Here is a 57,671-nt window from a genome sequence, read left to right as displayed (position 1 = left end):
CCACCATGAGCGGCGTGGCAAGGCACTGGTTGATGGCGGCGTACTGGATCATCAGGGCGCCCTCCTGCCAGCGGATATTGTGCTCTGGGCCACGGGAGCCGTGGGGCACCGGTGGCTTTCTGACACCTCTTTACCGCTGGATGAAAAACGCTTTATTGCCATTGACCCTACCATGACGATAGCAGGTACTCAGCACCTGTTTGCCGCAGGCGATTGCGCCCACTTTAGCCCGCCCCTGCCCAAAGCCGGGGTGTACGCCGTGCGCCAGGGGCCAGTATTGGCCGAGAACCTGCGCGCCGCTTGCCACAGCCATGCATTAACGACCTGGCAGCCGCCCAAACATGTACTGGCGCTGATTGGCACGGGTGACGGCCACGCCATCGCCAGCCGAGGCCCCATCGGCTTTTCCGGCAAATGGGTATGGAAATGGAAAAAGCGGATTGATGCGCGCTTTATTGCCCGCTTCAATCCGCCTTTTGAGGGTTAACGCTCAGGTCAGCCGTTGATCAGTTGGCTTCCCGCCAGCCGCCAAGAACCCGGCTATCCGGGCCGAAGAACACCAACCGATCATGATCAATCAGATAACGGTAGGCATTGGTCAGCATGTTGGTGACATGCTGAGCATTCTCCATGCCAGGGCAGGCCATACGCGTTGAGGCCAGCTGATTGAAGGCAATGCGCTGATTGGCACCAAGTTCTACCTGGCCGGTAAACCGGTTGCAGCCGTCATACCCGCTCACACCTCCATCCGAGGCGATGCGGAAATAGGGAGTCTGGTCGAAATCCAGCTTTTCATCGGTACCGTTGAGCAAAAAATTCCAGCGTTGCTCGACAATATCACCTGACAGGCTAACGCCTGTTCCCATGCCACCTGTAGTATCGCTTCCTGGTGCTGAGCTATCTGGCGTGGTGCCGCAGGCTGATAGCAGCACTAGCGACAAGCCCGCCAGGGCAAGCCGTCCTTGCTTGAAGATCATCTTTTTCACTGGTTACCAGCTCCCTGTGTTTTCCATAGAGGCCCATGGCTCCTGCGGCGAAAGTGCATCGCCTTTCTGCAGCAGTTCTACCGAGATGCCATCGGGTGATTTAACGAAAGCCATATGGCCATCACGTGGTGGCCGGTTGATGGTCACGCCGTTATCCTGCAGTTTTTGGCACAATGCATAGATATCGTCAACGCGGTAGGCCAGATGACCGAAGTTACGACCACCGGCATATTCCTCGGGGTCCCAGTTATAGGTCAACTCCAGTTCCGGCGCGGAGATTTCTGCTGAGCGCTCTTCGTCTTCCGGTGCGGCCAGAAAGACTAAGGTGAAACGGCCTTTTTCGTTTTCCTTGCGGCGCACTTCCTTGAGCCCCAGCAGATCGCAGTAAAAATGTAAGGATGCATCGATATCACTGATACGCACCATGGTGTGTAAATACTGCATAATCACTCCTTTTCGCTGAAATGTGCCAGCTTTTACTAAAGATACTGTTACTTCAGGTACTCTTGCTTCAGGTACACTTATTTCAGGTACTCTCGAAAAATTTCCGGTGCACGGTTGTCGCGTGTCCAGCTCACCACCGCGTAATCATCAACGCGGCCTGTTTCCATGCCCGGTGAGCCATGCGGCATGCCTGGCACGCTTAAACCGGCGATATCCGGTTGTTCTTCCAGCAGACGCTGGATCTCTGACGCGGGCACGTGCCCTTCAATCACATAGCCATCCACAATGGCCGTATGACACGATGCCAGCTCAGGTGTCACACCTTGAGCAATTTTGACATCTCTTACATCGCTGTGGCGCTGATGATCGACGTCAAAACCATTGGCTTCAAGATGCTCAACCCAGGCCCCGCAACAGCCGCAATTCGGGTCACTGTGGACCTCAATCGTCGACGCAGCCATTGCCGAGGTTGCCATCCCGGAGAACATCAAGGGTAATACCCAACGCAGGCGATACTGCCGCGCAAGACGCCATTTTACTGTACAAGCATGTGACATACAGGCACCCTCATAAAAGATTGCGTATAATGTTACTCACTTTATCTTAACGGTGTTTACGCCTCGGAGAAACCTGTGGATTCAATGACGCAAGCAGCATTGGGCGCTGTGATCGGCGGTACCATACTGGGCAGACGACTGGGCCGTAAAGCGATTCTGATGGGCGCTGTGGTTGGCACCCTGCCTGACCTTGACGTGGTGATTGACTATGGCGATGCCGTCGCCAATGTCACTCAGCATCGTGGTTTTAGTCATTCACTGTTTATGCTCGCCGGGTTCGGCACCCTGCTGGCGTTCATCAGCGCACGGCTTTTTTCTGCCCGTGAGATTCCTCTTTCCCGATGGCTGCTTTTCTTCTTGCTGATTTTGCTGACACACCCGTTACTGGATGCTTTGACCACCTATGGCACCCAGTTGTTCTGGCCAATGGCCACGCCGCCGGTGTCGTGGCCGATTGTGTTTATCATTGACCCGCTATATACCTTGCCGTTATTGATCGCGCTGATATGGGCGCTCATTGGGCAAAAGGTGGTGTACCGCTGCGCCTGGGGGCTGGCACTTTCCAGCGTTTATCTGTTGTTTGCCATGGGCGCCAAGGCCACGGTAGAGCATCGCCTGGAGCCGGTACTGGCAGCACAAGGGCTTGCCAATGCACCTCGAATGGTGCAACCCGCTCCCTTCACCACGTTTCTATGGCGAGCAACGGTAATCGATAATGGCCGCCATTATGAGAGCCTGATTAGTGTTTTTGACCAGGCCCCACCGCAACTGGAAGTGCTGACACGGAACACTAACTTGCAGGCAGAAGTGGAAAATGACGCTCGTGTTCAGCGCCTGCAGTGGTTTGCCGGGGATTTTCTGCGCTATGACAGCGCTACCGTCAATCAGCGGGAAGTGCTGCAGGTCACGGATCTGCGACTGGGGTTTCCGGGCGTGCATCCATTTATCTATCAGCTGGCATCCCGGCCTTTGGGGGAAAGCGCATGGATAGCGGATGACGTATCGCAGCAGCTAAACGTTGAGCGTGAGGTTACCCAGGAAACGCTCAAACGTCTGGCATTGCGTGCCCTGGGCAATGAAGATGCGCTGTGTGCCACCGCCCTTGTAGAAGAACGCTGGCGGACAGCACCCGGAGAATGTTGAATTTGGCGTCTTGTTTATTTTGGTGCGATTCCCTGCCCGCAACCTTTGTACTGTTCGCCATCAATCGATAGCGTCACGCGGGCGGGAAACGGCTCGCCACTCATATCGTCAAAACAGGCGCTGGCCTCGATCCGCACACGAAAGAAGGTTTTTGCATCGGCGTTTTCAATCACCACGCGTCCGGCGTCGTTGTCCATAACGCTTACCATATACGCCAAGGTGCGGGTTTCTCTGCCGTAGTTGGAAACCAGCGTCATTTCCGGCGTTTCGTTGGAAAGCTTGACCATCCAGCCTGGCTCATTACCACGCCCGAGAAACATCACACCGGGGTAATTCTCGCGAGTGAAGGATTTTCGTTGTTCGGCAAGCTGGCACTGCAGCTGCCCACGTGGTGTTTCGACCTGAGCTTTATCACCCCGGCTCCAGAAGCTGATATCGTCGGCCTGATAGCGCGCACCACTGGCGACAATGGCCTGCGGCAATTGCCAGGCACCATGCATTGACCACAAACGTAGCGTTTCGTCGTCTACCGCCGTCACCAGATTCTGATTGGCGGGCGAACAGCGCCAGGCATCAAAGCGCCCTGACTGTCCGGCAAACAGGGTGGAAGGCAGCAAAGGCGCTGTTGCTGCGGCACCCGCATTGGCTGTTGCATTCGTCGTGTCGCTGGTTGCTGACGGTGTTGTTGTCGCACAACCGCTCAGCGTAAACGCTGCCAGCCCGGCAACAAGCCCTGTCAATAACCCTTTTTTCATAAACCCGTTCATAACAACGTTCCTTTTGTTGATCTTCTGGCGGTTATGGTCGGCGGATGACTCACCCTTCCCCTTTTTACCCTCGCTTAAACGCCTGCAGGTCCTGAGGGTCGAATCCGTTTACCTCACTGGGCATACCAAGTTCTTCGCGCTTGAGTTTAACTTCAAGTTTTTCCGCCAGGCGTTCGGCATCGTCGTCTGGCGTACGATTGTTCAGGTCCGCCAACTGCGACATGCCTTGGTGATAAAACGTCAGAATATCCATCGCCACCCGGTTATCTTCCTTGACGGCTTTGCGTAACGTTGGCAAGTAGCCGCTAACCTGAGACAGGTGGTGCTTGAGCTGCCAGACATAACGTACTTCACTCATCCAGGGGCGGTCTTTCAGTACGGCAAACATCGCACTGGTGGCCAGCAAACCAAGAAAGACACCCAGAGCGTTCAGCCAGAGGCTGCTGCCGAATGTCGTGGTCAGCACCATGGCAAATAGCATCCCGAAAATGATCAATTGCCCTGCCATGGCAAAACTGATCATACGCGCCTTGCGGCGGTAAACTTCAGGGTCATGCTCTTCCAGCTGAAACACTACCGCCATCGTTGACCTCTTTTTTCATCGGTTTAATGATAACCATCATTATCATACTTGGCGTTTGGTAGCAGGCAAGCACTTACTGCCAGGCTTTACCATTGCCTGCCAGCCGCTCAGCGGCTGTTTTCAGCAGGTGCTCAGTGGATTCCCAGCCGATGCATGCATCCGTTACCGAGACACCGTAACGTAAGGCACCGGGCTTGAGCGGCTGCTTGCCTTCATGCAGATGACTTTCCAGCATCAAAGCGACAATATCGACGTTTCCAGCCATGCGTTGCGCCAGCGCATCCAGCATGACTTCGCTTTGACGACGATGATCTTTACGTGCATTGGCGTGACTACAGTCAATCATCAGACGTGGGTTTTGCCCGGCGTCGCGAAGTGCCTTAGTGGTTCGATTAACATGGTGTGTCTGGTAATTAGGCTCGCCGTGGCCGCCACGCAATACCAACTGGGTATGAGGATTCCCCTGACTCGTTTGCATCACGGGTCGCCCCTGGTCATCCAGTGCAAATCGCTGATGCGCATGTGCCGCAGCATTCATGGCATCAATCGCTACCTGAATATCGCCATTGGTCGCATTTTTGAAACCCACCGCCGCCGACAGGTCACTGGCCAGTTCGCGATGAAGCTGAGATTCTGTGGTGCGGGCACCAATTGCCACCCAGCTAAGCAGGTCATCAAGATACGCGGCCAGCATGGGCTGGAGAATTTCCGTTGCGACTGGCAAGCCACGCTGGGCCACAGCTTTCATCAACTGACGGGACAGCGCCAGCCCTTCCACCATATTGCCACTGCCATCCAGCCCAGGGTCATAAGCCAGGCCTTTCCACCCGACTGTCGTGCGCGGTTTTTCAACATAGACACGCATGACAGGTAAAATCTGATCGCTGATTTCCTCACTCAATCGTGCCAGCCGATCGGCGTATTCCAAAGCCGCGTCAGGGTCATGCACAGAGCAGGGGCCAACCACCACGAGAAGGCGCGAATCCTTGCCGGCAAGGATCTGATTAACCGCATGACGCTGCTGTTGAATCTGTTGTTCAAGCGCGTCATCGACTTTTAGTGACTGGCGCAGCTGCGCAGGGGATGGCAGCACATGGCTATCGGCGAGTTCCCGATCAGCAGCGGGCGTTTCAGGGCGGGCATCAGGTAATGTTGAAACAGTGGCGTTCATTATTAACTCTCCATAGATAAATGACATCGTTGACCAGGGTCGCCACCTGTTTGAACGCGAGCGGAGGTGGCAGCTGTCACCGATCGCGCGGCGCTAAATCGCCAGCCGTATCCATATTCGGCATCGTTTACGGCGATAGCGGTGGCGTAGGCGCGATAGATCATGGTGCTGCTCCTCGTGATTCAAGTTATTGACGGGAAACGCAAAAGCCCCAACTGGGGTTACCAGCCGGGGCTTTCAGTGCGGCAGGCAACCTATCAGGTGTGCCTGTCAGCGCGACATCAGTCGGCCTTGGGCACACCGTGGCTAAACCAATAGCGATAGCAGACATCAACACCCGCGACAGATGTCGGCAGGCGGAATAAAGCATGAAGGATAACGGCTAACTTCATTGTCTGTTCCCATGTCCCATTGGTTGAGAGGATTAACGTTTGAGCAGATTAACCCGAATGGCAAAACGGATAACGTTAACCGCCTGATAATCGCATTTATTTACTCTAAATTATCCTGCCTGCATTTTGAGCCGTTGACAAGCCTCTAAGGCGTTTGACGACTGACACCCAGAACATTAGCCGGTGAATAGCTGATACCAGCCAATGGTCGCAGGCAACGCACTCATGCTTACCAGAACGATCAATCCCATAATGATAGACAGAAAACCGGAGCTGTCTTTGAAGTTTTCGTCGTCGTGGGCCATGTTGGCCTCCTTGATATTATTGAGTCAGGGGGAATGCAACAAGTGGCATTTTACCGGATCGTCATCGCCGCGACGAGTCATACGATTTTCTCAATACACCATTAACGCGGCGCGTAAGCAAATACATCGGAAAACACCCGCGAATCTTCAAGCCCTTTCGTCGACAGAGCATCCAGGCTGGCGTAAACCATACCGGGAGAACCCGAGAGATAAACGTCGCAGTCTTGCGGCGCCAGATCAGCAGCGGCCAGCACTTCGTCGATACGCCCCTGATGATGATAAATGCGCTCACTTGATGTCATTGCTTCCTGCAGCGGCATTTCAGTCACAGCATGAAAAGACACGTTGGCGTGATCAAGCGCCCATTGGCAGGCCAACGGCTCCAGGTAAAAATCACGATGTTCACGGGCCGCCCACCACAATGAAATTTCACGCTCGGGCTGATGCTCCAGCACGGACTCAATGATGGCTTTCATTTGAGAAAACCCGGTGCCTGCTGCCACTAGCAATAATGGGCGCTGACTTTCTCTGTCAAGGACGCAGTCGCCGCCAGGAAGACGAACCGTCAGCTGATTCGCCACCTGCAACAGTTCGCGTAAACGCGCAGAGTTGTCCCGTTCCGGCCAGTGCTGAATGTGTAGTTCAAGTATGCCGTCACCGTGTTCGGCACTGGCAATCGAGAAAGGCACCCAGGTCTGCTCGTCCAGACTCAGCTCAAGATATTGTCCAGGGGCATGACGCATGGCTTCCGCCCGCCCTTGCAATGTGACCCCGAACACGTCGGGATTCAGGTCTTCTACCTCGGTCACCTGGCACGTCAAGGTCCTTGCGCTCATGAAAGCCTCATATTGTCTGTCTTTCGAAAATCAATCCGCTGTTTCAAGTACTGTCTTAAGTACCGTCTCAAATACTTATTCGCTGCCTTTACGGGCGGCGGGCAATGGAATACCGATGCCTAGCGTTTCCCAACGCTCATCCACCCGGGCTTTGACCGCCTCATCCATGGCGATAGGCTGGCCCCATTCGCGATCCGTTTCGCCCGGCCATTTATTGGTCGCATCCCAGCCCATTTTTGACCCTAGCCCTGACACAGGGGAGGCAAAGTCGAGATAATCGATCGGGGTATTTTCTACAATCACGGTATCACGAGCCGGGTCCATGCGCGTGGTCATTGCCCAGATCACATCTTCCCAGTTGCGGGCGTTGACGTCATCATCCAGCACAATCACAAACTTGGTGTACATGAACTGGCGCAAAAAGCTCCAGACTCCCATCATTACGCGCTTGGCGTGGCCAGGGTACTGCTTTTTCATCGTCACTACCGCCATCCGGTAGGAACAGCCTTCCGGCGGCAGATAGAAATCCACGATTTCGGGGAACTGCTTGCGCAGAATAGGCACGAAGACTTCGTTAAGCGCAACGCCCAGAATGGCGGGTTCGTCCGGCGGGCGGCCGGTATAAGTGGAGTGGTAAATCGCATCACGGCGCATGGTCATCCGTGTGACGGTAAATACCGGAAAGTCATCCACTTCATTGTAATAGCCGGTATGGTCACCAAACGGCCCTTCGGGTGCCATATCGTCGGGGTAAATGAACCCTTCGAGAATAATTTCGGCAGACGCCGGGACTTCCAGATCCGCATGGCCACAGGCCACTAGCTCAGTGCGTGAACCACGTAAAAGGCCAGCAAAGGCGTATTCCGACAGCGTGTCGGGAACCGGTGTCACTGCGCCCAGGATGGTGGCGGGGTCTGCCCCTAACGCGACCGCGACGGGAAACGGCTCGCCGGGATGCGCTTTCTGGAATTCCTGAAAATCCAGCGCGCCACCGCGATGCGACAGCCAGCGCATGATCAGACGGTTTCTGGCGATTTTCTGCTGGCGATAAATCCCCAGGTTCTGGCGCTTCTTGTGTGGGCCTTTGGTCACCACTAACGCCCAGGTCACCAGCGGAGCCGCATCACCCGGCCAGCAATGCTGGATGGGAAGCTGGTCGAGATTGACGTCATCCCCTTCGTAAACCACTTCCTGAACGGGGGCACGTTTGACAACCTTTGGCCCCATGCTTAATACCTGTTTGAAAATCGGCAGCTTGGACCAGGCATCCCTGAGCCCTTTTGGCGGATCAGGTTCCTTGAGAAAAGCCAACAATTTACCGACTTCCTGCAAGGCTTCGACGGAGTCTTCACCCATGCCCAGCGCTACCCGTTCGGGCGTGCCGAACAGGTTACCCAGTAGCGGCATGGAATGACCTTTGACGTTCTCGAACAGCAACGCCGGGCCACCGGCACGCAACGTACGATCACAGATTTCGGTCACTTCCAGATAAGGATCCACTTCCGCGCTGATACGCTTGAGTTCTCCCCGCGCTTCAAGCGCGGAAATAAAGTCACGTAAATCGTGGTATTTCAAGGCATATATCCCGTGGCTGTCTTCCCGTTCAAGGGCTACGGTGAAAACGACGTTGTCTGAAAGGCAACGACGCTTTCCTCCATGATGGGTCGTTAACGACGCTTCATGGCTTCAAAAAATTCAAGGTTGGTTTTGGTGTCCTTGAGGCGATCGATCAGAAACTCGGTGGCAGCAACATCTTCCATCGGGTTTAGCAGCTTGCGCAGAATCCACATTCGCTGCATTTCGTCCTCAGTGGCAATCAGATCTTCACGCCGGGTGCCGCTGCGACGGATATTGATCGCCGGGAACACGCGCTTCTCAGCCAGTTTACGGTCGAGATGCGCTTCCATGTTACCGGTGCCTTTAAATTCTTCGAAGATGACTTCATCCATCTTGGAACCGGTATCGACCAGAGCTGTGGCAATAATCGTCAGGCTGCCGCCCTCTTCGATATTACGCGCAGCACCGAAGAAGCGCTTGGGCTTCTCAAGGGCATGGGCGTCAACACCACCGGTCAGCACCTTTCCAGAGCTGGGTACAACCGTATTGTAGGCACGCGCCAGACGGGTAATGGAGTCGAGCAGAATCACCACGTCTTTTTTGTGTTCCACCAGGCGCTTGGCCTTTTCGATCACCATTTCGGCAACCTGAACGTGACGGGCTGGCGGCTCATCGAAGGTTGAGGCAACCACCTCACCGCGCACGGTACGTGACATTTCCGTCACTTCTTCCGGGCGCTCATCGATCAGCAGCACGATCAGGTGGCACTCAGGGTTGTTGCGTGTGATAGAGGTTGCAATATTCTGCAACATCAATGTCTTACCCGCTTTTGGTGGCGAGACGAGCAGACCACGCTGACCTTTACCAATCGGTGCGGCCAGATCAATGATGCGTGACGTCAGATCCTCCGTCGAACCATTGCCGATTTCCATGTGCATGCGCTCATCAGGAAATAGCGGCGTCAGGTTTTCGAACAGAATCTTATGCTTGGCGTTTTCCGGGCGGTCAAAGTTGATCTGGCTGACCTTGAGCAGCGCAAAATACCGTTCGCCATCTTTCGGCGGACGTATTTTGCCAGCAATGGAATCACCTTTACGCAGGTTGAATCGGCGAATTTGCGAGGGCGAGACATAAATGTCGTCAGGCCCGGCGAGATAGGAACTGTCCGCGCTACGCAGAAAGCCGAAGCCATCCTGGAGGATTTCCAGCACACCGTCGCCATAGATATCCTCGCCACTTTTGGCGTGTTTTTTGAGGATGGCGAAGATGATGTCCTGCTTGCGCGAACGAGCGAGGTTGTCGATGCCCATTTCGCGGGCAAGATCGAGTAGCTCGGGGACGGTTTTTTGCTTGAGTTCAGTGAGATTCATCGGTGTGTTCGAACGTTGCTCATGAAAGCTGGGCGCCAGGCGCCGGGAATAAGAAAGGAGGCATGGTCACGACATTATCAAAACGTCGTTAGTTGCGTTCAGACCCCGGTGGGCACACGCTCTGCAGATCTGCTGAACCGGTATGGCCATGTTCAACGTTTGAGCGTTATCGCTTGTGATCTGGTTGCGATATGTTTTCGATTCATTATTCCAGAAAGCAATGTATGAACAATGACAATGTGAAAACGGGGTAAAGCAAAACCAGCGGGCAATCTGACGACTTGGACATCGGGATGGTTCTATGCTGAGTCGATAGAACCTAACTTTATAAAATCCAGGCCTATAAAGTCTAAGCCTATAAAATCCAGGTCAATGAAATCAAGGCTCATAAAAATCCTGAGCCAATACGACCTGAGGCATTGGAAGCGAATCTATATTTTGAATTGCGACATTGTGAATTGCGACTTAACTGAGTTCATCCAACGATTATTATTAAATGAAATCCTAAGGCAATAAGGCAATTCATTAGTTCGCATCATGCCAACAACTCGATGGTAGTCAAGCGCCAGCATAAACGCAAGCCCTGGGAGCCAGGCAATTGACAACGAGCAACGAGCGCCGCAACCTTGGCACAGCCAACTTGAAGGATGACTCATGTCCAAGGAACTTTCGCTTTCAACAACACCACTTTCCACCAAGCCGGTTTTAACGACCTCGTCATCAACATCGACACTTTCCGTCGCTAATGGTAGCGAGCCCCGGCGTCTCGCTGCCATTGATATGGGGTCGAACAGTTTCCACCTGCTGGTCGCTAATTATCAGAACGAGCGACTTCAGGTGGTCGCCCGACTGGGGGAAAAGGTACAGCTGGCCGCCGGCCTTGATGAAGAAGGCAACCTCAGCGAAGAGGCCATGCAGCGTGCCTTGGACTGCCTGGGTCGCTTTGCCCCTTTTCTCAACGATATTGACGAGCCGCATATACGGATTGTGGGCACCAATGCCTTGCGTGACGCTCATAACAGTCAGGCATTTATTGACCGTGCTGAAGCGCAGCTGGGCCAATCGATCGAGATTATTGCTGGCCGTGAAGAAGCCCGTCTGATTTATCTGGGGGCGGCCCATGCCCTGGCAGAAACAGGGCGGCGACTGATCGTTGATATTGGCGGCGGCTCCACCGAATTTATTATCGGTGAAGACTTCGAGCCCAAGGCGTTAGAAAGCCTGCGTATGGGTTGCGTCACCTTTTCAAGGCGCTTTTTCCCAGACGGTGAACTCACCGAAAAACGCATGCGTAAGGCTGAGCTGGCCGCGCTTTCCGAGCTGGCCAATATCCAGCGCCCCTATCTTCGCCTGGGCTGGGAAGATCCAGTAGGGTCGAGTGGCACTATCAAGGCAGCGGCTAATGTCCTGCATACCTATGGCGACACATTTCAGGAAGGGGTGATTACCCGCACGGGGCTTAAAAAGCTGCGTGACAGGATTCTGAAATGCAAACACGTTGATAAAGTCGCACTCGACGGGCTTAAAGCTGACCGCGCCAAGGTATTCCCGGCAGGTATTGCCATTCTCAACGCCGTTTTCGAAGCCTTCGACCTGACTCAGATGCGCTTTGCTGACGGCGCCTTGAGGGAGGGGGTGCTCTACGATATGGCGGGGCGCAATAGCGCCGAAGATTCACGCCTCAAGACGCTGGAGTTCCTCAGGCGTTGCTATGACGTTGATAATCGCCAGGCAGACAACGTCGCTCATACCGCCGCCAATCTTTTCGCACAGATCAAAGATGACTGGCAACTGAGCGACAACCATGGCCGGTACCTGTGCTGGGCCAGCGAGGTTCATGAAATTGGCTTGGCGATTTCCCATAGCCAGTTCCACCGCCATGGCGCTTACCTTCTTGAACATTCGGATCTATCAGGTTTTTCGCGCCCGGAACAACGCTTACTGGCATTTCTGGTACGTGCTCACCGGCGCAAATTTCCCATCAAGGAATGGCAGGCACTACCGGCTTCACAGCAAAAAAGCGCGGCCAGACTGGCGCGTCTGCTTCGCCTGAGTGTCATTCTCAACCATTCGCGCCCTGAGACCCCACCAGCCATACCTGTACTGGAGGCAAAGGACGATACGCTGCTCATACGACTTGATCATCACGAAGAACCAACCTTGCTCAGTACGGATCTTGAACAGGAGCAGACTTTCACGCAGGCCGCCGGTTTTACGCTGCAACTCTGTTAGCAGGTTTCAACGACGCAACACCGTCCACCCGGCAGCGACCCAATAATAGCCGGTGGGCGGATGAAAGGCAGCGACACATTCCTGTCGCTCGCCTTGCCTTTCGTCCTGCCTCTCATCTTTCTCAGGCACCCACCAAACCACGACGACGCGATCTCGCTCCCAGGGGGGCAACCGAGCCTCCTGAAGTAAGCGTTTCAGGTCACGCCGCCCGCGCTTGGCCAGCGTCAGCTTCTCCCCGCCTCGCCGCCAGGTGACGTTCAAGGTACCGGCAGAGAGATCTGAGTGCTCTGCCATAATGCTTAATGACAGCACTCCCAGCGGCGTCTCCAATGGAGCCTCCCCGTTCCAGCGAGAGTGCCATTGGTGATCAATGCTTTTTCCAGTACTTTCTCTAGTACTTTCTCTAGTACTTTTTTCAGTACCTTCTTCAATACATTCTGTCCGGCCTTGCAGATAAAGCGTTTTCTGCCATATCCGTGCTTCAGCGCCTGGCCATGTCACTTCCACCTGGGCGTCGTAAGCCGCCGTAAACTGTTTAAGAAGGTTTTCCAGCCGCCTGGCAGGCGGCGTTGGCAACCCTAGCCGCTGGCACTCCGTTCGCACCAACAGCCGCTGACGCGCCAGTGGACGCTTCTGCAAAGCAGCAACGTCCAGCAACCCTTGGCGAGTGCGTATTGTTGCCAACTCTTCCAGCGCGTAATCGGTCAACAGCGTATCGGCCTCAGCCGCGCGTGAGGCGACATTGGCCAATTGCTTCCTCACGCTTGCCCAGCGTGTTTCCAGCACAGGCAAGACGCGATGGCGCAGGAAATTGCGATCAGCGTCACACTGCGCATTGGTCGGGTCGTCTACCCAGTCAAGATGAAGGCTTTCCGCGACCTGGCGTAATGCCTGCTGGTCAACCGTCAGCCACGGCCGTACAAGCGTCAAATGGCGGGACTGGCGCTTTTGTGGCATGGCGGCAAGACCACGCAAGCCACTGCCACGCAGAGCCGCCAGTAACAGGGTTTCTGCCTGATCATCCTGATGCTGCGCCAGCCACAGCACATCCCCTGGCGGCAGGTGGTCCGCAAACGCCGCATAACGTGCCTCACGCGCGGCGGCTTCGACCCCTTTTCCATGATCAATATCACAGGTGACGCGGACCACCTTCAGCGGCACTTTCAGACGCTGGCACAAAGCCTCACAGTGCTGTTCGAATGAAGCGGCTGCGTCCTGCAGCCCATGGTTGACATGAATGGCCGCCATCGGTGTATCGGCTCGCTGGCAGGCTTCCGCCGCCAGAGTCAACAGCAGACTGGAATCCAGCCCGCCGGAAAGTGCCACCCAAACACGACGCCCCGGTGGAAAATCCACCAGGGCGTCATCAAGCAGGGTTGAGAGAGCGTTACGCGGCAGGGGCGCCATAGCTCATCAGTCGCTCATAGCGGCGCGCCAGCAAGGCGTCAGTATCCAGCGCCTGAAGGCGTTCAAGGCTTTGTGTCAGCGCTTCTTTGACCCGCGAAGAGGTATCAATCGGGTGGCGATGCGCGCCACCCAGCGGCTCCTTGATCAAGGAATCAACAAAACCAAGCTCTTTGAGTCGTTCAGCGGTAATACCCATCGCCTGGGCGGCATCGGAGGCTTTCTCCGCGCTCTTCCACAGAATTGAGGCGCAGCCTTCCGGCGAAATGACCGAATATGTCGAATACTGCAGCATGTGCAGCTCATCGCAAACGCCAATCGCCAGCGCTCCACCGGAGCCGCCCTCACCTACCACGGTCGAGATAATTGGCGTTTTCAGGCGCGACATGACAGCCAGATTGTAGGCAATGGCTTCTGACTGACCACGTTCCTCAGCATCAATGCCCGGGTAGGCACCTGGCGTATCAATAAACGTCAGGATAGGCATCTTGAAGCGCTCCGCCATTTCCATCAGACGACAGGCCTTGCGATAACCCTCGGGGCGTGGCATGCCAAAATTACGCCGAACCTTTTCTTTGACGTCGCGGCCTTTCTGATGACCGATCACCATCACCGGCTGGTCGTTGAGGCGGGCAATACCGCCTACCAGCGCCGCGTCATCGGCAAAGTTGCGATCCCCATGCAACTCATCAAAATCCGTAAAGATGTGTTCAAGATAGTCCAGCGTATAAGGGCGCTGCGGATGCCGCGAAATCTGCGATACCTGCCAGGGGGTCATGTCCTTGAAAATGGACTCGGTCAGCTTGCGGCTTTTTTCTTCAAGACGCTCAATTTCATCATTGAGGTTCACGTCGTTATCAGAGCTTACCAGGCGTAGCTCTTGAATTTTTGCCTGTAAGTCGGCAATTGGCTGTTCAAAATCGAGATAATTAGGGTTCATCGGCTAAGCCTGTAAAAATTGGGCCTTTCGGATCATGTTTTCATTTATGGCGCATTATCGCACCTTGATCTTGTCACGCAAACTGTCTCAACAGCTATCTCAAAAACTGTATTACAAACTGTCTCACAAACTGTTCAGCGTCTTCACATTAGCGGTAACGCAGCTGCACCCCGACCTGCCCCTGCACATCTTTGAGTGCCAATAACAGGTCATCGCTGGGCGCCACGCACCAGTTTTCGTCGAGCTCCAGCCAGACGCTGGCCTCAGGATGACGATAATGCAGACGTACTGGCAGGCCCTGTTTATCACAATAAGGCGACAGGCTGTGACGCAGCGTTTCCACCAGACGTCCGTTAACCTGCTCTGCATTCAGCGCAACATCTATCGATTCGCCATAACGTACGCGAGCCGTCACCATTGGGGTGACATCTTTGACACGTAGCTTGAGACCGCCAGAGAAATCATCGTTGGCAACTTCGCCTTCCACGATCAACACTTCATCTGACTCAATCTGACCGCGTACCTGATCATAAAGCTCACCAAACAGGGATGCTTCTATGCGGCCTGTGCGGTCATCCAGCGTCAAAAACGCCATGGTATCGCCACGTTTGGATTTCATCGTCCGCACGCCCACGACCAGGCCAGCCACCCTCTGGGGCTCCCGCGAAGGCGAAAGATCAACGATACGCGTGGAAACAAAACGTTTCAGCTCACGCTCATACTCATCAATCGGGTGCCCCGTCAGATAAAGTCCTAACGTCTCTTTTTCACCCGCCAGGCGCTCGCGATCGGTCCACTCGCGTACCTGACGATATTCTGCGTAGACATCGTTGTCTTCTGCGGCTTCAAAGGCATCACCAAACATATCCAGCATTCCCAGATTCTGATTGGTGTGATTCTGTGCCGCCGCCTTCAGCGCGTCTTCCACCGCGGCCGCCAGTACGGCGCGATTAGGCCCAAGATTATCCAGCGCCCCAGAACGAATCAAGGCTTCCAGCGTGCGCTTGTTCATGCGTTTGGGATCGATCCGGCGGCAGAAATCGAACATATCCTTGAACGGCCCTTCTGCCTCTCGGGCGGTCACAATGGCACCGATCGGCCCTTCCCCTACGCCGCGAATTGCGCCGAGGCCGTAAACCACGCGGCCTTGTTCATCCACGGTAAATTTGTAACCACCCACGTTAACATCAGGGGGCGTGACGGTCAGTTTGAGGTGGCGACATTCCTCAATCAGTGGCACGACCTTATCGAGGTTGTCCATTTCAGTGGACATCACCGCCGCCATGAAGGGCCCTGGGTAATGCGCTTTCAGCCAGGCCGTCTGGTAGGACACCAGCGCGTAAGCTGCCGAGTGGGATTTGTTGAAACCATAACCGGCAAACTTTTCTACCAGATCAAAGATATTACCGGCCAGGTCTTTGTCGATGCCATTTTCGGCGCAACCCTCCATGAAGCCGGCGCGCTGTTTGGCCATTTCTTCGGGCTTTTTCTTACCCATGGCACGACGCAGCATATCCGCCTGGCCCAGGGTGTACCCCGCCATGACCTGAGCGATCTGCATGACCTGTTCCTGGTACAGGATAATGCCGTAGGTTGGGCTGAGTACCGGTTTCAGCAGCTCGTGCTGGTAGTCCGGGTGCGGGTAGGAAACTTCCGCGCGGCCGTGTTTACGGTTGATGAAGTCATCGACCATGCCAGACTGCAGCGGCCCAGGGCGGAACAGGGCCACCAGCGCGATCATGTCGTCCAGGGAGTCCGGCAGCAGGCGCTTGATCAGCTCCTTCATGCCGCGTGATTCCAGCTGGAAAACCGCCGTTGTCTCGGCGCGTTTGAGCATCTCAAACGTTGGTTTGTCATCCAGCGGAATGGCATCGATATTCAAGGGGGCCTGATGGTTGACCGCGCGCACCTTATCGACCATTTCCAGCGCCCAGTCGATAATCGTCAGGGTACGCAGACCAAGAAAGTCGAATTTGACCAGCCCGGCTTCTTCAATGTCGTTTTTGTCGAACTGAACCATCAGGCCGGAGCCGTCTTCGTCGCACAACAGCGGGGCGAAATCGGTCAGTTTGGTCGGCGCGATCACGACGCCACCGGCGTGCTTGCCGGTTCCTCGCGTGGTGCCTTCGAGCTTGAGAGCCATTTCCCAGATTTCAGCGGCATCTTCGTCGGCATCAATAAACTCTTTCAGAGCACTTTCCTGCTCAATCGCCTTGGAAAGCGTCATACCGACTTCAAAGGGAATCAGTTTGGAGAGTTTATCACCGAGGGAATAAGGCCGACCCTGGGCGCGGGCCACGTCGCGAACCACCGCTTTGGCGGCCATGGTGCCGAAGGTGACAATCTGCGATACCGCATCACGCCCGTAGCGGTCAGCCACATAATCGATGACCTTATCGCGCTTTTCCATGCAGAAATCCACATCGAAATCGGGCATCGACACACGTTCAGGGTTCAGAAAGCGCTCGAACAGCAGGTCATAGCCAATCGGGTCAAGGTCGGTGATCTTCTGGGCATAGGCCACCAGTGAGCCAGCACCTGAACCACGCCCCGGCCCAACCGGGACCTTGTTATCCTTGGCCCACTGGATGAAGTCCATGACGATCAGAAAGTAGCCTGGGAACCCCATCTGAATAATGATGTTCAGCTCGAAATCGAGACGTTCCCGGTAGCGCTGATCAATGGCCTGATAGGCCTCGCTGTCGCGTGGGTACTCGGCCACGGGAAACAGAAAATCCAGACGCTCGGTCAGGCCATCATGAGAGACCTTGCGGAAGAACTCATCCTGGGTCATGCCGTCAGGAATTTCATATTCGGGCAGGAATATCTCGCCCAGCCGCACATCGACGCTGCAGCGCTTGGCAATCATGACGCTGTTTTCCAGCGCTTCGGGAATATCGGCGAACAGTTCCGCCATTTCTTGCGGGCTTTTCAGGTACTGCTCTTCGGAATACTTGCGCTCACGGCGTGGGTCATCCAGCGCTTTGCCTTCGCCGATGGCGACACGCGTCTCGTGCGCCCAGAAATCTTCACGTTCAAGAAAGCGCACATCGTTGGTGGCAACCACCGGCGTACCGGTATCGATCGCCAGGCGGACACTTTCGTGAACGCAGGCTTCCTCCAGCTGGCGGCCCGTCCGCACCAGCTCAAGATAAAAGCGTTCGGGAAACGCTGCTTGCCATTCGGCCAGCAGCGCCTGGGCATCCGTGTAATGATCGGCCAGCAGGTGGCGGCCAATTTCACCGTCTCGCCCGCCGGATAGCGCAATCAGGCCCTCGCTCTGTTCCAGCACCCAGCGTTTATCGAGAATGGCCCGGCCCTGACGCTGGCCATGCGTCCACCCCTTGGAAATCAACTCGGTGAGATTCAGATAGCCGGTGGCATTCATTGCCAATAGCGTTAACCGGTAAGGATGGGCCTCGTCATGCGGGTTATGCAGCCACAGATCACTGCCAATAATCGGTTTCAGCCCAGCCCCTTGGGCTGCTGTATAGAACTTGACCAGACCAAACAGGTTCGCCTCATCCGTCAGCGCCAGCGCGGGCATTTCCCGCGCCGCTGTGGTCGTGACCAAAGGTTTGAGCTTTACCAGCCCATCGACCAGAGAATATTCGCTATGAAGTCGCAAATGGACAAACGGAACCGTCATGACATTCTCGTATCTGCAATAAGGGTGACTGAGCAAAGGGTGGCTTGCTCATGTTGCGATTAACCGCTGCTATAAAAGCGCCAGCTGCCGCTGAACCGGCGCAAAGCTACGGCGATGCTGTGCTAATGGGCCGTGGGATTCCAGCGCGGCCAGATGTGCCTGAGTCGGATAGCCCTTGTGGCGATCGAAACCGTACATGGGAAAACGCTCGTGCAAGGCCAGCATTTGCGCATCCCGAGTCACTTTGGCCAGAATCGAGGCCGCTGCGATCGACGTATGACGGGCATCACCTTTGACTACGGCCTGCCCCGGCAACGCATGCCCTGGCAGACGGTTACCATCGACCAGCAGATATTCGGCAGCTGGCTGAAGACCGTCAATCGCACGCCGCATGGCCAGATGCGTCGCGTGGTAGATATTCAGCTGGTCTACCTCGGCAGCACTGGCCTCAGCCACGGCAAAAGCTAACGCCTGTTCACGAATCTGAAGAGTCAGGGCGTCACGTTTTTTCGCTGTCAGCTTTTTGGAGTCGGTGAGCCCTGCAATGGGACGCGCCGGATCCAGAATCACTGCCGCCGCAACCACGCTCCCCACCAAAGGGCCGCGCCCGACTTCATCCACACCGGCCAGAAAACGGCCCTGGTAGGGAATATCAATCGGCGGCCACTCTACGGGCGTCTTGCGCACGGCGCGTCTTGATGTTTCAGCCATGAGTCTTCACCTCAGGAAGCGACTCGCCCGCGACGAGGGTTTCAATCGCATCCGCCGCACGCTGGCTGGCATTGCGCTGCAGCTTCTGGTGCATGTCAGCAAAACGCACCTCCAGTGCATGTCGTGCGGCGGCATTTCCCAACAACTGCTCCAGCTGCTCAGCAATCGCGTCGGGCGTGGCGGCATCCTGTATCAGCTCCGGGACGATCCCTTCCTGAGCAATCAGGTTAGGTAGTGAAATCCATTGCGTTTTGACCAGATGCTTCGCTAGCCAGTGGGTGGCAGGCGCCATTTTATATGCCACCAGCATGGGCCGATGACATAGCATCGCTTCCAATGCGGCGGTACCTGAGGTCAACAGCACCACATCGCTGGCCACCATGGCTTCCCTCGCCTGTTCCAGAACCACCAAAACGCGACCCTGTAATGCTGGGAAGTCTTCCAACAATGCGGTTATTTCCTGCGAACGCTGGGCGCTGGCAGCAGGGATTATCACCTGCAGGTCGGTAAAGCGCTTACAGACACGCTCCACCGCTGTCAGAAACGTTGCCCCCATAAAACGGATTTCGTTGGCTCGCGAGCCAGGCAGCAAGGCCAGCACGGGCTTATCCGAGGACAGTTTCAGGGAGCGGCGGGCTTCCTCGCGATCGGTAACCAACGGCATTTCATCCGCCAGTGGGTGCCCGACAAAACTCACCGGGACCTGATGCTGTCGATAGAAGTCGGCTTCAAAGGGTAGCAAAGTCAACATGCCGTCTACGGCACGGGCGATATTTTTGACCCGCCCCTGCCGCCAGGCCCATACCGAAGGGCTAACGTAATGGGCGGTGGTCACGCCGGCATCACGCAGTTTGCGCTCAAGCCCAAGATTGAAATCGGGTGCATCAATGCCGATCATGATGTCCGGCTTCCAGGCAAGCGCATCACTGCACAGCTCACGGCGGACTTTCAGCAATTCGGGAAGATGTTTGAGTACTTCGACAATTCCCATCACAGAGAGGGTTTCAAGTGGGAAGCGGCTTTCCATGCCAAGCCCCACCATGCGCGGGCCGCCGATACCACGAAATTCAATAGATGGATGACGGGCCTGTAATTCGCGGATCAGGCCAGCCCCCAGAATATCGCCAGAGAGCTCACCGGCCACCAGATAAACGCGCTTGATTGTCATTGCTTTGCTCCCTGTCTAGCCGAGGCTAACGCACGATGCCTCGCGCGGAGCGCTCGATAGAGGCAGCAAAATGTTCGACTTCAGGCAGTTGGTAACGCTCACGCATGGCCGTCAGTGCCTGCTCGGTAGTGAGCCCCTGACGGTAGACCAGCTTGTAGGCATCAGACAGAGCACTAAGCGCTTCACGGCTGAATCCTCGACGTTTCAGACCCACCAGATTCAGGCCACGGGCTTCGGCAGGGTTCCCGTTGATCATGATATAAGCGGGCGTATCTTTGGTAATAATCGAGCCGCCGCCAGCCATGGCGTGATCGCCAAAGTGGCAGAACTGATGCACCGCAGCCAGGCCACCCAAAATGGCATGATTTCCAAGGATAACGTGACCTGCCAGTGTTACCTGGTTTGCCAGGATACAGTCATTGCCAATGACACAGTCATGCCCGACATGCACATAGGCCATAAACAGGTTGCGGGAGCCGATTGTGGTTTCTTCACGATCCTGTACGGTACCGCGATGCAATGTCACCCCTTCTCGAATGACATTATCATCGCCCATCACCAGGCGAGTGGGTTCACCGGCGTATTTTTTGTCCTGGCAGTCTTCACCAACAGAAGCAAACTGAAAGATACGCGTTCGTTCACCCAGCACTGTGGGCCCTTTAATCACGACATGAGGGCCAATCACAGAGCCAGCGCCAATCGTTACGTTGGGACCAATCACGCTGAATGGACCAACCTCAACGTCGTCTGCCAGCCGGGCCGCTGGATCAACCAGAGCAGTAGGATGAATCAAGCCACCTTCCTCTCGGCACAAATGATTTCCGCCTCACAGGCAAGCTCTCCGTCAACCGTCGCACGGCAGGCAAACTTCCAGATACCGCGCTTACCACGAATCACGTTGGCTTCAAGCCCCAGTTTATCGCCAGGCATCACAGGGCGTTTGAAACGTACCTTATCGCTTCCTACCAGATAATAAACATAGCCATCCGCGGGTAGTTTATTAACCGTTTTAAAGCCCAGAATACCACACACCTGTGCCAGTGCTTCTATGACTAACACCCCCGGCATAATGGGATGGTGGGGGAAATGTCCATTAAAAAACGGTTCATTGATGCTGACATTCTTGTACGCAACGATGGACTCGCCTTTGGTTAACTGAGTTACCCGATCCACCAGTAAAAAAGGATAACGGTGGGGTAAGTACTCGCGAATCTCGTTAATATCCATGACCATCGTAGCGACCTCTAAATAACAGAAACCCTGAGCGTATACTCAGGTGCGTCCAGCGCTGCCACTGGAAAAAGGCTGAGGATTATAACCTGCAAAAGGAAAGCCTCAACCTTTCAATATGCAGTCAGGCGTCCACTATTTTCTAGCGTTGCCGTTTTTTTCCAGCCTTGCCAGACGTTTGGCAATTTCATCAAGCTGTTTAAAACGCACAGCGTTTTTACGCCACTGATGATTGGCCATCGAGCCGGTACCCGATGAATAAACCCCCGGTTCGTGAATCGAATTGGTGACCAGGCTCATACCTGTTATCTGAACACCATCACACAAGGTTAGATGTCCGGAAAGACCCACACCGCCGCCTAGCATGCAATGTTTGCCTACCCGAGTTGAACCGGCGATACCCACGCATCCTGCCAGAGCGCTGTGGTCACCAATCTGTACGTTGTGAGCAATCTGGACCTGACTGTCAATCTTGACATCATAACCAATCACGGTATCACCCAGTGCTCCGCGATCAATACTGGAACAACTGCCGACCTCAACATCGTCCCCCAACACGACACCACCAAGCTGGGCAATTTTGTGCCACCCGGCACTGTCATGAGCGAAACCAAAACCATCGGCGCCAATCACGCACCCACTGTGTAGAATGACGCGCTTACCAATCACCACACCATGGTACACGGTCACATTGGCATGCAGTCGAGTGTGTTCCCCTAAACGGGTATCCGCGCCGACCACGCTTCCGGGGCCAATGACGACATGATCATCAAGTACAGCGCCAGACTCAACGACCGCATTGGCCTGAATATCGACGCCCTGCCCCAGCGTCACGTTTTCCGCTACCACCGCTGTTGGATGAACACCCGGCTGATGACGCGCAGCCAGTGGATCAAACAGCTGTGATAGCTTGGCATACCCGACATAGGGGTTGGCAATTTCCAGACGCGCAACAGGGCAATGTTCAGCATACTCCGGGTGCAACAGCACAGCTGCAGCCTGAGTCGATGCCAGATCTTTCAGGTAGGCGCGATTAGCCAGAAAGGCTATCTGGTTAGGCATGGCATCCTTTAAGGTTGCCAGCCCCTTAACCTCCACGCCACCGTCTCCCGTGAAAGAGATATCAAGATGGCGTGCGATATCTGCCAGAGTCATTGAATCTTTTGGGTGCGTCATAAAAACCCGGTGTACTGGCGGTGTGGTCAAGCCGCACCTGCGATCGTTAGTCGTTTAGTTCAGCGTGTTGAATATTTCGGTCACTTCATTGGTCAGGTTCGGCAGATCCATGGATGAGTGCAGAACGCCTTGTGGCTCAACCAGAATATCGATGCCATTACGCTCAATCACCTGGTCTACAGCCTGCTCAAGCTTCGGCTCAGCCTGCTGCAGGAAAGCCTGTTCAGAACTCTGCTGCGCCTGCAGAATTTCCTGACGCAGCTGCTGGAAGCGACTGCCTTTCTGCTGCAGCTCACCAATCAGCGACTCACGCTGGGATTGCGACATGCTCTCACCTTCTGCCTGCAAGCGCTGCTGCAGTGACTGTAACTCATTGCCCAGGCTTTGAGCTTCATTCTGCTTGGCACCCACCTGATTTTCCAGCTGGCTGAGAGACGCCTGCGCTGCCTGGGTATTCATCAGGGCAGCCCGCCAGTCCAGAACGGCAACTTCAGCCGCAACAGCAGCCTGAGCAGGCAGAATCATAGCGGCGGAAACGCCCAGAATAGCGATCATTTTACGCATGGTAGTAACTCCTTGTAGATAAGTGCGTCGGTTGAGTGCATCGCTGCATGCAATGACTCGATTTACATTTAGCGACACGGTCGCGCTTGACTCGTTCCATGAACTTATTAGCTAATTTTAAAACGACTGTCCCAGTGAGAACTGGAAGAACTGAGTATCATCACCGGCCTGCTTATCCACCGCTTCAGCAAAGCTGAAGGTCAACGGGCCAACAGGGGTCAACCATGAAAAACCAAGGCCGACACTGGAGCGTAACTCATTAAGATCGACCCCGGACGAGCAGCTTGAGGAACCGGACTCGATTGCATAGCATTCACTCAGAAAGGTGTTACCTACGTCATAAAACACAGACGTCTGAAAGGAATTCTGATCTTCGATAAACGGCAACGGAAAAATAACCTCAGCCGTTCCTTCTACCAGAACGTTACCACCCAGCGTGCCGCTTCGCGAGCTACCAGGCTGCGGAGTCGTGCGCTGCCCCAAGGTGTTGGCAGTGAAGCCACGCACTGAGCCCAGACCACCCGCATAGAAGTTCTCGTAGAAGGGATAAGGGTCGTTACCACCCAGGGTATCCGCATAGCCCAGATTACCGGTGAATTTAAGCGACCATTGATCATCATCATCGATCGGGAATAGCTTCTGGGCTCTTGCCCGCGCCTTATAGTAGCTGGCATCGCTACCGGGGGCGGCCGTCTCGACGGAAATACGCTGATAGTTACCTGCTGTTGGCATGATGCCACGGTTCAGGTTATTACGCGTCCAGCTACCCGTGAGTTTCAGGCTCTGGGCATTATCGCCGACATCATTGACGTACTGAGTAATTTCCTGAGCCGTGTCACGGTAGGTCTTGATGGTAAGATCTTCCAGGCTGGCACCGAAGTTTATCCGAGACAGCTCGCTGATCGGATAGCCAAAGTTGATACCGGCACCGTAAGCATCCGTGGAATAGGTAGAGATATCAGAGTCTTCGTAATCGGTCTCACGATAAAACAGGTTATAACCACGCGAGATGCCATCCATTGTCCAGTACGGGTCGGTAAAGCCGAAGTTAACGCTGGTGAAGGTGTCACTGCGCTGCGCGCCTATATTGACGCGGTTACCCGTTCCCAGAAAATTGCTCTGGGCCAATGACGCACCATAAATGACGCCCGCACTCTGCGAAAAACCAACGCTGGCAGATACCGAACCCGATGGCTGCTCTTCCACTTTATAGGTGACGTCCAGCTGATCAGGCTCACCGGCGACCCGGCGGGTATCCACTTCTACCTGACTAAAAAAGCCCAGACGTTCAAGGCGCAGTCTTGATTGAGCAATGGCATCCGTTGACGCTGGCGCTCCTTCCATCTGGGTCATTTCACGACGCAGCACTTCATCCTGAGTGGTGGTATTACCCACAAACTCAATACGCCGTACGTAAGTCCGCTGGCCGGGCGTGACGCTAATCATTAGGTTGACCGACTCACCATCGTCGTCCAGTTGCGGCAACCCCTGCACTTCGGCAAAGGCAAACCCTTCCGCACCAAGGCGCTGACGAATGGCTTCCGTCGAGGCGTTGAGATCCTGACGCGAGAAAATTTCGCCCTGTTCAATCTGCAGTAACGAGCGCGCTTCGGATTCAGCAATCTGTAACTCACCGCCAAAACTGACCTGACCAACCCGATATTGACGTCCTTCGTTGACGTTGAGGGTAACGAATATCCTGTTTTTTTCCGGCCCGATCGATACCTGGGTCGACGTGACTTCAAAATTCACATAGCCACGATCCAGGTAATAGGAACGAAGCCGTTCAATATCGCCAGCCAGGGCTTCACGTGAGTATTTGTCATCCGAAAAGAGGCCAAAAAAGAACCCGGGCTTATCTTCAAGCTCGAACTGATTCAGTAGCGTCTCATCATCAAACGCTTCATTGCCGACAATATTGATTTGGTGGATTCTGGCAATTTCGCCTTCACGAATATTGATATCAACCTGAACGCGGCCTTCGTCAATCTGATTGACGGTTGTATCGATGCGTGAGCTATAACGCCCCTGAGCCTGATAAACGCCCTCAAGTTCACGCTGAATCTCTTCAAGCGTCGACAACTGCAGGACCTGACCTTCCGACAACCCGGCTTCTTTCAGGCCACGGCGCAGATCAGCGTCGGTAATCTGTTCGTTACCTTCAATATTCAGACGGGCAATAGTGGGACGTTCCACTACCTGAATGACCAGCACATCGCCTTCACGCGCCAGGGAAACGTCATCAAACAGACCGGTTTCAAACAATCGCCGTGCCGCGTCGGCCAGCGTCTGTTCATTTACGGTATCGCTTGCATTGACAGGGAAAGCATTGAAGACCGAAGCAGCAGACACGCGCTGTAGTCCCTCTACACGAATGTCGGAAACGTCAAAAGATTGTGCTTTGGCACTGCTGGCCGCGGCTAGCAGTAAGGCCGCCATCCCTAGTGTTTTGATTTTCATGCAGTCAGTTCACTCGCGTTGGTCTGCCTTTGTTTTTTCCAGACAGGCACCTTATACATTTGTGCAGGGAGATGACAAGTTGACTTGCTCCCTGCACACGTTATTACCACAGGCGCATGAGGTCAAAATAGAGCGCCATGATCATTAATGTACCGACCATTGTAATGCCGATACGAAGCCCGATCGCCTGCGTTTTTTCGGAAACAGGCCGCCCTCGGACCACTTCAATCAGATAATAGAACAGATGCCCACCATCAAGCACCGGGATCGGTAACAGGTTTAATACTGCAAGACTAATCGACAAGTAGGCCATAAAGCCAATAAACGCTTCCAACCCTGCCCGTGCTGAATCGCCGGAAATCTGAGCAATCGTGATCGGGCCTGACAGATTCGAGGGGGAGATCAACCCCACCAACATCTTGCGTATTGCGTCTACGGTCAGTAGCGACATTTCACCCGTTTTGGCGACCGCTTGCCCAACCGCTTCCAGCGGGCCATAGCGGATTTCCCGGCGCATATCTTCCGGCCAGCTAACAGGTTCAGCGCCTGCACCGATATAGCCGATGGCTTCGCCGCCTTCCGCCTGAACATTACGTCCTGGCGTCAGTGTTAACGTCTGTTGACGACCATCACGCTCAACCACCAGCGAAAGCGTTTCCCCTGCGCTGGATCTGATAACACTGACGAACGCCATCCAATCATCCACCGGGCGGTCATTCACCGATATCACTTTATCACCAACCTGCAAACCCGCCTGGTCAGCCGCTTCACCCGCAAGAACCTGACCGATAAGCGCAGGCATCTGCGGACGCCAGGGGGTAAAGCCCAAGGTTTCAAACGGCTGGGGCGGATTCTGGCGAACCAGAAAATCGTCGACCTGCAGGGCATACGTTCGCGGGCTGCTGGATGCTGTCGGGCGCGCTTCAATTTCCAGCACCCCATCATGACCAATCATTGCCACCAGTTTAAGATTGATCTCATCCCACGCGCGTACAGGTTCGTTCTGGATCGCCACAATCTCATCGCCGCGTTCCAGTCCAGCCTCTGCGGCAGGTGAGGAAGGCGTTACATCTCCCACCAGAGGCGCCACTGTTGTGGTTCCCGCAACAAAGATTGCCCAGTAAGCCACAATCGCTAATAGAAAATTCGCCAACGGCCCAGCAGCAACGATCGCAATTCGCTGCCAGACACTTTTGCGATTGAACGCCTGATCCAGCTCATCATCCGGCACAGGGCCTTCACGTTCGTCAAGCATCTTGACGTAACCACCCAGCGGTATGGCTGCCACAGCGAATTCAGTGCCATGGCGATCCACACGAGACCAGAAAGGCTTACCAAAGCCGACAGAGAAACGCAGCACCTTAACGCCGCAGCGACGAGCTACCCAAAAATGGCCAAACTCATGAAACGTCACCAACAAACCCAGGACGACAATCACTGCCAGTATGTTTTGAATCAGGCCCACGTATTTCTCCTCATCCCGTTTGTTAACGGGACCTTTGAGCGATGTACTGCTGTGCCAATTGACGCGCTTGACGATCGGCATCCAGCACTGTCTCGACGCAATCGGCTGCCGACAAGGATTGCTGATCAAGCACAGATGCCACGACATTGCTGATCTTGCCAAAACTCAAGCGTTCCGCAAGAAACGCTTCGACAGCCACTTCATTGGCTGCGTTCAGAATGGCCGGCGCCGTCCCTCCTGCCTGCATGGCTTCACGCGCCAGGCGCAGACAGGGAAAACGCTGCTCGTCGGGTGGTTCAAAATCCAGCCGCGCCACCTGGAAAAGATCCAGCGTCTCAACACCTGCGTCAATACGTTCCGGCCAGGCAAGCCCATAGGCAATGGGGGTGCGCATATCCGGGTTGCCCAGTTGCGCAATCACCGAGCCATCGTGATAGGCCACCATCGAATGAATAACACTCTGGGGGTGAACGACAACACACACCTGATCTGGCGAGGCGTCAAATAACCAACAGGCTTCTATCAGCTCCAGCCCCTTGTTCATCAGGGTGGCACTATCCACTGAAATCTTGCGTCCCATCGACCAGTTGGGATGCGCACATGCCTGATCAGGCGTTACCGTTGCCAGAGCGTCAAGACTCCAGTCACGAAAAGGCCCACCGGACGCTGTTAACAGCAGTTGAGAGATACCGTGTCTGGCTAATCCACCGCGATGTTGAGTAGGTAGACACTGGAAAATAGCATTATGTTCGGAATCAATTGGCAAAAGTGTGGCACCCGAGTGCTCTACCGCTTGCATGAACAGCGCACCGCTCATGACCAAAGCTTCTTTGTTGGCCAGCAGTACACGCTTACCGCTTTGCGCAGCCGCTAGTGCTGGCAACAAACCCGCTGCCCCAACAATGGCAGCCATGACAATATCCACGCAAGGGTCTGACGCAACGCTGCTGTGTGCCTGTGCGCCTGCTTCTACCTGAGTTGTGATGCCCGCAGCCGCCAATTCCTGACGCAACCACTGAGCATCCTGTTCGGCATCCAGCACGGCCACGTCAGGTCGATGAACAAGACATTGGGAAAGCAGTTTTTCACGCGATGTGTGAGCGGTTAACGCGTAAACACGGTAGCGCTCGGGATGACGGGCAATAACATCCAGAGTACTGGTGCCGATAGACCCCGTAGCGCCCAGCACGGTGACACGTTGCGGTGCCCTCATAAGCCTGGCACCCAGGAGTAAAACAGCGCAAACAACGGAACCGCTGCGGTCAGGCTGTCAATCCGGTCAAGAATGCCGCCGTGACCCGGCAGCAACTGGCTTGAGTCCTTGATCTGGCGATAGCGCTTAAGCATGCTCTCCAGCAGGTCTCCCAGCACAGAGGCCAACGTAACCACGACGGTTACCAGTAACAACACGCCACCACCAATGACGCCCAACTGCTGCCAGACGCCGAAAACCAGCGCCAGAATGAGCGTTGCCACCAACCCACCAGCAACACCCTCCCAGGTTTTCCCGGGGCTGACGCGAGGAGCGAGCTTTCGCTGTCCCCAGGTACGCCCTGCAAAATAGGCACCAATGTCAGCCATCCAGGCCAGCAGCAACACATAAAGTAGCCAGATACCGCCCGTCTCACCCAGCACATTGAACCCCACCCAACAGGGCAGCAAAACCCATAGCCCCATGGCCAAACGTCGTGATGAAGACTGCCACTGACAGGCCTTTTCCGGATAGTGCGTCACCCAATAAAGATTGATTAGCCAGCCAAGGGCACTCAACCACAGAAGCCAGGCCGCACTTTCACCATCGAAGTACCATAACAGCAGCATCAGCACCATCATGCCAACAACGGTCACAGCACGCCCCAGGGAAGAGGTAATCCCCGCCAGGTTACTCCACTCCCAGGTGGCCAGCAGCACAATAAAGGCCGTGAACAAGGCATAGTATTGACCTTCCAGGCCAAACAGCCCGGCCAGGACCAGGGGCGCCAGCCAAGCGGCAGTGATAATTCGTTGCTTAAGCACCCTGGGCCTCTATCTGTTGATCTGTCATCCCGAAACGCCGCTGCCGCTGACCAAAGGCTTGCAGCGCCTGATCAAATGCCTCGGCATCGAAATCAGGCCACAGCAGCGGCGAAAAATAGAGTTCCGCATAGGCCAGCTGCCAAAGCATGAAATTGGATAAGCGCTGTTCTCCGCTGGTGCGAATACACAGGTCAACCGGCGGCACCTGGTGTATGCCCATCGTTTCGTTCATACGTGCTTCGTCAATCTCTTCAGGCACGATTTTACCATCAGCCACTTGCTGAGCCAGTTGACGTGCGGCACAGGTGATATCCCATTGACCACCATAATTGGCAGCGATCACCAGATGCATGCCTTTGTTGTCGGCTGTCATGTCTTCAGCGCGCTGGATATGTTTTTGAATGGCATGCGAAAACCCCTGACGCTCACCAAGAATTGTCAGGCGGATATCGCGCTCATGAAGTTTTTTGACTTCACGTTTGAGTGCCATCAAAAAAAGCTCCATCAAGGCATTCACCTCAGCTGCGGGGCGTTTCCAGTTTTCGCTGGAAAAGGCAAACAGGCTAAGGGTACCCACCTGGCGTTCAGCGGCACGCCGAATGACATTGCGGACTGCCTCGACGCCGGCACGGTGGCCACGCGACCCTGTCAAACCTCGCGCTTTTGCCCACCGGTTATTGCCATCCATGATAATCGCAACGTGGGAAGGCACAGAGTCAGAGACGTCTCCACCCATCGGGAGAGTCGCTGACTGTTCTTGTGGAAGCAGCGGTGACGTCATGAAGTTTCACACCAAAGGTCATTCATCCAACCGGCCCTATAAAGCCGCACGGGCAGCCAGGCTGCCCGTGACGTTAATCGTTGAGCGTCACACCTGCATCAGGTCATGCTCTTTCGCAGACAGTGCCTTGTCGATTTCAGCCACAAACTTATCCGTCAGTTTCTGAATTTCATCTTCACCCTGATGCTGATCATCCTCGGTAATCTCTTTATCCTTTAACAAGGATTTAAAGTCACCGTTGGCATCGCGGCGCACATTGCGCACAGCAACACGCGCATTTTCCGCTTCGTGGCGTGCCTGCTTGATATAGTTTTTACGCGTTTCCTCTGTCAGCATCGGCATTGGCACACGAATGACGGCACCGGCGCTTGCTGGGTTCAAGCCCAGATCAGAGGTCATGATCGCCTTTTCGATTTTAGGCACAATCCCTTGTTCCCATGGGGAAACTGTCAGAGTCCGCGCATCTTCAACGTTAATCGAAGCGACTTGGCTCAACGGCACTTCACTACCGTAGTATTCGACGGTGACCGAATCCAGGATACTTGGATGCGCGCGCCCGGTGCGAATCTTGTTGAAATTGGTATGCAGCGCTTCCACGCTTTTTTTCATGCGGGCTTCTGCATCTTTTCTGATTTCGTTAATCACGCTATTCACCTCTGTCTATCAACGTGCCTTCTTTACCTCCAACCACCAGGTTGAGAAGTGCACCCGACTTGTTCATATCAAATACCCGCACTGGCATATCATGGTCACGTACCAGGCAGATGGCGGTCAAATCCATGACGCCGAGCTTCTGGTCCAGCGCATCGTCATAGGATAGACGGTCATATTTCACTGCATCGGCATGCTTCACGGGATCTTTGTTGTAGACACCGTCGACCTTCGTTGCCTTGATCACAACATCAGCATCGACTTCGATGCCACGTAGGCAGGCCGCTGAATCCGTCGTAAAAAACGGGTTGCCGGTACCCGCCGAGAAAAGCACGACATCACCAGAAGTCAGGTAACGGATCGCCGTCCGACGATCATAGTGCTCGACAACACCGCTCATCGGAATCGCCGACATCACCCGTGAGCGAATATTGGAACGCTCCAGCGCATCGCGCATCGCCAATGCATTCATCACCGTGGCCAGCATTCCCATATGGTCACCGGTCACGCGATCCATGCCGGCTTCATTCAGCGCCGCCCCGCGAAACAGATTTCCACCGCCGATCACCAAACCTATCTGCACGCCAATACCCACCAGCTGCCCAATTTCAAGCGCCATTCTGTCCAGCACTTTCGGGTCGATCCCGAAGTCGTGCTCGCCCATCAATGCTTCCCCTGAAAGCTTGAGCAAAATACGCTTGTATTTCGATTTCGAACTTTCGGATTTCTTATTGGGAATAACAGCGGTCAATGGCTCGTTTGCATCGTTGGACATGGCAACTCTCCTGGGGCAGAACACGTTTGGGACAGGCAGGCGGCTGAATCAGCCATTATCCTGATCCGGCAATGACCCGGTCACGCCTACGTTTCGTACTTAACGCTGAAACGTGCGGACCGGATACGCGAAGGCGTGCGCAACTGCGCACGCCAACACAATCTGAAACTTTCGACCTTAACTACGGCCTGCCTGTTCCATTACTTCTTTGGCAAAATCAACTTCTTCTTTCTCGATGCCTTCACCCACTTCGAAACGCGTGAAGCTCAGCACTTCACCGCCAGCCGCTTTGGCGTATTCTGCCACAGTCTGGTTAGGGTCTTTAACGAAGGCCTGCTCGGTCAGGCTGTTTTCAGCAAGATATTTCTTCAGACGGCCCTGAACCATTTTCTCGGCGATATTTTCCGGCTTACCCGCCATATCCGGCTGGGCCAGAATAATCGCTTTCTCAGTTTCAAGGTTTTCCTGCGGCATATCTTCCGGGTGAGCAACGGCAGGATTGATCGCGGCAACGTGCATCGCGATGTCCTTGGCGACGTCGGCATTGCCACCCTTAAGAATAGTCAAAACGCCGATACGGCCACCGTGAACGTATTCACCGACCACACCGCCTTCAGCCGCATTCACGACTACGGCACGACGCACGCCGATGTTTTCACCGATTTTCTGTACCAGCTGCTCACGAGTGGACTCGAGATCGCCATCCATTACCGCAGCAACATCTTCACTTTTCGCTGTAAAGAACGCATCAGCGATCTTGTTAGAGAAAGCAATGAAGTTGTCATCACGGGCAACGAAGTCAGTTTCGGAATTGATTTCGACCATGACACCGTAGCTGCCATCTTCCGCCACGCGCGTTACAACGGCGCCTTCTGCAGCGGTACGACCAGCTTTCTTCGCGGCTTTAAGGCCGGAGTTCTTACGCAGGTTTTCGATCGCAACGTCGATATCACCGTCGGTTTCCGTCAGTGCTTTTTTGCACTCCATCATCCCAAGGCCGGTACGTTCGCGCAGTTCCTTCACCTGAGAGGCGCTGATAGCTGCCATAATGATTCACCTCTGATCTAATGGTATCTAGACAATTAAAGATAAGGCCCGCCTGAGCGGGAAAAAGGGGGCATAAGGCCCCCTCCTGATGCGATGCGGTGCAGCGCACCTCATCTTGTGGCGGCCAGTTTACTCGGCAGCCGCGCTGTTTTCTGCGTCAGCAGATGTGTCTTCAGCGTCCGTCACTTCGACGAATTCGTCAGGACGGCCTTCTTTGGCACTGGCGCAGGCATCGGCGATGGCTTTAACGTAAATCTGGATCGCACGGATGGAGTCATCGTTACCCGGAATGACGTAATCAACGCCATCAGGGTTAGAGTTGGTATCCACCACACCGATAACCGGGATGCCCAGCTTGTTCGCTTCATTGATCGCAATGCGCTCATGATCAACATCGATAACGAACATGGCATCAGGCAGACCGCCCATGTTCTTGATACCACCGATAGAGCGCTCGAGCTTGTCCTGCTCACGGGTCGCCATCAGGACTTCTTTCTTGGTCAGCTTCTCGAAGGTACCATCTTCATGCATGGTTTCGAGTTCGCGCAGGCGCTTGATGGACTGACGGATCGTCTTGAAGTTGGTGAGCATGCCGCCCAACCAGCGATGGTTGACGAACGGCTGACCGACACGGTTAGCTTCTTCCTTGATGATTTTGCTGGCGCTACGCTTGGTACCGACAAACATAATCTTGTTGTTGGAAGAGGCCATCTTTTCAACCACGTCGATCGCTTCATTCAGCGCTGGCAACGTGTGCTCAAGGTTGATGATATGGATCTTGTTGCGCGCACCAAAGATGTATTTACCCATCTTCGGGTTCCAGTATTTGGTCTGGTGACCAAAGTGAGCGCCTGCCTTGAGCAGGTCACGCATATTAACGTGTGCCATGATAAAACTCCTGAAAACTCGGGTTAGGCCTCCATACACCCCATGGATCCGACCAGGGATGCTACCGGATCGTCTCAACGCGTCGTTGAGACGATCGCTCTGCAATAACACTGGCGGTCATCTGACCATCGCGCAGCGTTGCAGGTAAGCAGCACGCAAAGGCACCCGGGACCATGTGACGGTGCATGTGTGTTTTAAGGCTTACTGTTAGCATAACGTGCACCATTGCACGTTACCTGTCTTGCCTTTATGCCGCCGCTGATTCCCCCTATCATTGATGCACTAGCCAATCAGGTGACTTATCGTGCCTCAAGAATGTGGTTGGCGATTGCAGTAAAGCGCGCGGCTTTATACCATAGATCCTTTCCAAGATGAAGTCGTAACGCATTACGTGGCTCATTACGCCGTCCGTTTTTACCGCGTGAATTCATACTTTACATTACCGAGACCTCATGAACGTTCCGATTAAATCGCCTGCTGAAATCGAAAAAATGCGTGAAGCTGGCCGTCAGGCTGCCCACGTGTTCGAAATGATCACTCCCTATGTAAAAGCTGGCGTCTCGACGGGCGAAATCGACCGTCGCTGCCATGAATTTATTGTTAATGAACTGGGGTCGACCCCCGCCCCGCTTAACTACCACGGTTTTCCGAAAGCCACCTGTACCTCGATCAACCATGTGGTGTGTCACGGCATTCCCGATGACAGTAAAAAGCTGAAAAACGGCGACATCATGAACCTGGACATCACCGTCAAGACGGCCGACGGCTTTCATGGCGACTCCAGCGTCATGTTTGTGGTGGGTGAGAGCATTCAGGGCGAACGCCTGAGCCGCATCACCCAGGAGTGCCTGTATAAAAGCATAGCGGAAATCCGGCCGGGGGTTCGGCTGTCTGATCTCGCTCGCGTCATCCAGAAGCATGCCGAGGGGCACGGCTACTCGGTTGTCCGCGACTTTTGTGGTCACGGTATTGGTGAAAGCTTCCATGAAGACCCCCAGTTTCTTCATTACGATGGCTATGCACCCGACGCCGATATCACGCTCGCCGCTGGCATGTGCTTTACCATTGAACCGATGATTAACGTTGGCGGCTACAAAACCAAGGTGCTGCGTGACGGTTGGACAGCGATCACTAAAGATCGCAGCCTGTCAGCCCAGTGGGAGCACACACTGTTGGTCACGGAAACCGGGGTTGAAGTACTGACCGCCCGCAGCAATGAAGACCTGAGCTTTCTGAGCGCCTGATGCTACTTCACCATTACCGCTTCGAACCGGACCGTTCCCTGCTGGATCTCGACACTTTTCGTGACGAACTGGCAGGCTCACGCTCACCCATCGCGCCCTTCAAGGCCGCATTGCGCGACCTTCAGACACGCCTGGATGAACGCTTTCGCGCTGGGGCTGACATCCGCGACCTGGTGCGTGGACGCGCCTGGTACCTGGATCAATTGCTCGCTCTGGCCTGGGAGCATCATGCCTGGCCCGATGATGGTGTTGCTCTGATCGCCGTGGGCGGTTATGGGCGCGGCGAGCTACACCCCCACTCCGATATCGACCTGCTATTATTACTGGAAGACGATGACGACTCGCCCTATCGCGAGCCTCTCACGGCCTTTATTACGTTTCTCTGGGATATCGGCCTGGAAATCGGTCACAGCGTCCGCTCACTCAACGACTGCGAGCGCGAAGCCGAGGCCGATGTCACGGTCATCACCAACCTGCTTGAATCACGCCTGATCGCAGGCCCAAAGCGCCTTCGCCAGGCCATGCGCGAGCGACTGAGCGCTGAGCACCTGTGGCCCGCCGACCGTTTCTTTGAAGCCAAATGGCAGGAACAGATTGCCCGCCATTATCGTTACAACAACTCCGAGTACCATCTTGAGCCCAACCTCAAAAGCTCACCGGGCGGACTGCGCGATATCCAGATGATTGGCTGGGTCGCCAAACGTCACTTTGGCACTGAAAAATACGCCGACATCGTGGCCAACGGCTTTATGAACGATGCCGAACTACACATTCTCAGCCAGGGGCAGGCATTCTTGTGGCAAGTTCGCTACGCCCTGCATATGCTGACAGGGCGCGCCGAAGATCGTTTACTGTTCGATCACCAACGCACCATCGCTGAACTTTTTGGCTTTCGTGATACGCCCGAGCGTCTGGCCGTTGAACAGTTCATGAAACGCTATTACCGGCATGTCACAGCACTTGCCGGCCTGAATGACATGCTGTTGCAGCATTTTGACGAGGTCATTCTACGCGGCCAGGAGTCGCTGGAAACCGTGGTTCTCAACAAGCGCTTTGAAACCAAAGGCGGCTATATACAGGTACGCTCGCGGTCGCTGTTTCGTGACAACCCCTGCGCGATGCTCGAGCTGTTTCTGCTGATGGCCCAGCATCCCGAAATTGAAGGGGTACGCGCAGACACCATTCGCCTGATTCGCGATCATCGTCACCAGATCGATGACCATTACCGCGAAGACCCGCTTCATCAACGCCTGTTCCTGGCGCTGCTGCGTTCATCCGGCAATGTGCCCCGCCAGCTCAGACGCATGAATCGTTACGGCATTCTCGGCAAATACCTGCCGGAATTCGGCCGTGCGGTTGGCCTGATGCAGCATGACCTGTTTCATATTTACACGGTTGATGCACACACTCTCCTGCTACTCAAATTTCTGCACGGTTTCCGCAAACCGGAATGCAAGGAGGCATTTCCCGTGGCAGCTGCGCTGATGCCTCAGCTACCCAAGCTTGACCTGTTATGGATAGCGGGGCTTTTTCACGATGTTGGCAAGGGCCGCGGCGGCGATCACTCGCTGATTGGCGCCTACGATGTCGAACAGTTCTGCCTGCGCCATCGCATTTCACAGCCGGATACCAGCCTGGTGCGGTGGCTGGTTGAGCATCACCTGCTGATGTCGATGACGGCGCAGAAACGCGACATCACTGACCCGGATGTGATCCGTGATTTTGCCCTGACCGTTCGCAACGAAACGCGCCTGGATTATCTGTATGTGCTGACGGTAGCCGACATTAACGCGACTAATCCGACACTTTGGAATGGCTGGCGAGCCTCTTTGCTACGCCAGTTGCACGCAGAAACCAAGCGCGCCCTGCGGCGCGGGCTCAAGAACCCGCCTGACCGGGATGACTGGGTACGCGAAACGCGCACCGAAGCCCGTTCGCTGCTCAACACCATGGGCATCGCCTCGGAACAGATTGATTTTCTGTGGGATTCGCTCGGCGAAGATTATTTTCTTCAATACGCCCCCAGCGAAATTGCCTGGCAGACCCAGGGCATTCTCTTCCACCAGCCTGAGCAACTCCCGCTGGTATTGATCAGCGCACCCGCCGAAGGCATGACAGAGGGCGGCACCAAGGTATTCATTCATACCCGCTCGGTAGACGATCTGTTTGCAGCCACCGCGGCGGCCATGGAGCAGCTTGGGCTATCCATTCATGATGCGCGCATTGCTACCTCCAACAATGACTGGACGCTCAACACCTTTATTGTGCTCGATCAACTCGGTCAGGCGATCTCGGACCCACAGCGTATTGAAGAGATGCGCCGCCATCTGGTCGAAGAGCTGGATGACCCGGACGATTACCCCAATATTGTCTCGCGCCACACACCGCGCCAGCTGAAGCACTTCAAGGTACGTACCGAGGTGCTGATCGAGCAGGACCCGGCCAACGACCGCACCATGCTGGAGCTGAGCGCGCCAGACCGCCCTGGCCTGCTTGCCCGTGTCGGGCGCATTTTCATGGAGCAGGACATTGCGCTGTCCGCCGCCAAGATCGCCACGTTAGGGGAGCGCGTGGAAGACGTGTTTTTTATTACCACCAAGGCTGGCGAGCCCTTGACCGATCTGAAACGTCAGCAACAGCTTCGCGAACGGCTTATTGAGGTACTGAGTGTCTGAGGCTCGCGATAAGGCTCATGATGCGCCTCAGGATGCTTGCGTTTGAGCTACTAAAGCGCCTTGCCTATAATCGGCGGGTACGTCTTTCAACATCATACGTTTTTCAACACCACAACCCGTCGACGGCGGCCTGGACACTCATGAACCCTGATCTCGACGCACTGCATCCGTATCCATTTGAAAAGCTGGCCGCGCTCAAGGCAACGCTGTCTCCGCCGTCGGATCTGGCCCACATTCCCCTGACGATTGGCGAGCCGCAGCATGCTCCCTTCGCGGCGGCACTCGATGCCCTCCACACCCATCAGGCGGAATTCGCCCGCTACCCGGCCACTGCAGGCATGCCCGCGCTGAGAGAGACCATTGCCGAGTGGGCGACACGGCGTTTCAGCCTTGAAGGCCTTGACCCCGCGTCCCAGGTACTGCCGGTTAACGGCACCCGTGAAGCCATTTTTGCTTTTGTCCAGACGGCGCTGGATCGCAGCCGTACAGCGCGCGTCGCAGTGCCCAACCCCTTTTATCAGATTTATGAAGGTGCCACGCTGCTGGCCGGTGGTCAGCCGCTCTACCTCGATTGCACGGCAGACAACGACTTCCGTCCTGACTTCAGCGCTGTTCCAGCGGATACCTGGCGTGATGTTCAGCTGGTATTTATTTGCTCACCGGGCAATCCGACCGGTGCGGTAACGCCACTGGATGAGTTCAAGCAGCTGATTGCCCTGGCCGATGAGCACGACTTTATCATTGCCTCCGACGAGTGCTACTCCGAACTCTATCTGGATGAAGCGGCCCCACCGCCCGGACTGTTACAAGCCTGCGCGGAGCTTGGCCGCCATGACTATCGGCGCTGTCTGGTCTTTCACTCACTGTCCAAACGCTCCAACCTGCCTGGCCTGCGCTCCGGCTTTGTGGCCGGTGATGCTGACCTGTTAACGCCCTTTAAGCGCTACCGCACCTACCACGGCTGTGCCATGTCACTGCCGCTGCAACATGCTTCTATCACCGCCTGGCAGGATGAAGCCCATGTTCGTGCCAACCGTGATGCTTACCGCGAAAAATTCGCGGCTGTCACTGCCGAGCTGGCCCCCGTCATGGATTTTCCGACACCCGAGGCGAGTTTTTATCTCTGGCCTGCCGTGCCGGGTGGCGATGACATTGCCTTTACCCAGCGCCTGTATGAAGAAATGAACGTCAGTGTATTGCCGGGCAGCCTGATGGGGCGTAACGGCCAGAAGGGTCATAACCCAGGCAGCGGGCGAATACGCCTGGCACTGGTGGCTGAGGTGGGCCCCACTCAGGAAGCTGCCGAACGACTTCGTCGCCTGATTGAGCGCGGCTGATCCAACCTGACTGAACAAGCCTGGCTGACTGAACCGGGTTGAGTGGCCTTGCGCTACCCGACCCTTCATTCTAGAGAGGAAGCCTTATGTTAACGCTTTATATCATCAAGAACTGCGATACCTGCCGGAAGGCACACAAAGCGCTGGACGCCAAAGGCATGCCGTTCAAGACCCATGACCTGCGTGACGACGGCCTCTCAGCACCGCTGCTTGAGCATATCCTGAACCGGGTCCCGCTGGTTGAAGCCATCAACAAGCGCAGCAAAACCTGGCGGGAACTTTCCGACCAGGAAAAGGATTATGATGCCAACTCGGCACGTCAATTGATTCTCAAGCACCCGACACTGCTTAAACGGCCGCTGCTGGAAGTCGATGACGACACCATTCTTGTCGGCTACAAAGACGGCGATTACGACAAGCTGTAAATTTTTTAATTTCACTACCTCACGCTTCAGATCACCTACTCAAGGAAACGATACTTATGCTGAGCTTTGCGCTTGGAATTGGCACCCAGAACACTCAAGGCGACTGGCTGGAAATCTACTACCCTGCGCCGCTGCTGAATCCGGATGACAGCCTGGTCAAGGCGGCCAAAGAGGCGCTTGATGCACCGGAAGGCAACGCGGCCATCAGTTTCCTTCCCGAAGACTGCGAGCGACTCGCCAAGGCACTGAGCGCCGCAGGCCATTCCGTTCAAGCTGAGCTCGCCGATTCATTGTCCGCCAGCCATCGCCCGCTGGTGGCCATGTTCATGGAGACCGATCTGCCTCCGCAAACAGCACCTGAGGTTTACCTTAAACTTCACCTGCTGTCTCATCGCCTGGTCAAGCCTCACGGCCTGGATCTCACCGGCATGTTTGGTCTGCTGCGCAATATTGCCTGGACCAGCGAAGGCCCGATCGATATTGAAGAACTCCCCGCTCGCCGCCTGCGCGCGCGTCTTGCTGGCCGTTCACTGTCGATCGACTGCGTCGACAAGTTCCCCAAAATGACCGACTACGTCGTGCCCACCGGCATTCGCATCGGCGATACCTCACGTGTCCGCCTGGGGGCTTATCTGGGCGAAGGCACCACCGTCATGCACGAAGGCTTCGTCAACTTCAATGCGGGTACCGAAGGGCCCGGCATGATTGAAGGACGTATTTCCGCTGGTGTCATGGTCGGCAAAGGGTCAGACCTTGGCGGTGGCTGTTCTACCATGGGAACCCTTTCCGGTGGCGGCAATATCATCATCAAGGTGGGTGAAGGCTGCTTGATTGGTGCCAACGCAGGCATCGGCATTCCTCTTGGCGACCGCTGCACGGTGGAAGCTGGCCTTTACATTACGGCGGGCGCGAAAGTGACGCTGCTGGATGAGAAAAATCAGGAAGCAGGTACCGTTGCCGCCCGTGAGCTGGCTGGCCAGAATGACCTACTCCTTCGCCGCAACTCCCAGAACGGGCGGATTGAATGCCTGACCAACAAGAGTGCGGTGGCATTAAACGAGGCATTGCATGCCCATAACTGAGCCGGACTCTCTCTCACCCACGCTACAGCTGGCCTTTGATCTGTTGCGTCGCCCTTCGGTGACGCCGGATGATGAAGGCTGCCAGGCGGTTTTGATCGAGCGCTTGCAGGCGCTCGATTTTCATGTCGAAAAACTCCCGTTTGGCGATGTTGATAACTTCTGGGCGGTACGCGGCCACCACGGCCCTGTGCTGGCGTTTGCCGGGCACACCGATGTGGTGCCCAGCGGGCCATCAACGCATTGGGAGTTCCCGCCTTTCGAGCCATGTATCGATGACCACGGCATGCTGTGTGGTCGTGGCACCTCTGACATGAAAGGTAGCCTGGCCTCGATGATTACCGCGGTCGAGCGCTTTGTGGCGCATCACCCGGATCACGATGGGCGGATCGCCTTTCTGATCACTTCGGATGAAGAAGGCCCGGCCATTGATGGTACCCGCGCAGTGGTAGAACACCTGCGCGAGACCCACGAACGGCTGGATTACTGCATTATCGGCGAACCGTCTTCCACCGAGCAGCTTGGCGATGTCATCAAGAACGGCCGCCGCGGCTCGCTTGGCGGCGTGCTGCACATCAAGGGCGTGCAAGGCCATGTGGCCTACCCGCACCTGGCCCGCAACCCGATTCATCAGGCACTCCCGGCCCTTGATGCACTGACCCGCGAACACTGGGATCACGGTAACGAGTTTTTCCCGGCCACAAGCTTTCAGGTATCCAACCTTCGGGCGGGCACAGGGGCCACCAATGTGATTCCCGGTGAAGTGGAAGTCACCTTCAACTTCCGCTTCTCCACCGAAGTCACTCACGATCAACTCAAGGCGCGCACGACTGACATTCTGGATGCCCACGGGCTTGAATACACATTGGACTGGACACTCAACGGGGAGCCCTTTCTGACTGCCGAAGGCGCTCTGGTCGACGCGGCGATTCGGGGTGTAGAAGCCATTACTGGCCGACGCCCGGCACTCTCCACGTCAGGTGGCACCTCCGACGGGCGCTTTATCGCCACGCTTGGGGCTCAGGTGGTAGAGCTAGGACCGCTCAACGACACCATTCATAAAGTTAACGAACGCATTCGTGCCGCGGATCTGGATGATCTCAGTCGCATTTACGAAGCCACCCTTGAAGCACTGTTCGTTAAGGCCGAAAGCCACCATAAAGAGACCGTATAATGGAGCCTTACCCGGATATCGAAATCTACCTGGCCAAGGCGTCACATGACGCCTTGAATGCCTGGCTTGGCGACATACTCAATGCCCCGCCATTGCAGGCAGCCGGCAAACAGCGCTGGCGCACTCAAGGCCAACGGGACGGGCACAGTATTCCGATACTGCTGGTTGACAAGGCGGCCGACGGCTTTGCCAGCCTGTGGTTTGATAGCCTGCATACGCCCTGGCATACCGACCAGGAAGCCGCGCAGCATGCCGCAGAAGCCCTGCAGACCGAGATGCGCTGCTCGCTGGGAGGATGGCATCCGGGTGACGACCCAGACCGCTTCTGGCAGGTGCTGCCAGGCGGCAAGGAAGGGGCCATTCACTGGCCGGATTCGGGGCGGTGAAAGGATAGGGCCTGAATTCCCGGTTTTTCTGACGGGAATTCAGGCGTTACTGGATACGCCACTCCGGTGCGAGGCGACGCCAGTGCTCTTTCAGCAGTATTTTATGTGCTTCTGCCATGGGCATTTCTCTCAACTGTTCCGGCCAAAGAGCGCGAGCCCGCTCAACTGTATCGTTAAGCACCGTTCTAACAGCAGGCCAGGCGACACCCACTTTTTGAGACCATTGCTTAAAATCAGCTTCACCAAGACGGTACCAATCTTTTTTTCCATTGAGATTTAACGCCAGACAATGATCATCCGGAAGGTAGGCAAGTGTAGTGACGATGTCATAGGCAGGCGCTAGCTGAGGAGTACGCTGATCAGGGTAGATAAGGCTCCAGTTCTTGAGATGTGCATCGCCATTAGCCAGCATGATGTCCACCAGCAAGGTAACCCAAGTGTCGACCATGTAATTCAAGCCGTAACATCTCAACGCTGTCATTGACCATTCGATGACTCACTTTCGTGATCTTCATTGCCTAGCAGGCCATCCCAGGGGTCAGCATCAAGGCCAATGGCTTCATCATCCTTTTCCGTCAGCAACGCCTGAACAGCGTGCAATTTTTCGATAGGAACCAGCATCAGTTTGGCATTGAGCCCATCAGCCGCCAGCTCGAGCGTTTCCAGGCGTGGGTTGCCCCCACCTTCCAGGCGTTGATACTGCTGGCGAACCATACCCGTACGGCTAGCCACCTGCTGCTGGGTAAAGTTCAGCATTTTACGGCGTTGGCGATATTGGTCGTAGATCTTCATTTGCACCTTAATCGTTGCTTACTTTATTTTTGTGCAGTATATAAGATGCAACAAAGAGCAACTATAGGCAAACGGCTCTTCAAAAAAATCAGATCCTTGTGTTACCTACCCCTTAAACGCCAACGGCCCCGCAAAATGCGGGGCCGTTGGCGTTGGAAGTTACAGGCGCAATATTCAGTCAATAATACTGATGTCATCCGCCTGTAAACCGCGATCATTTTCAATCACGTGGTAGCGCACGATCTGCCCTTCCGTGAGCATGCGTGGCCCTCGCCCGCGGATGGCGCGGAAATGCACAAACACATCCTCGCCATTATCCCGCGTAATGAAACCATAGCCTTTATTCGTGTTGAACCACTTAACTTCACCTTCTTCACGGCCATCATTGGGGTCAATGACGTCCTCTTCTTCATCATCGTCGTCTTGCTCATCCTCATCTGGCTCTACTGCTGCAGGCTGACGCTGGGCGGATCTGGCGACCTGCGCCACTTCCGGTGTCACCAGCATGGGCGGAGCCAGCGAGGCTGCCCCAAGTGTCGCCAGTAACGCCAAAATAAAGCTACCCACGGCAACCGCTAGGTAAATACTCGCAATACCGCTTACCGCCAGCTCAGACATCCACGACGCTGCAAGCTCCGCATTGAACAAATGCACCATGACCGCCATCAATAAAGGGGCAGGCGCGGCAAGTAATACACTGATAAAAAAGCAGCGAAAAACAACTTTCGGATTCATAAATACAAAAAGCTCTCTTGTTGTATGGGTAACAGACAAAGGACAATACGCCGTCCAATTTATTACCGCTGCACACCGCAGCGGCCACACTTTTTACACGAGTGCGATGTTACCATGACCGAAACATTATCGCCTGCTGAGCTTTACCAACGTATTGAAACATTGGAAACTCGCCTGGCTTTTCAGGAAGACTGGCTGGATACACTGGATCATGCCGTGACCGATCAGGCACGCCGACTTGATAAGCTTGAACAGGTCAGCGTCCTGATGCATCAACGCCTCCGGGAACAGCAGTATGCGTTGCAAACTGACAATGATACGGCAGAACCCCGCCCGGAAGACGACATACCCCCGCATTACTGAACAACTTCATCGCAGGCCAGACTCTTCGGGCCTGCGACTTCCCAACTCTTATCCCGCAGCGTTATCACCGTTTTATGCAGCGGCTTTATTCAGCGGCTTTATTCAACAACTCTATTCAGCAACAACGCTTGCTGGATCAACATGCTTGAGGCTGAAGACATCCGCCACGGCCTGGTAAGTGACATTGCCAGCGTGAACATTAAGCCCGGGCAGAAAGTGCGGGTCATCCCGTAACGCCTGCTGCCAGCCTTTATCCGCCAGCGCGAGCACAAACGGCAAGGTGGCGTTGGTCAACCCTTGGGTAGAAGTGCGCGCGACCGCACCCGGCATATTGGCTACGCAGTAGTGCACAACGCCATCCACGATATACGTTGGCTCCGCATGCGTCGTCGGTTTGCTGGTTTCGAAACAACCACCCTGGTCGATGGCAACATCCACCAACACGCTACCCGGCTTCATGATGCTCAGCATCTCACGGGTAATCAGTTTCGGCGCCGCGGCGCCGGGGATAAGCACAGCGCCGATAATCATGTCAGATTCACGCGCCGCGTAATCCAACGCATCGGCCGTCGAATAAACCGTCTTGATGCGTCCCTGGTAACGATCATCCAGCACTTCCAGGCGCAATAATGACTTATCCAGAATAGTGACATCGGCGCCCAGCCCTAACGCCATACGCGCGGCATTTTCACCCACAACACCACCGCCAATTACGGTGACCTTGGCCGGTGCGACCCCCGGAACGCCCGGCAATAGAACCCCCGCACCTCCCTGAGCCTTTTCCAGGCTATGTGCACCGGCCTGAACCGCCATGCGCCCGGCTACCGTGCTCATCGGCGCCAGCAGCGGCAAGCCGCCACGGGTATCCGTGATGGTTTCGTAAGCAATGCAGGTCGCCCCGCTTTCCATCAGACCGCGCGTCAGCGGCTCTTCAGCAGCCAGATGCAGATAGGTAAACAGCGTATGCTCAGGCTTAAGGCGTGCGACTTCTTCCGGCTGGGGCTCCTTCACCTTGAGAATCAGCTCGGCACCTTGCCACAACGTATCAACATCCGCTTCAATCCGCGCACCCGCCGCTTCGTAATCCGCATCGCTAAAGCCTGCACCTTCACCAGCACCCGCCTGAATGGCCACCTGATGGCCTCGGCCACTCAACTCCCGCGCACCGGTTGGCGTCAGGGCTACACGGTACTCATGGTTTTTGATCTCTTTCGGGACGGCGATTTGCATAACGTTTCCTGTTGTTAACGGGTGATTCATATATGTACCGCCATTACAGCACAGCTCGAAGCTCCACCCATCCCCAAAACATAAAAACAAAAAAAATTCTGTTAACGGCGTTTATTGAAAGAAAAAATAACAAAACTCGTCAAATAGCAGACGAATTTTTTTCAAATATATCCACACACAGATGCTTACGCCTTTTTGCATATAAAAAAACGGGGCATCGACGTTTCTCGATGCCCCGTTTACTCGTTTCACGACGTCAGTATCAGTCGCTTTCAGGCGTACCCGCTTCGATCGGATTGCGCATCCGGCGGCGCAAAAGTGGTCCGATGATGTAAGGCAGAATCAACCCCAGCCCAGCGAAAACCCACAAGCCAATGGCCAGGCCACTGTCCCATAGGGTCATCCAGTCACCATCAGAAATATCCATGGCATGGCGCAGGTTCTTTTCCATTTCCGGCCCTAACAGCAGGCCAAGAATCACCGGCACCAGGGGGATTTCGAGCTTGCGCAGAATGTATCCGCCAACACCGAAAGCCACCATGAAGTAAAGATCGAAAGTGGTGTTACTGATCGAGTAGATCCCGACGAATGCCACCATGGTAACAATCGGCAGAAGATACATCGGCGGCACAGAAAGCAGTTTGACGAAGATACCGACCAGAGGAATGTTGAGAATCAGCAGCAGTAAGTTGCCAATCAACAGGGCTGCAATCACGCCCCAGACAATATCGGCATTCTGGGTAAACATCAGTGGCCCAGGCGTAATGTTAAGCGAAATCAACAACGCCAACAGCACCGCTGTGGTACCGCTACCCGGCACGCCTAACGTCAGCATGGGCACAAGAGCACCGCTTGACGCGGCATTGTTGCCCGCTTCAGGTGCCGCAACCCCCCTCGGGTCACCGGTACCAAAGGCGCCTTTCTTACCCAGCACGCGCTTTTCCAGGGTATAGCTGATAAAGCTTCCCAGTGAGGCGCCCGCTCCCGGCAACACCCCCGCCACAAACCCGAGCACACCACCACGAAAGCTGGTAGGCAGGATATCGCGGATATCTCTCCAGGTGAGCGACAGCTTGTTGACCTTCATCTTTTCCTTGCCGCCACCCGCACGCTCTTCAATGAAGAATAGCAGTTCGGAAATCGCGAACAGTCCCACAATCGCAATAATGAAATCAACGCCTTCGAAAAGCTCAAGCACCCCGAAGGTGTAGCGCTGCACACCGGTATTATCGATTCCGACCGTGGCAATCATCAAACCTAGACTGGCAGCAACGACCGTCTTGATGGGATTTTTACCGGTGATACCGCCCAGGGTCGCAAAGGCCAGCATGAAGAGCGCAAAGTACTCGGCCGGACCAAACGTCAGTGCAAATTTAGCCAGTATGGGAGCCAGAAGAATCAAGCCGATAGTAGCAATCAGACTACCGATAAACGACGCCACGGCAGAAATAGCCAGCGCTTCGGAAGCTTTGCCTTTCTGGGCCATCGGATAACCGTCCAGGCACGTCATCATCGCCGGTTCATCACCCGGAATATTCAGCAGAATCGATGAAATGCGCCCGCCGTACATGGCACCGGCGTAGACCGATGTCAGCATGATCAAGGCCGTTTCCGGTGCCAGCCCCAGGCTGAAAGCCAACGGAATCAGAATAGCAACGCCATTGGCTGGCCCCAACCCCGGCAAGGCACCAATCAAGGTACCCAAGAAAGCACCCAGCAAGGCGAATATCAGGTTGTGTGGCGCAAGAGCCACACCAAATCCATCCATTAAATAGCCGAGGGTTTCCATCAGTTCACCTCCAGAAATGAAAGCAGACCCAGCGGTAAGGCGAGATCAAGCGCAAAACTGAACAGGAAGTACACCACAACCCCTGAAATCGCTCCGGTGATATAGGCGTTGACCGGCGGCGCACCCATACGCCAGCAAAGCGTTCCTACAGCAAGCGCCGTGCTGATAATGAAGCCCAGCGGTTGAAGCAGCATTGCGTACAGAATCAGCACCACTATCGCAATGATCAGCTCAATGCCGGTACGGCTCCAGGGCCAGGCATTATCCGGGTCAGGGCGTACAATCAGGTACAGGCTGGAAACGGCTAGTACCACGGCCAGTAGTATTGGGAAGGTTTCAGGGCCAACGGCTTCGGCCCCACCAAAGGGTTCCGGGAACTGAGTCGCGCCCCAGCCGTACGCAACGGCCAGGACGATCATCAGGACCCCAAAGAAGCGGTCGTTGTAGGTCATTACTGGATCAGCCCGATGTCTTTGGAAAGCTGCTCGATGTCTTTGATCTGATTAAGCACGAAGTCTTCGAACTCACCCGCCGTCATGTGGAAAGGCATCAAACCATTCTGGGCCATGACATCCTGCCATTCTTCACTCTGGTAGATAGTGTCCATGGCATCGGTCCAGTAGGTCTCGGACTCTTCGGAAATATCCATCGGCATGTAGAAACCACGCCAGTTGGGGCCAAGCGCATCAATACCCTGCTCACGCGCCGTAGGAATTTCGGCGAGGTCACCCGGCAGGCGTTCTTCAGACAATACCGCCAGAACACGCAGATCACCGGATTCCATGAAGCCTTGCGCTTCGGTAATATCGCCAGTGAAAGCATCGACATGCCCACCGATTACCTGGGTGAGCGCTTCACCACCGTTGTTGTATGACAGGTAAGCAATGCGCGGCAGGTTTTCGACGTCAGCTGCCTGAGCGGCAATCAATACTTTAAGATGATCCCAGCCGCCTTTGGCACTGCCACCGGCAAACTTGACGCTGCGTGGATCTTCCTTGAGTCGATCCATCAGTTCATTAAGATCGTCAATTTCGGAGTCCGCGCTGACCGCAATAATGCCGTAATCCGCTCCCAGCGCACCGACCCAGTTGACCATATCCGCCGATAGCCCGGGGAATTGCCCCTGCGCCAGACGCGTCGTTGTAGCCGTCGACGCTGCCACCAGCAGGTGGTCATCGCCGGCACGCTTGCTCACCGTGTGTGCAAAGGCAACGCCGCCACCGGCACCGGCCATGTTGATGGTTTGCACGTTGGCGGGCACCAGGTCGAGATCCTGCATGACGTTACCTACACTGCGGCAGGTAAAATCCCAACCGCCGCCCGGATCAGACGGGGCAATACACTCAACTTTGCCTTTTGGTTCAAAGGCCGCCGCCGTGCTGGCAAACGTCGTCAGAGTGGCCAGCGGCAGCGCCAGCAGGGTTACGTACTTCAAGGAAGGCTTGAAAGTCATGGCGTTCTCCACGTTTTAGTCTGTTGTTATGGTGATACAAGATGTGTCACCCCAGAACGTTAGAAGACCACCACCTCAACCGACAAGATTAAGACGATTAATCACAAAATGTGCTTTGTGTGCGTTTTGTGCATTTTGTTCACGACGCTTACCACCATCACCACGCTACAGTGATTCTATCCACGCCTGAGCGCTATCCAGTAGCCGATAGCGTCGCTCAGGGCGGCCAACATCGCCGTAGCCAATTTCAGCTGTCACCGCCTGCTCCGCCACCAGAAATTCCAGATAGCGCCGAGCAGTTGAGCGGCTTGCCCCCATCACTTTTGCCACTTGCATTGCCGTTCGGGAGCCATTTTCAGCTGACAGCGAATCCACCACACGACGCAGGGTCAAACGGTCAATGCCCTTGGGCAGGGTGTTGGCACTCAGACGCTGCGATTCATTTGGCTGCAAACGGGCAAGCACATGATCCAACTCGTCCTGGCTCATTTCCGCACGATTCGCTAACGCCTCTCGTTCACGGCGAAAACGCATCAGCATTTGCGTCATACGCGCCGCCTCAATCGGCTTGATCAGGTAGTCAAAGACCCCACCGCGTAACGCTTCACTGATGGTTTCCACCTCGCGGGCCGCCGTGACCATGACAATATCCACAGTCACGAAATCACGCCGAATGGCCCATAAAAGTTCCAGGCCTTCTACGTCGGGTAAATACGCATCCAACAGGACCAGCTGAATAGCATCCGCATGCTCGGCCATCAGACGTTTTGCTTCGCTGGCGTTACGCGCCATCCCGGCCACATAGAAACCTTCACTTTGCTCAATGAAGGCCTTGTGAATATCGGCAATGCGAAAATCGTCTTCGACAACCAGAATGCCGTATTGCGTCGCAGACATCGTCCATCCTCCTGACATTATTGTTATGAGGCGAGCGTCGTGGCTGAACTCGCGCACAGCGAACGATCCAGTACGGCGAGAAAACACGCGCCGCCCAACTCTCCCTCTTCCAGTGTCACTTCGCCTCCGTGCTGACGACACAACCGCGCAACCAGCGCTAAACCAATGCCACTATGCTTGCCGGTTTTAGTAGAAAATCCTTCCTGAAAGATCGCTTTGGTAAGCTCATCAGGCACGCCAGGCCCATTATCTTCCACTTCAATTAACAGCTGCTCTCCCAGATCGGTAAAGAACAGGCGTACTTTTGGCGTATCGCGGTTTGGCCCGTTAAGCGCCGCGTGGCAGGCATTATCCAACAGGTTACCGACAATACTCATCATCACTTCCTGTCCGGTAACGGTCAGTGAGCAGGAAAGCGAGCTGTGTTCGTCAATTTCCAGCGCCACGCCCAGCTCTCGGGCGCGCGTTAATTTACCCAACAAGGTACCGCTGAGCACCGCGTCGGCGACATGGCGCATCAAAAAGCTCATCTGCGCCTGAGCACGCTCGGTTTCGTGATGGATCAGCGCCAGCGCTTCGTCAATGCGCTCCAGCTGTAAAAGGCCGGAAATCGTGTAAAGTTTATTGGAAAACTCATGCGCCTGGGCGCGCAACATGTCGACATCGCGGCTCGCCTGGGTCAGCGCCTGGGATAGGTCAACGATTTCCCGGCGGCTACGAAACGTGGCTACCGCGCCTTCTATCTCGCCTTCATGCAGGATGGGCACGCGGTTGGCCACCACGGGATGATCGCCAAGCCACATTTCCTGATCAAACTGCTGCTCACCGCGCTTGAGCACTTCCACCAAGCGCGAGTTAGGTACCACCTCACGGATTGGCTGCCCCAGCAATACATGCTCGTCGGGCAGCCCCAGGAAACGCCGGGCCTGCTGATTGACCAGGGTGATGTTTCCATCCCGGTTAACCGCCAACACCCCTTCATGGATTGACTGCAGAATCGCCTCTTTCTCCATTGCCAGACGGGCGATCTCGTAAGGTTCCAACCCCAGAATGACCTTTTTAAGATGTTGTGACAGCCAGAACGCGCCGGCAAAGCCAAGCAAGATCATCAGTGCAACCAACATCCAGCCAAGGCTGGTATAGCGAGCGGCGTCCATGTCGACCCGTTCCAGCATGAAGCCTACCGAGACGACGCCGATGATGTTGCCCTGTGCATCCCGGATGGGCGTTTTACCGCGCATGGCGGTGCCCAATGTGCCTGTGGCTTCGGAGACATAGGATTGCCCGTGCACCAGCGCCTGTTCGTTATCGCCCCCGACCATCCGCTGCCCGATACGCTCAGCAATCGGGTGTGAATAACGCACGGTCTGGGTGTTGCCCACAACCACATAGCGCGCCCCGGTTTGCTGGCGAACCTGCTCGGCAAGCGGCTGAATGATTCTGGCGGGCTCGGGCGTTGCAAACGCATTGATGACCTCAGGCATTGCAGCCACCGTCCTGGCGACCGCTAATGCCCGCTCGCCCATTTGGTGCGTGACGGTCTCAGCCAGGCGATAGTTCAGGTAAGCGCCTTGTGCCAGCAGCATTCCCGCCAGCAACAACCCCACCAGCAGCATCACCTGCAGACGGAAACTGCGCTTATACCAACGGCGTTTGGCGCGCATACGTCGCCAACGCTGCAAGTCAGCCAGCGTTCGAGGACGGTTTGCGGGCATGACGAAGATCGCTGTCAGTCATTGTTGTTTTTATGGCGTTACTGACGCCACGCTCCTTGAGATAGCCATGAAATAGCCATCGTTTAAGCGAATCAGTCGCGGAAAATACGCACACCCAGGGCTTTCAGATAAGCCGTTTCCGCAATCGCCGGATGCACGGGGTGGTCGCCTCCCTGGTGCCCCTGGAAAATCACCTGCCCGTGGCGATCCTGATGACGGACAGAACCACGCACGACGTCCATCAGACGTTCGGGCGCCAGATGCATGGAACATGAGGCGGATAACAGCAGCCCATCACGCCCCAGCAGACGCATGGCTTCCCGATTCAGGCGCGAGTAGGCACGCTCACCGTTGGGAATATCCTTGCGCTTCTTGATAAACGCCGGTGGGTCCAGGATCACCACATCAAACTGCTCGCCATCGGCCTTGAGTGCGGCCAGCGCTTCAAAGGCATCTGCCTCGCCGATCGCGACCTGCTCTTGCACACCGTTCAGCTCGGCATTACGTGCCACCTGCTCTAATGCCGGGCCGGATGAATCAATACACAGCACTTCACTGGCACCATTGGCCGCAGCCTGTACGCCCCAGCCACCCACATAGCTGAAGACATCCAGCACGCGCTTTCCAGCCACCTGACGGTTGAGCCATTCACGGTTGGAACGGTGGTCAAAGAACCAGCCCGTTTTCTGACCATTCAGCACGGGGACGACGAAATGGACGCCATTTTCTTCAATGACGATTTCGTCTGGAAGTTCGCCCTTGACGACTTCAACCTGAGATTCAAGGCCTTCCTGGCGGCGACCGCCGGTATCGTTGCGAAAGACAATGGCACTGGGTTTAATGACCTTTTCCAGCGCATCGACAATTTCTTCGCTCATCGCCTGCATACCGGCGGTATTAAGCTGAACCACCAGAATATCGCCGAAACGGTCAACCACCAGGCCAGGTAGCAAATCGCCTTCACCATGCACCAGGCGGTAAAACGGCTTATCAAAGAGTCGCTCACGCAGCGCCAGGGCCTGATTGAAACGATGCACAAACAGCGAACGGTCGAGACGTATGGAAGGATCACGGGACATCACCCGCGCACAGATCAACGAATGCGGATTCACATAAGCCACGGCCAATGCTCTGCCATTGGATTCTTCAACAATCGCGGTTTCACCCCCGGCAAAGTTCTTGAGCGGCGTTTCCTTGATATCGACTTCGTTGGAGTAAATCCACAAATGACCCGCTTTCAGGCGGCGATCCGCATTTTTGTTCAATCTCAGGCGTTGAGTCACACAGTTCTCCAGATATTGGCTAACGCTGACACCTCGGACAGTAAACGCTAGCGCGCTGCCCGAGTGTAATGCGTTTTAACTCTCCACCACAGCGCCGACACGGCTGGCCATGGCGGCCATAAACATTGAGGCGCTGGGCAAAATACCCCGGCTCCCCTTGACCACTGACAAAATCACGCAGCGTCGTTCCTCCCTGCGTAATGGCCGCTGCCAGCACTTCCCGTGCGGCATCTACCAGCCGCTGATAGCGTGCCAGCGATATTCTTCCTGCCTCTCGCCGGGGGTCGATACCGGCCATAAACAAGGCTTCGGTTGCGTAGATGTTACCTACGCCAACTACCATCTGATTATCCATCAGAAAAGGCTTAACCGCGACACGTTTGCCACGTGAAAGGCGATAAAGGCGCTGACCGGTAAAAGCATCTGACAACGGTTCAGGCCCCAGGCGAGCGAGGCGCTTATCCGCTTGCTCATCTCTGTCCAGCCAATCCACAAAACCAAAACGGCGCGGATCGTGATAACGCAATATATGGCCATTCGTGAAAACCAGATCAACATGGTCGTGCTTTTTAGGCAAATCTCCGATCCGGGCAATGCGCAAGCTGCCCGACATCCCAAGATGCCACATCAGCGTGCGCTCAGGTGCTTTTACCTCTAACGGCAGCAGCAGGTACTTGGCGCGACGACGCAGGTCGCCAAACTGTTTTCCCACCAGTTCATCGGCCAGATTTTCGGGTACCGGCACGCGCAACCGGGCATTGCGCACAATGACTTCACTGATTTCCTGATGTTCCACGTAAGGCGCAATGCCCTTTCGCGTGGTTTCAACCTCGGGTAATTCTGGCATGATTTTCGTCGCCAACCATTACACTTGAATGTCTTACGCTGACACGGAATGCATTTTACTGAACGATAGACAAAGTCGACCCATATGCAAAAACCCGGCCATTAGCCGGGTTTTTGACAGGCAAACTCGCCTGCGGTGAAAGCCGATCAGCGCGCCAGAGGCTTACTTGATCTTGGCTTCCTTGTAGATCACGTGCTTGCGAACGACCGGATCGTACTTCTTGAATTCGAACTTATCCGGCGTGTTACGCTTGTTCTTATCAGTGGTGTAGAAATGGCCTGTTCCGGCACTGGACACCAGCTTGATCTTATCGCGCATGGTCTTGCTCTCCCAATATAAGTCTTAGATGGCTTCGCCGCGTTTGCGGATATCAGCCAGAACCGTCTCAATACCCTTCTTGTCGATGATGCGCATGCCCTTGGAGGAAACACGCAGCTTGACGAAGCGGTTTTGCGATTCAACCCAGAAACGATGGGTGTGCAGGTTCGGCAAGAAGCGACGACGCGTCTTACGCTGGGAGTGAGATACATTGTTACCGGATACCGGGCGCTTGCCGGTAACCTGACATACTTTGGACATGATAGCCTCCAACCGCTTGGCGAGTTGTTCAAAACTGTCGGGCAAACCGGAGCAGGGAAGCCATTGGCGCGATAAAAGTCGCCCGATATTTCCCAAGCCCGTTATTCAACCCAAGTTCAAAGGTGGCATTTTATACCAGAAGACTTCCCAGACAGCAAGAAAAACCGCCAGAAAAGACATAAAGACGCCTTGTGGGCTTCTTCGGTGTCTGGCTTGATTTCCTACGCCATCCAGAAGATATAACTGGAAATACGAGGTTTAAAGGCAGGCAAACTGTTTGGCATCGGTTATTCACCGAAAACATCTCACCGAGAACATCAGTTCGAACCTTTAAAGGGCGCGTATCATCCCACAACTTGGCGGTTATATCCAGCCACGCTCGGCAAAGGAGACCACATCGCCATCACCTACCACGAAATGATCGAGTACACGAATATCAAAAAGGCCCACTGCTTCTTTCAGACGTTGTGTAATACGCCGGTCTGCATCACTCGGCTCTGCGACCCCGGACGGGTGGTTATGTGCAAGAATCAACGCGCCCGCTCCCAGCTCCAGCGCTCGTTTGGCGACTTCTCTTGGGTAGACCGAGGCGCTATCGAGGGTACCGCGAAACAGGGATTCATAACGGATAATCCGGTGTTGAGTGTCCAGAAATAACACGGCAAATTCTTCATGCCCGAGATGCCGCAGCTGGGAACTCAGATAATGACGCACCAGCGCCGGTGATGTCAGTGCGTCTCCCCTGGCCAACTGACTGGCCAGGTGACGACGGGATAACTCCAGCGTGGCTTGAAGCTGCGCATATTTCGCGCTGCCCAGGCCTTTGGCGGCACAGAAATCTCGCTGTTCTGCCTCCATCAGGGGCCGCAGCCCACCAAAGCTGACCAATAAATCCCTTGCCAGGTCCACCGCCGAGCGGCCTTTCACCCCCACTCGCAAGAAAATTGCCAATAACTCAGCGTCCGATAACGTCTGAGCCCCAAGCGTTAATAGCTTTTCACGCGGCCGCTCGCCTTCCGGCCAATGATTTATTCCCATCTGCATCCCTGCCCAGTGGCACCCTATGCCAATCAGTGTGAGTCGTCGTTAATCCGTTAACACTTAAGCTTAGACATGCCAAAGCATCGGCGCCAGTGGTAAGGTTAGGCCTTTTACATCCATGGGTAATATCGGCATGGCTAGATTGACAGGTAAGCGGGTACTGCTCGGCGTTAGTGGTGGCATCGCGGCTTATAAAAGCACCATGATTATCCGCCTGCTTAAACAGGCAGGCTGCGACGTACGCGTGGTGATGACCCAGGGTGCACAGGCTTTCATCACACCCATGACGCTTCAGGCGCTTTCCGGCGAGGAAGTGCGCACGTCGCTGCTGGATACTCAGGCCGAGGCAGGGATGGGACACATTGAGCTGGCCCGTTGGGCAGATGTACTGCTGATCGCCCCAGCCACCGCCGACCTGATGGCGCGCCTGGCTCAAGGGATGGCCGATGACCTGTTAACGACCCTGTGTCTGGCAAGTAACGCACCGCGATGGATGGCTCCGGCCATGAATCAGGCGATGTGGGGCCACGTTGCAACTCAGCGCAACCTCAACCGGCTAATTGAAGACGGCTGGCAAATGATTGGCCCAGCCGCGGGTGAGCAGGCCTGTGGCGATACAGGGTTTGGCCGCATGAGCGAACCTGACGCCATCAGCGACGTGATCATTCGCCACCTGCACCCACCGGAAGCATCAACAGCACCAGCGAAAGATGCCAAACACATCGTGATTACCGCTGGCCCCACACGTGAACCGCTCGACCCGGTGCGCTACCTCTCCAACCATAGCTCGGGGAAGATGGGCTATGCCCTGGCCGCTGCTGCCGTTCGCCAGGGCGCCAGAGTAACCCTGATCAGCGGCCCGGTGAATCTGGCAACGCCTGATCAGGTTGAGCGCATTGATATCGAGACCGCCAGTGAAATGGATGCCGTCGCGCAGCGCCTGGCTCCCCAGGCCGACCTGTTTATTGGCTGCGCCGCCGTGGCGGATTACCGCCTGGAAACCCCGGCGGAGCACAAGATCAAGAAAAGCGACGACAGCGATACGCTGACGCTGACGCTGATCAAAAACCCCGACATTATCGCCCGCGTCGCCGCTCTCCCAGCATCATCCCGCCCGCTGATGGTGGGATTTGCGGCAGAAACCCGTGATGTCGAGCACTACGCCCGCGACAAGCTTTCACGCAAAGGCCTGGACATGATTGTTGCCAATGATGTATCCGCATCAGGGTTAGGCTTTGGCAGTGATGACAATGCCGCCTGGCTGTTATGGCGCAACGAAGATGGCACCGACAGTGAGCACCAGCCAGCACAATCCAAGCAACAGTTGGCAGATGCCATCATTCAAAGGGCGCTAACACTTTCACGACTCCGTTCAACCACGCTTTCAAGAGAATCGCATGACGACGCATAACACTCCTTCCACCCCGCTGCTGCAATGTCGAATTCTCGATGAACGCATGCGTGACTACTTGCCCGTCTACGCCACACAAGGCTCGGCAGGTATGGATCTGCACGCCTTGCTGGACGCCCCGCTGACCCTTGCACCCGGCGATTGTGAACTGGTGCGCACAGGGCTTGCCATGCACATTGGCTCCCCCCAGCTGGCTGGCATGATTCTGCCGCGTTCCGGGTTAGGGCATAAACACGGTATCGTGCTGGGTAACCTGGTCGGGCTGATTGATTCGGATTATCAGGGGGAGCTTATGATCTCAGTCTGGAACCGGGGTCAGCACACCTTTACCATAGAACCCTTTGAGCGGCTGGCACAGTATGTGCTGGTGCCCGTGGTACAGGCGCAGCTACAGATCGTCGAGCAGTTCGATGATTCTCTACGCGGTGCTGGTGGCTTTGGCAGTACGGGCCGCTAACGAGACCTGTTCGCCTCTTATCCACGACATCACTCAGACAGGATGCCAGCGAATGCTTCAGCCACTTTATTTATCAACTGACAGGAAATCACATGGCAACCACCTCACTTCCGGCCTCCATTTTTCGCGCCTACGATATTCGTGGCATTGTTGACGACACTCTGACAGAAGCCGGCGTCGAACAGATCGGCCAGGCGATTGGCAGTGAAGCCGCACAGCGCGGAGAATCCACGGTGGTTGTCGCACGTGACGGGCGCCTTTCTGGTGAGCGCCTACAAGGCGCACTGATTCGTGGCCTGACTGCTGCCGGGCAAAATGTCATTAACATCGGCATGGTACCCACCCCCGTGCTGTATTTCGCCACCCATATTCTGGAAGGCACAGCGTCAGGCGTCATGGTCACGGGTAGCCATAACCCACCGGATTACAACGGCTTCAAAATTGTACTGGGGGGTGAAACCTTATCCGGCGAGGCGATTACTGCCCTTTATCAACGGATTGTCGAGGGTCAGCTGGAACATGGCCAGGGTGAGGTGCGCGAAGAAGACGTTCGTGAAACTTACCTGCAGCGGGTCATCGGCGATATTAACGTCAAACGCCCCATTAAAGCGGTGGTTGACTGCGGCAATGGCGTCGCCGGTGAGATGGGCCCGCAGTTAATCGAGCGCCTGGGCGTTGAAACTATCCCCCTGTTTGCCGAGATCGACGGCACCTTCCCCAATCATCACCCTGACCCCGGCAAGCCGGAAAACCTCAAGGACCTGATTGCCAAAGTCAAAGAGACCCAGGCCGATATCGGCCTGGCCTTTGACGGTGACGGTGACCGCCTGGGGGTGATTACCCCAAGCGGCAAACTGATTTATCCGGACCACCTGCTGATGGCGTTCGCCACTGACATGCTGACGCGCAATGCCGGGGCAAAGGTGATTTTTGATGTCAAATGTACTGGCAATCTTATTCAGGTGATTGAAAAAGCCGGTGGTGAACCGGAAATGTGGCGCACAGGCCACTCGCTGATCAAGGCGCGCATGAAAGAAACCGGCGCCCAACTGGCCGGCGAGATGAGTGGACATATTTTCTTCAAGGAACGCTGGTACGGTTTTGACGACGGCATGTATGCCGCCGCCCGACTGCTGGAAATTCTCGCTGGCCAGCCGAATGACGCCGACACTTACTTCGCCAGCTTTCCGCTGGACATGGGCACGCCGGAAATCAACATTACCGTGACGGATGACAACAAGTTTGCCCTGGTCGAGAAACTTGCCCGCGAAGGCGACTTCGGCGAAGGTATCAAAACCACTCTTGACGGCATCCGTGTTGACTATCCGGATGGATGGGGCCTGTGTCGTGCTTCCAACACCACACCAATGCTGGTTTTGCGTTTTGAAGGCAAGAACGCCGAGGCACTGGCACGCATCCGGGCCAGTTTTGGCGAAGCCTTACGCCAGGTAGACCCCAACCTGTCGCTACCGTCCGAGTCGTAGTTCCATA

General features: G+C 55.3%; 56 protein-coding genes (1 of these 56 cut by a window edge). 14 read left to right on the top strand and 42 right to left on the bottom strand.

Annotated features, from left to right (window positions below):
• On the top strand, positions 1-487 hold the 3' end of the coding sequence (locus tag ACU6TU_RS03770) for an FAD-dependent oxidoreductase (protein ID WP_447143249.1). The gene continues 647 nt to the left of window position 1, outside the view; the window shows 487 of its 1,134 coding nt (coding positions 648-1,134); the start codon falls outside the window, past its left edge; its stop codon occupies positions 485-487.
• 19 nt (positions 488-506) lie between these two features.
• Here ACU6TU_RS03770 and ACU6TU_RS03765 read toward each other — a convergent pair whose 3' ends face one another.
• From ACU6TU_RS03765 to ACU6TU_RS03755, 3 genes are all read right to left on the bottom strand, one after another.
• A complete protein-coding gene (locus ACU6TU_RS03765; RefSeq protein ID WP_447144173.1) occupies positions 507-977 on the bottom strand; it encodes an META domain-containing protein in 471 nt (156 codons plus the stop codon).
• A 12-nt stretch (positions 978-989) separates the two neighbouring features.
• On the bottom strand, positions 990-1,430 hold the full coding sequence (gloA, locus tag ACU6TU_RS03760; RefSeq protein ID WP_447143248.1) for a lactoylglutathione lyase: 441 nt from the start codon (positions 1,428-1,430) through the stop codon (positions 990-992).
• Between the two features lie 77 nt (positions 1,431-1,507).
• Positions 1,508-1,987 carry a DUF411 domain-containing protein gene (locus tag ACU6TU_RS03755; protein ID WP_447143247.1) on the bottom strand — a complete coding sequence of 160 codons (480 nt, stop codon included), beginning with the start codon at positions 1,985-1,987 and terminating at the stop codon, positions 1,508-1,510.
• An 84-nt stretch (positions 1,988-2,071) separates the two neighbouring features.
• Between ACU6TU_RS03755 and ACU6TU_RS03750 the strand changes: the two genes are divergently transcribed.
• Positions 2,072-3,130 carry a metal-dependent hydrolase gene (locus tag ACU6TU_RS03750; RefSeq protein ID WP_447144172.1) on the top strand — a complete coding sequence of 353 codons (1,059 nt, stop codon included), beginning with the start codon at positions 2,072-2,074 and terminating at the stop codon, positions 3,128-3,130.
• Positions 3,131-3,144: 14 nt separating this feature from the next.
• Here the strand turns inward: ACU6TU_RS03750 and ACU6TU_RS03745 are convergent, their stop codons facing one another.
• From ACU6TU_RS03745 to rho, 7 genes are all read right to left on the bottom strand, one after another.
• Positions 3,145-3,885: an MliC family protein gene (locus ACU6TU_RS03745; protein WP_447144171.1), complete on the bottom strand. Its 741-nt coding sequence runs from the start codon at positions 3,883-3,885 to the stop codon at positions 3,145-3,147.
• Between the two features lie 76 nt (positions 3,886-3,961).
• Positions 3,962-4,480: a DUF3087 family protein gene (locus tag ACU6TU_RS03740; RefSeq protein ID WP_447143246.1), complete on the bottom strand. Its 519-nt coding sequence runs from the start codon at positions 4,478-4,480 to the stop codon at positions 3,962-3,964.
• A gap of 73 nt (positions 4,481-4,553) precedes the next feature.
• Positions 4,554-5,651, bottom strand: coding sequence for a 3-deoxy-7-phosphoheptulonate synthase (locus ACU6TU_RS03735; protein ID WP_447143245.1), 1,098 nt, complete (start codon positions 5,649-5,651; stop codon positions 4,554-4,556).
• Positions 5,652-6,219: 568 nt separating this feature from the next.
• On the bottom strand, positions 6,220-6,348 hold the full coding sequence (locus ACU6TU_RS03730; protein ID WP_447143244.1) for a hypothetical protein: 129 nt from the start codon (positions 6,346-6,348) through the stop codon (positions 6,220-6,222).
• Positions 6,349-6,449: 101 nt separating this feature from the next.
• Positions 6,450-7,184, bottom strand: coding sequence for an NAD(P)H-flavin reductase (locus tag ACU6TU_RS03725; RefSeq protein WP_447143243.1), 735 nt, complete (start codon positions 7,182-7,184; stop codon positions 6,450-6,452).
• 75 nt (positions 7,185-7,259) lie between these two features.
• The gene (gene ubiD / locus ACU6TU_RS03720) at positions 7,260-8,759 is read right to left on the bottom strand and encodes a 4-hydroxy-3-polyprenylbenzoate decarboxylase (RefSeq protein ID WP_447143242.1); all 1,500 of its coding nucleotides are present in this window, start codon (positions 8,757-8,759) and stop codon (positions 7,260-7,262) included.
• A gap of 92 nt (positions 8,760-8,851) precedes the next feature.
• Positions 8,852-10,111, bottom strand: coding sequence for a transcription termination factor Rho (gene rho, locus ACU6TU_RS03715; protein ID WP_447143241.1), 1,260 nt, complete (start codon positions 10,109-10,111; stop codon positions 8,852-8,854).
• Between the two features lie 780 nt (positions 10,112-10,891).
• Between rho and ppx the strand changes: the two genes are divergently transcribed.
• The gene (gene ppx / locus ACU6TU_RS03710) at positions 10,892-12,343 is read left to right on the top strand and encodes an exopolyphosphatase (protein WP_447144170.1); all 1,452 of its coding nucleotides are present in this window, start codon (positions 10,892-10,894) and stop codon (positions 12,341-12,343) included.
• Between the two features lie 6 nt (positions 12,344-12,349).
• On the opposite strand, the gene tilS is transcribed toward ppx, so the two are convergent.
• The 18 genes from tilS to rpsB form a co-directional block, all read right to left on the bottom strand.
• Positions 12,350-13,750 carry a tRNA lysidine(34) synthetase TilS gene (tilS, locus tag ACU6TU_RS03705; RefSeq protein WP_447143240.1) on the bottom strand — a complete coding sequence of 467 codons (1,401 nt, stop codon included), beginning with the start codon at positions 13,748-13,750 and terminating at the stop codon, positions 12,350-12,352.
• A complete protein-coding gene (gene accA / locus ACU6TU_RS03700; RefSeq protein WP_447143239.1) occupies positions 13,731-14,687 on the bottom strand; it encodes an acetyl-CoA carboxylase carboxyl transferase subunit alpha in 957 nt (318 codons plus the stop codon). Before accA ends, tilS begins: the two co-directional genes overlap by 20 nt.
• Before the next feature lie 148 nt (positions 14,688-14,835).
• Positions 14,836-18,336: a DNA polymerase III subunit alpha gene (gene dnaE, locus ACU6TU_RS03695; protein WP_447143238.1), complete on the bottom strand. Its 3,501-nt coding sequence runs from the start codon at positions 18,334-18,336 to the stop codon at positions 14,836-14,838.
• A gap of 69 nt (positions 18,337-18,405) precedes the next feature.
• Positions 18,406-19,047 carry a ribonuclease HII gene (gene rnhB, locus ACU6TU_RS03690; RefSeq protein WP_447143237.1) on the bottom strand — a complete coding sequence of 214 codons (642 nt, stop codon included), beginning with the start codon at positions 19,045-19,047 and terminating at the stop codon, positions 18,406-18,408.
• Positions 19,040-20,215 (bottom strand): lipid-A-disaccharide synthase, encoded by a 1,176-nt coding sequence (gene lpxB / locus ACU6TU_RS03685; protein ID WP_447143236.1) that lies wholly within the window; start codon positions 20,213-20,215, stop codon positions 19,040-19,042. Before lpxB ends, rnhB begins: the two co-directional genes overlap by 8 nt.
• Positions 20,216-20,240: 25 nt before the next feature.
• Entirely contained in the window at positions 20,241-21,008 is a 768-nt protein-coding gene (lpxA, locus tag ACU6TU_RS03680; protein WP_447143235.1) for an acyl-ACP--UDP-N-acetylglucosamine O-acyltransferase, read from the bottom strand.
• A complete protein-coding gene (fabZ, locus tag ACU6TU_RS03675) occupies positions 21,005-21,448 on the bottom strand; it encodes a 3-hydroxyacyl-ACP dehydratase FabZ (protein WP_447143234.1) in 444 nt (147 codons plus the stop codon). The genes lpxA and fabZ overlap by 4 nt, the downstream gene beginning before the upstream one ends.
• Positions 21,449-21,580: 132 nt before the next feature.
• Positions 21,581-22,621 carry a UDP-3-O-(3-hydroxymyristoyl)glucosamine N-acyltransferase gene (gene lpxD / locus ACU6TU_RS03670; RefSeq protein WP_447143233.1) on the bottom strand — a complete coding sequence of 347 codons (1,041 nt, stop codon included), beginning with the start codon at positions 22,619-22,621 and terminating at the stop codon, positions 21,581-21,583.
• Positions 22,622-22,675: 54 nt separating this feature from the next.
• Complete coding sequence (locus ACU6TU_RS03665; RefSeq protein ID WP_447143232.1) at positions 22,676-23,185, bottom strand: OmpH family outer membrane protein; 510 nt, start codon at positions 23,183-23,185, stop codon at positions 22,676-22,678.
• A 117-nt stretch (positions 23,186-23,302) separates the two neighbouring features.
• Positions 23,303-25,645 (bottom strand): outer membrane protein assembly factor BamA, encoded by a 2,343-nt coding sequence (gene bamA, locus ACU6TU_RS03660; RefSeq protein WP_447143231.1) that lies wholly within the window; start codon positions 25,643-25,645, stop codon positions 23,303-23,305.
• A gap of 103 nt (positions 25,646-25,748) precedes the next feature.
• A complete protein-coding gene (rseP, locus tag ACU6TU_RS03655) occupies positions 25,749-27,110 on the bottom strand; it encodes an RIP metalloprotease RseP (RefSeq protein ID WP_447143230.1) in 1,362 nt (453 codons plus the stop codon).
• A gap of 22 nt (positions 27,111-27,132) precedes the next feature.
• Positions 27,133-28,323: a 1-deoxy-D-xylulose-5-phosphate reductoisomerase gene (ispC, locus tag ACU6TU_RS03650; RefSeq protein ID WP_447143229.1), complete on the bottom strand. Its 1,191-nt coding sequence runs from the start codon at positions 28,321-28,323 to the stop codon at positions 27,133-27,135.
• Positions 28,320-29,126, bottom strand: coding sequence for a phosphatidate cytidylyltransferase (locus tag ACU6TU_RS03645; protein WP_447143228.1), 807 nt, complete (start codon positions 29,124-29,126; stop codon positions 28,320-28,322). Before ACU6TU_RS03645 ends, ispC begins: the two co-directional genes overlap by 4 nt.
• Positions 29,119-29,907: a polyprenyl diphosphate synthase gene (gene uppS / locus ACU6TU_RS03640; RefSeq protein WP_447143227.1), complete on the bottom strand. Its 789-nt coding sequence runs from the start codon at positions 29,905-29,907 to the stop codon at positions 29,119-29,121. The genes ACU6TU_RS03645 and uppS overlap by 8 nt, the downstream gene beginning before the upstream one ends.
• 87 nt (positions 29,908-29,994) lie before the next feature.
• Positions 29,995-30,552 carry a ribosome recycling factor gene (gene frr, locus ACU6TU_RS03635; RefSeq protein WP_447143226.1) on the bottom strand — a complete coding sequence of 186 codons (558 nt, stop codon included), beginning with the start codon at positions 30,550-30,552 and terminating at the stop codon, positions 29,995-29,997.
• A gap of 1 nt (position 30,553) precedes the next feature.
• A complete protein-coding gene (gene pyrH, locus ACU6TU_RS03630) occupies positions 30,554-31,333 on the bottom strand; it encodes a UMP kinase (RefSeq protein WP_447143225.1) in 780 nt (259 codons plus the stop codon).
• Between the two features lie 177 nt (positions 31,334-31,510).
• Entirely contained in the window at positions 31,511-32,380 is an 870-nt protein-coding gene (gene tsf / locus ACU6TU_RS03625; protein ID WP_447143224.1) for a translation elongation factor Ts, read from the bottom strand.
• 129 nt (positions 32,381-32,509) lie between these two features.
• The gene (gene rpsB / locus ACU6TU_RS03620) at positions 32,510-33,268 is read right to left on the bottom strand and encodes a 30S ribosomal protein S2 (protein WP_447143223.1); all 759 of its coding nucleotides are present in this window, start codon (positions 33,266-33,268) and stop codon (positions 32,510-32,512) included.
• Positions 33,269-33,720: 452 nt separating this feature from the next.
• Here rpsB and map point away from each other — a divergent pair, with 452 nt between their 5' ends.
• From map to ACU6TU_RS03585, 7 genes are all read left to right on the top strand, one after another.
• Positions 33,721-34,512: a type I methionyl aminopeptidase gene (gene map, locus ACU6TU_RS03615; protein WP_447143222.1), complete on the top strand. Its 792-nt coding sequence runs from the start codon at positions 33,721-33,723 to the stop codon at positions 34,510-34,512.
• Positions 34,512-37,187: a [protein-PII] uridylyltransferase gene (locus ACU6TU_RS03610; protein WP_447143221.1), complete on the top strand. Its 2,676-nt coding sequence runs from the start codon at positions 34,512-34,514 to the stop codon at positions 37,185-37,187. The genes map and ACU6TU_RS03610 overlap by 1 nt, the downstream gene beginning before the upstream one ends.
• A 140-nt stretch (positions 37,188-37,327) precedes the next feature.
• Positions 37,328-38,524, top strand: coding sequence for a succinyldiaminopimelate transaminase (dapC, locus tag ACU6TU_RS03605; RefSeq protein WP_447143220.1), 1,197 nt, complete (start codon positions 37,328-37,330; stop codon positions 38,522-38,524).
• 86 nt (positions 38,525-38,610) lie between these two features.
• Positions 38,611-38,949 carry a Spx/MgsR family RNA polymerase-binding regulatory protein gene (locus ACU6TU_RS03600; protein WP_447143219.1) on the top strand — a complete coding sequence of 113 codons (339 nt, stop codon included), beginning with the start codon at positions 38,611-38,613 and terminating at the stop codon, positions 38,947-38,949.
• Positions 38,950-39,005: 56 nt separating this feature from the next.
• Entirely contained in the window at positions 39,006-40,031 is a 1,026-nt protein-coding gene (gene dapD / locus ACU6TU_RS03595) for a 2,3,4,5-tetrahydropyridine-2,6-dicarboxylate N-succinyltransferase (protein WP_447143218.1), read from the top strand.
• Positions 40,018-41,202 (top strand): succinyl-diaminopimelate desuccinylase, encoded by a 1,185-nt coding sequence (dapE, locus tag ACU6TU_RS03590; protein ID WP_447143217.1) that lies wholly within the window; start codon positions 40,018-40,020, stop codon positions 41,200-41,202. The genes dapD and dapE overlap by 14 nt, the downstream gene beginning before the upstream one ends.
• Entirely contained in the window at positions 41,202-41,588 is a 387-nt protein-coding gene (locus ACU6TU_RS03585) for a hypothetical protein (RefSeq protein ID WP_447143216.1), read from the top strand. The genes dapE and ACU6TU_RS03585 overlap by 1 nt, the downstream gene beginning before the upstream one ends.
• Positions 41,589-41,634: 46 nt before the next feature.
• Here ACU6TU_RS03585 and ACU6TU_RS03580 read toward each other — a convergent pair whose 3' ends face one another.
• From ACU6TU_RS03580 to ACU6TU_RS03570, 3 genes are all read right to left on the bottom strand, one after another.
• Positions 41,635-42,036 (bottom strand): HipA domain-containing protein, encoded by a 402-nt coding sequence (locus ACU6TU_RS03580; protein ID WP_447143215.1) that lies wholly within the window; start codon positions 42,034-42,036, stop codon positions 41,635-41,637.
• Between the two features lie 29 nt (positions 42,037-42,065).
• Complete coding sequence (locus tag ACU6TU_RS03575) at positions 42,066-42,380, bottom strand: helix-turn-helix domain-containing protein (protein ID WP_447143214.1); 315 nt, start codon at positions 42,378-42,380, stop codon at positions 42,066-42,068.
• Between the two features lie 174 nt (positions 42,381-42,554).
• Positions 42,555-43,115, bottom strand: coding sequence for a cold-shock protein (locus tag ACU6TU_RS03570; protein WP_447143213.1), 561 nt, complete (start codon positions 43,113-43,115; stop codon positions 42,555-42,557).
• Between the two features lie 114 nt (positions 43,116-43,229).
• On the opposite strand from ACU6TU_RS03570, the gene ACU6TU_RS03565 reads away from it, so the two are divergent.
• Complete coding sequence (locus tag ACU6TU_RS03565; RefSeq protein WP_447143212.1) at positions 43,230-43,478, top strand: SlyX family protein; 249 nt, start codon at positions 43,230-43,232, stop codon at positions 43,476-43,478.
• Positions 43,479-43,589: 111 nt separating this feature from the next.
• On the opposite strand, the gene ald is transcribed toward ACU6TU_RS03565, so the two are convergent.
• The 11 genes from ald to radC form a co-directional block, all read right to left on the bottom strand.
• On the bottom strand, positions 43,590-44,708 hold the full coding sequence (gene ald / locus ACU6TU_RS03560; RefSeq protein ID WP_447143211.1) for an alanine dehydrogenase: 1,119 nt from the start codon (positions 44,706-44,708) through the stop codon (positions 43,590-43,592).
• Between the two features lie 262 nt (positions 44,709-44,970).
• Positions 44,971-46,497: a tripartite tricarboxylate transporter permease gene (locus ACU6TU_RS03555; RefSeq protein ID WP_447143210.1), complete on the bottom strand. Its 1,527-nt coding sequence runs from the start codon at positions 46,495-46,497 to the stop codon at positions 44,971-44,973.
• Positions 46,497-46,949, bottom strand: coding sequence for a tripartite tricarboxylate transporter TctB family protein (locus tag ACU6TU_RS03550; protein ID WP_447143209.1), 453 nt, complete (start codon positions 46,947-46,949; stop codon positions 46,497-46,499). Before ACU6TU_RS03550 ends, ACU6TU_RS03555 begins: the two co-directional genes overlap by 1 nt.
• The gene (locus ACU6TU_RS03545; protein ID WP_447143208.1) at positions 46,949-47,950 is read right to left on the bottom strand and encodes a Bug family tripartite tricarboxylate transporter substrate binding protein; all 1,002 of its coding nucleotides are present in this window, start codon (positions 47,948-47,950) and stop codon (positions 46,949-46,951) included. Before ACU6TU_RS03545 ends, ACU6TU_RS03550 begins: the two co-directional genes overlap by 1 nt.
• Before the next feature lie 165 nt (positions 47,951-48,115).
• The gene (locus ACU6TU_RS03540) at positions 48,116-48,847 is read right to left on the bottom strand and encodes a response regulator (RefSeq protein WP_447143207.1); all 732 of its coding nucleotides are present in this window, start codon (positions 48,845-48,847) and stop codon (positions 48,116-48,118) included.
• 23 nt (positions 48,848-48,870) lie between these two features.
• On the bottom strand, positions 48,871-50,562 hold the full coding sequence (locus tag ACU6TU_RS03535; RefSeq protein WP_447143206.1) for an ATP-binding protein: 1,692 nt from the start codon (positions 50,560-50,562) through the stop codon (positions 48,871-48,873).
• Positions 50,563-50,654: 92 nt separating this feature from the next.
• Positions 50,655-51,845: a class I SAM-dependent rRNA methyltransferase gene (locus tag ACU6TU_RS03530; protein ID WP_447143205.1), complete on the bottom strand. Its 1,191-nt coding sequence runs from the start codon at positions 51,843-51,845 to the stop codon at positions 50,655-50,657.
• A 19-nt stretch (positions 51,846-51,864) separates the two neighbouring features.
• Positions 51,865-52,692, bottom strand: a complete 828-nt coding sequence (mutM, locus tag ACU6TU_RS03525) for a bifunctional DNA-formamidopyrimidine glycosylase/DNA-(apurinic or apyrimidinic site) lyase (RefSeq protein WP_447143204.1) — start codon at positions 52,690-52,692, stop codon at positions 51,865-51,867.
• A 162-nt stretch (positions 52,693-52,854) separates the two neighbouring features.
• Positions 52,855-53,010, bottom strand: a complete 156-nt coding sequence (gene rpmG, locus ACU6TU_RS03520; RefSeq protein WP_009098622.1) for a 50S ribosomal protein L33 — start codon at positions 53,008-53,010, stop codon at positions 52,855-52,857.
• 24 nt (positions 53,011-53,034) lie between these two features.
• Complete coding sequence (gene rpmB, locus ACU6TU_RS03515; protein WP_447143203.1) at positions 53,035-53,271, bottom strand: 50S ribosomal protein L28; 237 nt, start codon at positions 53,269-53,271, stop codon at positions 53,035-53,037.
• Between the two features lie 363 nt (positions 53,272-53,634).
• Entirely contained in the window at positions 53,635-54,309 is a 675-nt protein-coding gene (gene radC, locus ACU6TU_RS03510; protein ID WP_447143202.1) for a RadC family protein, read from the bottom strand.
• A 136-nt stretch (positions 54,310-54,445) separates the two neighbouring features.
• Here radC and coaBC point away from each other — a divergent pair, with 136 nt between their 5' ends.
• The 3 genes from coaBC (at position 54,446) to ACU6TU_RS03495 (ending at position 57,664) form a co-directional block, all read left to right on the top strand.
• On the top strand, positions 54,446-55,723 hold the full coding sequence (coaBC, locus tag ACU6TU_RS03505; protein WP_447143201.1) for a bifunctional phosphopantothenoylcysteine decarboxylase/phosphopantothenate--cysteine ligase CoaBC: 1,278 nt from the start codon (positions 54,446-54,448) through the stop codon (positions 55,721-55,723).
• Positions 55,710-56,180, top strand: coding sequence for a dUTP diphosphatase (gene dut, locus ACU6TU_RS03500; RefSeq protein WP_447143200.1), 471 nt, complete (start codon positions 55,710-55,712; stop codon positions 56,178-56,180). The genes coaBC and dut overlap by 14 nt, the downstream gene beginning before the upstream one ends.
• A gap of 92 nt (positions 56,181-56,272) precedes the next feature.
• Positions 56,273-57,664: a phosphomannomutase/phosphoglucomutase gene (locus ACU6TU_RS03495; protein ID WP_447143199.1), complete on the top strand. Its 1,392-nt coding sequence runs from the start codon at positions 56,273-56,275 to the stop codon at positions 57,662-57,664.
• The last annotated feature ends 7 nt before the right edge of the window (positions 57,665-57,671 follow it).

It is taken from the genome of Halomonas sp. LS-001 (genome assembly GCF_052983955.1).
This window is presented reverse-complemented; position numbering and strand designations above follow the sequence as displayed.

Coding starts and splice junctions, on each gene's coding strand:
- ACU6TU_RS03765 (WP_447144173.1), bottom strand. CDS start 977: ATGATCTTCAAGCAAGGACGGCTTGCCCTGGCGGGCTTGTCGCTAGTG.
- gloA (WP_447143248.1), bottom strand. CDS start 1,430: ATGCAGTATTTACACACCATGGTGCGTATCAGTGATATCGATGCATCC.
- ACU6TU_RS03755 (WP_447143247.1), bottom strand. CDS start 1,987: ATGTCACATGCTTGTACAGTAAAATGGCGTCTTGCGCGGCAGTATCGC.
- ACU6TU_RS03750 (WP_447144172.1), top strand. CDS start 2,072: ATGACGCAAGCAGCATTGGGCGCTGTGATCGGCGGTACCATACTGGGC.
- ACU6TU_RS03745 (WP_447144171.1), bottom strand. CDS start 3,885: ATGAAAAAAGGGTTATTGACAGGGCTTGTTGCCGGGCTGGCAGCGTTT.
- ACU6TU_RS03740 (WP_447143246.1), bottom strand. CDS start 4,480: ATGGCGGTAGTGTTTCAGCTGGAAGAGCATGACCCTGAAGTTTACCGC.
- ACU6TU_RS03735 (WP_447143245.1), bottom strand. CDS start 5,651: ATGAACGCCACTGTTTCAACATTACCTGATGCCCGCCCTGAAACGCCC.
- ACU6TU_RS03730 (WP_447143244.1), bottom strand. CDS start 6,348: ATGGCCCACGACGACGAAAACTTCAAAGACAGCTCCGGTTTTCTGTCT.
- ACU6TU_RS03725 (WP_447143243.1), bottom strand. CDS start 7,184: ATGAGCGCAAGGACCTTGACGTGCCAGGTGACCGAGGTAGAAGACCTG.
- rho (WP_447143241.1), bottom strand. CDS start 10,111: ATGAATCTCACTGAACTCAAGCAAAAAACCGTCCCCGAGCTACTCGAT.
- ppx (WP_447144170.1), top strand. CDS start 10,892: ATGGGGTCGAACAGTTTCCACCTGCTGGTCGCTAATTATCAGAACGAG.
- tilS (WP_447143240.1), bottom strand. CDS start 13,750: ATGGCGCCCCTGCCGCGTAACGCTCTCTCAACCCTGCTTGATGACGCC.
- accA (WP_447143239.1), bottom strand. CDS start 14,687: ATGAACCCTAATTATCTCGATTTTGAACAGCCAATTGCCGACTTACAG.
- dnaE (WP_447143238.1), bottom strand. CDS start 18,336: ATGACGGTTCCGTTTGTCCATTTGCGACTTCATAGCGAATATTCTCTG.
- rnhB (WP_447143237.1), bottom strand. CDS start 19,047: ATGGCTGAAACATCAAGACGCGCCGTGCGCAAGACGCCCGTAGAGTGG.
- lpxB (WP_447143236.1), bottom strand. CDS start 20,215: ATGACAATCAAGCGCGTTTATCTGGTGGCCGGTGAGCTCTCTGGCGAT.
- fabZ (WP_447143234.1), bottom strand. CDS start 21,448: ATGGTCATGGATATTAACGAGATTCGCGAGTACTTACCCCACCGTTAT.
- lpxD (WP_447143233.1), bottom strand. CDS start 22,621: ATGACGCACCCAAAAGATTCAATGACTCTGGCAGATATCGCACGCCAT.
- ACU6TU_RS03665 (WP_447143232.1), bottom strand. CDS start 23,185: ATGCGTAAAATGATCGCTATTCTGGGCGTTTCCGCCGCTATGATTCTG.
- bamA (WP_447143231.1), bottom strand. CDS start 25,645: ATGAAAATCAAAACACTAGGGATGGCGGCCTTACTGCTAGCCGCGGCC.
- ispC (WP_447143229.1), bottom strand. CDS start 28,323: ATGAGGGCACCGCAACGTGTCACCGTGCTGGGCGCTACGGGGTCTATC.
- uppS (WP_447143227.1), bottom strand. CDS start 29,907: ATGACGTCACCGCTGCTTCCACAAGAACAGTCAGCGACTCTCCCGATG.
- pyrH (WP_447143225.1), bottom strand. CDS start 31,333: ATGTCCAACGATGCAAACGAGCCATTGACCGCTGTTATTCCCAATAAG.
- tsf (WP_447143224.1), bottom strand. CDS start 32,380: ATGGCAGCTATCAGCGCCTCTCAGGTGAAGGAACTGCGCGAACGTACC.
- rpsB (WP_447143223.1), bottom strand. CDS start 33,268: ATGGCACACGTTAATATGCGTGACCTGCTCAAGGCAGGCGCTCACTTT.
- map (WP_447143222.1), top strand. CDS start 33,721: ATGAACGTTCCGATTAAATCGCCTGCTGAAATCGAAAAAATGCGTGAA.
- ACU6TU_RS03610 (WP_447143221.1), top strand. CDS start 34,512: ATGCTACTTCACCATTACCGCTTCGAACCGGACCGTTCCCTGCTGGAT.
- dapC (WP_447143220.1), top strand. CDS start 37,328: ATGAACCCTGATCTCGACGCACTGCATCCGTATCCATTTGAAAAGCTG.
- ACU6TU_RS03600 (WP_447143219.1), top strand. CDS start 38,611: ATGTTAACGCTTTATATCATCAAGAACTGCGATACCTGCCGGAAGGCA.
- dapD (WP_447143218.1), top strand. CDS start 39,006: ATGCTGAGCTTTGCGCTTGGAATTGGCACCCAGAACACTCAAGGCGAC.
- dapE (WP_447143217.1), top strand. CDS start 40,018: ATGCCCATAACTGAGCCGGACTCTCTCTCACCCACGCTACAGCTGGCC.
- ACU6TU_RS03585 (WP_447143216.1), top strand. CDS start 41,202: ATGGAGCCTTACCCGGATATCGAAATCTACCTGGCCAAGGCGTCACAT.
- ACU6TU_RS03580 (WP_447143215.1), bottom strand. CDS start 42,036: ATGGTCGACACTTGGGTTACCTTGCTGGTGGACATCATGCTGGCTAAT.
- ACU6TU_RS03575 (WP_447143214.1), bottom strand. CDS start 42,380: ATGAAGATCTACGACCAATATCGCCAACGCCGTAAAATGCTGAACTTT.
- ACU6TU_RS03570 (WP_447143213.1), bottom strand. CDS start 43,115: ATGAATCCGAAAGTTGTTTTTCGCTGCTTTTTTATCAGTGTATTACTT.
- ACU6TU_RS03565 (WP_447143212.1), top strand. CDS start 43,230: ATGACCGAAACATTATCGCCTGCTGAGCTTTACCAACGTATTGAAACA.
- ald (WP_447143211.1), bottom strand. CDS start 44,708: ATGCAAATCGCCGTCCCGAAAGAGATCAAAAACCATGAGTACCGTGTA.
- ACU6TU_RS03555 (WP_447143210.1), bottom strand. CDS start 46,497: ATGGAAACCCTCGGCTATTTAATGGATGGATTTGGTGTGGCTCTTGCG.
- ACU6TU_RS03550 (WP_447143209.1), bottom strand. CDS start 46,949: ATGACCTACAACGACCGCTTCTTTGGGGTCCTGATGATCGTCCTGGCC.
- ACU6TU_RS03545 (WP_447143208.1), bottom strand. CDS start 47,950: ATGACTTTCAAGCCTTCCTTGAAGTACGTAACCCTGCTGGCGCTGCCG.
- ACU6TU_RS03540 (WP_447143207.1), bottom strand. CDS start 48,847: ATGTCTGCGACGCAATACGGCATTCTGGTTGTCGAAGACGATTTTCGC.
- ACU6TU_RS03535 (WP_447143206.1), bottom strand. CDS start 50,562: ATGCCCGCAAACCGTCCTCGAACGCTGGCTGACTTGCAGCGTTGGCGA.
- mutM (WP_447143204.1), bottom strand. CDS start 52,692: ATGCCAGAATTACCCGAGGTTGAAACCACGCGAAAGGGCATTGCGCCT.
- rpmG (WP_009098622.1), bottom strand. CDS start 53,010: ATGCGCGATAAGATCAAGCTGGTGTCCAGTGCCGGAACAGGCCATTTC.
- rpmB (WP_447143203.1), bottom strand. CDS start 53,271: ATGTCCAAAGTATGTCAGGTTACCGGCAAGCGCCCGGTATCCGGTAAC.
- radC (WP_447143202.1), bottom strand. CDS start 54,309: ATGGGAATAAATCATTGGCCGGAAGGCGAGCGGCCGCGTGAAAAGCTA.
- coaBC (WP_447143201.1), top strand. CDS start 54,446: ATGGCTAGATTGACAGGTAAGCGGGTACTGCTCGGCGTTAGTGGTGGC.
- dut (WP_447143200.1), top strand. CDS start 55,710: ATGACGACGCATAACACTCCTTCCACCCCGCTGCTGCAATGTCGAATT.
- ACU6TU_RS03495 (WP_447143199.1), top strand. CDS start 56,273: ATGGCAACCACCTCACTTCCGGCCTCCATTTTTCGCGCCTACGATATT.